Below are 57,671 nucleotides of genomic sequence, written 5' to 3'. Positions count from 1 at the left end.
AACATAGAGAAGAATTCCGGATCAAGCTCCAGAACGGCAAAATCGTTTATGCCCGCGAACTGTTGCGGGAGCACCGCAAACTCAAGGCGGGCCTGACGAGGTACATCACCAAAGCCAACCGGCTCAATCTGCTCACCGCACCGCTTATTTACTCCCTGATCGTCCCTTTCGCCCTCTTGGATTTGGCCGTCACGCTGTACCAGGCCGTTTGCTTCCCCGTTTACGGAATACCGAAGGTGAAGCGCCGGGATTACATGACCTTCGATCGAGGGCGCTTGGCTTATCTGAATCTGATCGAGAAGCTCAACTGCACGTACTGTTCCTACGGCAATGGCCTTCTCGCGTACATCCGGGAAATCGCCGCCCGCACCGAACAGCACTGGTGCCCCATCAAACACGCCCGCCGCGTCAAGTCGCCCCATTCCTGGTACGGCCGGTTCATCGACTTCGGCGATGCCGAGAGTTATCGGCGAGATATAGAAAAGACGAGAAGGAATTTCGGAAAAGAGAAATCCGAGCAGCCGTAGCAAGTCAATCGGACTGACAACTCAACGGAAAGGCCGCACACCGATCCGCGAACTTAGGGAAACTCCTCATTAACGTCTCAACGCGCCAATTGTTAAAATGCCGTTTTTGTCATTCACTTCCGACAATCAGCACTTTGAAGCCCTTTCACCTCGTACTTGGCCTATTGGTCCTCCTCGTTTCCGATCCGGGCAAATCGCAAGCCGAATCGACCGTTCATGAAACCGTTCGCCGTTTGGAAGACGAATGGGCGGAGATTTTCTATCGTCTCCCGCCGAACCAGCATGCCGAGAAGTTCAAAGGCCTTCTGGCTAGGGTTCATTCCGTTTCCGAGCGGTACCCAAAAGAAGCCGATCCGCTGGTTCTGGAGGCCATCGTCCTCTGTACCTACGCTGCTGCGGACATCGGTTTGAGCTCGCTGAGCAAGGTCGGCAAGGCTCGGGAACTGCTCATCAAAGCAATCGACATCGATCCCCGCGCCATGGAAGGATCGGCTTATGTCACTCTCGGCAATCTTTATTATCGGCTTCCCGGCTGGCCGATTTCCTTCGGAGACGACGATTCGGCCCGCCAATATTTGGAAGCGGCTTTGAAGCTTTATCCGAATGCGTTGGACTCGAATTATTTTTATGGCGATTTCTTGTTGCAGCAGGGCGAGCACGAGAAAGCCCTGGGCTATCTGGAAAAAGCCGAAAAAGCGCCGATCCGGCCTTACATGGTGCTTTCCGACACCAAATTGAAGGAAGAAGTCCGTCAGGCGCTGACAGCCGCGCGCGAGAAACGGAACGACCACGGGGATTTCTTCTCGAGCTTTCTGCAGCCGTTTTTCGGCGACGACGGCGGAAAACCCTGAGCCCAAGCTTTCGACACCATCACCGTTAAGACTGTCTTATGTCCGACAACCCCGCTTTTCCGCACCGATTGCCCGAACCGCTCGGACAGCCGGTAGACGTAGCCTGGTCCACGTTTTCCGCAAACTCGGCGCGCCTAGGAATCGGGATCGGCGAATTTCCGGACAAGGTCAGAGACTCTCTGGGCCCGGTTTGGGCCGCTAGCCCCTTCATCGCCGAACAATGCGCCCGCCGGCCGGAACTCTTGAAGGAACTATTGGAATCGGGACGGTTGTTGAACTCGACCGACGAGGAAACCTGTCGCGGCAACTTGCGCCGGCTCCTGGAAGGCGTTGATACCGAGGCGGATTTAATGGCCGTCCTCCGCCGCTTCCGCAACCGGGAAATGGTGCGTATCGCCTGGCGCGACATCGCCGGCTGGGCGAACCTGGATGAAACCCTGCGGGATTTGTCCATGCTGGCCGACGTGTGCGTACAGGAAAGCCTGGACATTCTGTTTCGCCAAGCCTGCTCCAGCCGGGGAACGCCGGTCAACAAGCAAGGCCAGCCGCAATCGCTGGTCGTACTGGGCATGGGCAAGCTCGGCGCTTGGGAGCTGAATTTCTCGTCCGACATTGATTTGATTTTTGCCTATCGGGACGACGGCGTGCTTCCGGACAAGCGTGAAACCAGCTACGCCGAGTTTTACACCAAGCTGGCGCGCAACCTGATCAAAGTGTTGGACGCCGTGACCGAAGACGGCTTCGTCTTCCGCGTCGATATTCGTTTACGCCCGTTCGGCGACAGCGGTCCCCTGGTGCAGAACTTCTACGCCTTGGAAGCCTACTATCAAAGCCAGGCGCGCGAGTGGGAGCGCTATGCCATGGTCAAGGTGCGCCCCATGGCCGGCGATTTCGAAGCCGGTCGCGAGCTGCAGGAATTTCTCCGTCCGTTCGTGTACCGGCGCTATCTGGATTATCGAACCCTCGGCGAGTTGCGCGAGCTGAAGCAGAAGATATCGCTGGAGCTGCAACGCAAGGACCGTCAGGAAAACGTCAAGCTCGGTCCGGGCGGCATCCGGGAAATCGAATTCATCGGCCAGGCATTTCAGCTCATCCGCGGCGGACGCGAAAAGCGCTTGCAGGAACGCCGCATCCTGGTCGTGCTGGAGACCCTTGCCGACCTCGGCCTGCTGCCCGCCCCAACCGTCGAGAAACTGCGCGACGCTTATCGCTTTCTCCGCACCGTGGAAAACCGGCTGCAACAGTACGCCGACAAGCAAACCCATGATCTCCCCGCCGATCCGCTACAGCGGCTCAGCCTGGCTTTTGCGATGGGCTTTTCCGACTGGGAAACGTTCAAAGCGCGAATCGATGCGGTGCGCCACGAGGTGCACGAGGTTTTCGAGCAGGTCGTCGCGCCGGCTCAAGCCGAAACGCGGGCCGCTTTTGCACTGAGCGGCGATCGCGAACAAATTTACATGGCATTACAGACCTTGGGGTGGCCGAACCCCGAATCCGGCGCAAAACTCATCGAGACTTTCCAGGCATCGCATGCGATCAAGAATCTCACCCCGAGAGGCGCTTCGGAACTCACCCGCCTCATGCCGATGCTGTTGCGCGCCACCGCCTCGACCGAGCAGCCCGAGAACACCTTGGAGCGGATTTTTGCCCTGCTGGAGGCCATCGCCAGTCGCAACGTCTATCTGACCCTCTTGACGGAAAATCCACAGGCCTTGTCGCAACTCGTCAAGCTGGCGGCGGGAAGTCCGTGGATCACCAACTATATCGCCCGACATCCTCTGCTCCTGGACGAACTGCTGGACCCGCGGACGCTTTACACGCCTCTTTCGAAGACGGAACTGGAGCGGGAACTGAAACGGAAGCTCGGCTCGATTGATCCCGAGGATCTCGAGCAAATCTTGATCGGTCTGCGTCAGTTCAAGCAAAGCAACATTTTGAGAGTCGCGGCGGCCGATTTCATGGGCGCCATTCCGATCATGGTGGTCAGCGACTATCTCACCTACATCGCCGAAGTCCTGGTAAACGAGGTCATGCGGCATGCCTGGCGATTGACGGCGTCGCGGCACGGCGTTCCGCCCGGCGCGGCCGTCGACCAAGTCAGCGGTTTCGGCGTGATCGCCTACGGCAAGATGGGCGGACTGGAACTCGGCTACGGATCGGACCTGGATCTGGTATTTCTCTACGACGGAGTCGACAGCACGCTCACAAATGGCGAGCGGCCGGTCAGCACCGCCGAGTTTTTCGCTCGGATGGGCAAGCGCATCATCCATCTTTTGACGGCAAACACCCCCGCGGGAATTCTTTACGAGGTGGATTTGCGGCTTCGGCCCTCCGGAAGCTCCGGACTCCTGGTCAGCAGTGCCGATGCTTACGACACCTATCAGATGGATAACGCCTGGACTTGGGAGCAACAGGCGCTGGTCAAGGCCCGGTTTGTCGCCGGAGATCCCAAGATCGCCGAGCGATTCGGCGTGATCCGCGAGAAGTCTCTGTGCCGCACACGGGACACCGAAACCCTGCGGACCGAAATCCGCGAGATGCGCGAAAAAATGCGCGCCAATCTGGCGGCAAAGGACCCGGAGATATTCGACTTGAAGCAAGGCTTCGGCGGTATCGTCGATATCGAGTTTATAGTACAATTCGGGGTCCTTTCGGGTGCTCACGACTGCGAACAACTGACCGAGTGGACCGACGTGGTGCGCCTGTTGGACTCCCTCACCAAAGCCGGTTTTTTAGGCGCGGACGACGCCGGATTATTGAGGCAGGCCTATTGCCTTTTCCGTGAGCACACCCATCGGTCCGCGCTGCTGGAAGTGCCCGCGCTCGTTCCGGCCGATGAACATTTCGAACTGCGTTCCCGCGTACAGCAGATTTGGCGGGATGTGATGGAACGCTAAGCTTTTCACTTTCACTGGTAACTTCGGAGAACGACTGATGGCGATGGATGACAGAGACGGCGTCATCTGGCTCGACGGCGAATGGCTGCCCTGGCGAGACGCAAAGGTTCACGTGCTGACCCATACCCTGCATTACGGCTGCGGCGTGTTCGAGGGGCTGCGGGCTTACAAGACCGACCGGGGCGCGGCGATCTTCCGCCTGCGCGACCACACCGACCGGCTGTTCCGCTCCGCCCACATCATGAGCATGAAGATTCCTTTCGACAAGGACATCCTCGACCGGGCGCAACGCGAATCCGTAAGCCGGAACAGCCTATCTAGCGCTTATATCCGGCCGATGTGCTTCTACGGTTCCGAGGGCATGGGCTTGCACGCCAAGAATCTCAAGGTTCACGTCATGATCGCCGCCTGGGAATGGGGCAGCTATCTCGGCGCCGAAAACATGGCGCGCGGCATCAAGGTCCGCACATCTTCTTACACCCGCAATTACGTCAACAGCGTAATGTGCAAGGCCAAGGCGAACGGCAATTACCTGAACTCGATTCTGGCCGTTCAGGAAGCTGTGGAAGCCGGCTGCGACGAAGCCTTGCTGCTCGATCACGAGGGTTACGTAGCCGAAGGCAGCGGCGAGAACATCTTCATCGTGCGCCGCGGCAAGCTCTACACGCCGGATCTGACCTCGGCGCTGGAAGGCATCACCCGCGAAACCGTCTTCACCATCGCGCGGGAAAGCGGGCTTGAAGTCGTCGAAAAACGGATTACCCGCGACGAAGTCTATGTCGCGGATGAGGCTTTCTTCACCGGCACCGCCGCCGAAGTGACCCCTATCCGGGAAGTGGACGGGCGGACCATCGGCGACGGCGCGCGCGGGCCGATCACGGAAAAACTGCAAGCGCTCTATTTCGATTACGTGCACGGCCGGCGCGACGACCACGCCGAGTGGCTCAGCCATGTAGGCTGATTGGACCTCAGTCGCATTTCAGGGCGGGGAAATCCCGCCCTGCCTCGTTTTTGCTAACTCGGCAACTGCTCGCCCAAATAAAGCCCATAGCGCAGCAGCACCGCGCCTTGCAGCAGGAAATCGAGTGACGCCTCGATGAGATTCGCCCACCCTTCCGTTTCAAACACCCCGTCCAGTCGGCGCCCGAGCCGTTCGCCGAGCTCCCGCCCCAAAAGATGCAGCCCGATGGACAAGGCGATCAGTCCGACTAGCGTTGAAGCAGGCGGAAAAAAATCTATCGACAACTCCGGATGCCACCAGTGCAACAGCACGGCTCCGAGAACGGCGATTTGAAGGGATGTCACTATGCCCCGGTAATTGCCGAGCACGGGCAGCCAGGGCAGAGAGACCGACAGCACGAAAGCCAGGTTGAACAGATCCGACACCGGCCTGGCGCCGGCATGCAGGCTTTGCACGAAACCCGCCTCCCCGGCCCGCCCGAACTGATAAGGATGCACCAAAGCGATAAAGCCGAGGGCCAGCAATGCATGGATAAAGGGCGGCCCGATCCGGACCGCAATTTCGCGGCTCACCGGCACCCCCTCCAAACCCTGTTGCAACCTGTCCAGCAGAATGAAAAGCGGCATGTGCAGCAGAGCTACGATCATCAAGGGCACCCAGTAATTCGGCTGGGAAATGGTCCACCAAAAACCCATAGATTTCTCTCGCAACAAAAAGGGGCTGTTATGCAGCCCCTTAGCCGATTGACGCTCTTTATCAGCGCAGTAACAAGAAGAACGAGCCGTTCCCCCGCTGCAGATTGAGCAGCAGTTCGCCGCTGCCGCCGGCTGCGGCCTTGAGGTCCTTCAGATTGCTCACCGGCTGGCGATTGGCCATGACGATAATATCGCCCGGCCGCAGACCGGCTTGGAAAGCATAGGATGCAGTATGGATCTTTTCCACGCGCACGCCTTGCGCCGGCTCGTTCGGCTCGGTGTTGCTAAGCAAAGTACCGGAAAGCTTTGGATGGATCTTTTTGCCTTCCTCCCGACTAATCTTGGGCGCCGCGATCTTCGCTTCGCGGACTACGTTTTCACCCTTGTGCAGAACCTCGATCGTCACCTCGTCACCGATCTGCTGCAGACCGACGGCATTGCGGACGTCCATGCTGTTCTTCACGCGACGGTCGTTAATCGCCAGCACGATGTCGCCGGGCTCCAGTTTGGCCTTGGCGGCCGGAGAATCGGGCTGCACGCCGGTAATGACGGCGCCTTGAGTTTGGGTGAGGCCGAAGGCTTGGGCTAATTCCGGGGTCAAATCCTGAACCGCCACGCCGAGCAAACCGCGGCGAATTTCGCCATGCTCGACCAAGGTGTTCATGATACTGGTCGCCATATTGGCCGGAATGGCAAAGCCGATGCCCACATTGCCGCCGCTCGGCGCCAGGATGGCGGTGTTGATGCCGATCAGCTCGCCACGCAGATTGACCAGTGCGCCGCCCGAATTGCCGGGGTTGATCGAGGCATCGGTCTGGATGAAATCCTCGTAGCCTTCGATGCCGAGCCCGGAACGGCCGAGTGCGCTGATAATGCCGGAAGTGACGGTTTGCCCCAGTCCAAACGGATTACCGATCGCCACGACAAAATCGCCCACTTGCAATTGCCCGGAATCGGCGATCGGCAGCTCGCTCAAATTCTGCGGCTCCACCTTGACGACGGCGATATCCGATTCCGGATCGGCTCCAATCAATTTCGCATTGAGATGACGGCCGTCGTTCAGAGTCACGGTAATCTCATCGGCTTTGTCGATGACGTGATTGTTGGTGAGGATATATCCGCGTTTCGCGTCTACGATTACTCCCGAACCCAAGCTGGAGGTTTCGCGGCGACGGGGTTGATTCGGGATGTCGAAAAAATAGCGAAAGAATGGGTCGCGCAGCAAAGGATGCTCGGCTTCCTGAATTTGCGTCCGCGTCGAAATATTCACCACAGCCGGCGTTGTCTTTTTCAGCATGGGCGCGAGGCTCGGCAAAGACTGACCGTCTACGCTGGTCGGCCAGGCCGCGTACGCCGCATTCGAGAAAAACAGCAAACCGCCCAGAAAAAGCGGAAGCAATCGACGATTATTGCTCATTGTTGTACCTCAGTCGTTTCAAGAGGGTTGGAATGGCCTTAATCCTGGGCCATTAATAATTGATAGACATCACAAAGCGCTTGCGGAGGGATGGTCTATTATATGAAAGCGCAGGAAAACCGGACAACGCCACCGGCACGAGCACCGGAAACGATCACTGCCTACCAACCATAAATTGGAATACTCTAGCAACAAAAACATGCCTCCCGCCTTGAGTGCCCTTGATGTGCTGGAATTGCGCCGGCTGATTCCGCTCAATACGCTTTCGACTAGCCGATTCGAGCAGCTCTGCTCGCAAATCCAAATCGAACAGGCGCCGAGAGATTCGGTCCTCTTTCAACAAGGAGAAACGAGGACCGAATTCGTGTACCTGTTAAGCGGTACGATATCGCTACAGGCGGGGGGCGTCGAAATGGATTCGATCAGCGGTGGAACGGATACCGCCCGATTTGCCCTGGCCCATCAGATTCCACGCAAAGTTTCCGCCGTCGCGAAGGACACAGTCAGGTACGTCCGAATCAAACCGGAGGTCGTGAACCAGCAGGAGGAACTCCGCCAAGGAACAGCCGCGTATAAAGTCAGCGACATTCCGGAGGAACCCACGCGCGACTGGATGACGGCGCTTCTCAAATCGCCGATTTTCCAACGCCTGTCTCCGGCCAACATGCAGGCAGTCCTTCGCACTCTCGAGGAAATAGAGGTCAAAGCGGGCGATGTGATCTGCCACCAGGGTGATCCCGGCGACTTTTACTACATCATCAAAAAAGGACGCTGCGTTCTGACGCGCAAGCCATCCCGACTCGGCAAAGAGATCAAGCTCGCCACGCTGAAAACCAGTGACACCTTTGGCGAGGATTCCTTGATTTCCGGGGACCCGCGCAACGTGACGGTCACCATGTTGACCGACGGTTTGTTGCTAAGGCTGGACAAAGCCAGTTTTCTCAAACAGCTCAAGGATCCTGTCATTTCCCATGTCGATATGGAGACCGCCCAAAGGATGGCGAGTCAGGATGCGGTGTGGCTGGATGTCCGATCACCGGATATTTACGAGCATGGTCACTTGCCGGGAAGCCTCAATATTCCGTTTTTCTCCTTGCGGATGATGCTTCCGACCCTGAACCGGCAAAGCAAGTACCTTCTGGTTTGCGAAAACGGCCTGCTCAGCGAGACTGCCGCCTTCCTGCTGATGCGCTACAGCTTTGAGGCTCATGTCCTGGCCGGCGGCATCGGTGGCGTGCCCCGGGATCACTTGGTCATCGAAGCGCCAAAATCCGTGCCCTCCAGCGCATTGGTCGCCGCGGCTTACTCGAATTCGGAGACGGGGCAACCCGATCTCACGCTGCAAATACTCGAAGAAGAGACGGGCGTTGAAGCCAGTCAGATTGAAGAGCCGGAAGAGACCCAAAACTCTTTCGGCACCCTCGCCATAGAGATGCCGGAGGACCAAGAGAGCGAACCGCTTGGTCTACTTTATCCAAGGGATCAGACACCAACATTGGACGCTCTGCTCGCCGCTGAGCGGAAGGAAAATCAAGGCACGACGGAATCAATGCAACCGGCTGTGCGGGAGAGCCAGGATTTAGAGGATCACACAGCGGCATTGCCGAGCCGATTACAGGAACTCGAAGCGACAGTGCAAGAAGGCGTTTTGCGGGAAAGAAATCTCGCTCAACGTTTGACGGCATCCGAAAACACGGCGGCAGAAGCAATTTCTCAAGCGCGTGCGCTGAAAGAACAATTGACCAAGGCCGGTGACATCATTGCATCCGTGGCGTCCATCTCGGAAAAGCGCCAGCAGGCCGAAGAACGATTGCAAAAAGCACAGGAGGAAATCGACGCGCTGAAAACGGAGCTGGAACGAGTTCGCGAAGCAGCGAACGATAGAGAAACAGCGCTGAGATCCTTGCGAGAGAATCATGAGCGCCTATTGGCGGAGAAGCACAAGAACACCGGAGTTGAAAAAGGTCCGGGCGATAATGCCCTATCCGCCTTGCAACAGGAAATTGAACAGCTGAAAGCCCTTAATCTGCAGGCGATCAGCGATAAAGAAGCCGCCGAGCGGCAGGCGGAGGATTTAGCACGACAGGTGACGGAACTGCAGACGGTGACGGACGAATTCATCGAGCATGGCGCGAATACCGCCGATGAGGACATGCTAACTCTGCGTAGCGAGTTGGACATGGTGCGCCGCCAGGCCGCGGACGACCTGACGGCGATGCAAACCAGGCTCCGCGACGTGGAGGAGGAAAGAAGCAAGCTCGGAAAAGAACTTCAAACCACCCGGCAACGGCTAACCGTTCTGGAAGCCGCCGCATCCGCGGCGCGCGCCGCGGATGCGGACCAGCGGAAAAGACTGCGCTCCGAGTTCGCCGCCGCACTTCCGGTTACCGTCGCGATAGCGCTGTTTCTGACGGCGCTTGTCTTGGGGGGACTGTTCGGCACCGGGTTCGGCCGGAATTTCCTCAGTCATTGGCTGGAGCAAACCAGTCAGTTATCTCCTCAGGCGAGCAACCCCTAAAACGCCTGGCTGGAAACCGGTTCGCCGCTCATAGGCCTTCGGTGATATAACAAAAAAAGGTTTTCAAATAATCGGTTTCGGGAATCGCGGGATGTACGGGATGATCGGGCGCTTGCCCTTCACGTCCGAAAAACACCAAATGGCGATCCAAACTCCTCGCCGTGGTCCGCAAAAGATCGTGCAAAACGTCTCGCTGCAAATGAAACGAGCATGAAGCCGATACCAAAATACCTCCCGGGGCCAATACCTGTATCGCGCCTTGATTCAGCCGCCGATAGGCTTCGACGCCTTGGCCGACGTCTTTCTTACGCTTGATCAGGGCCGGAGGGTCGAGCACGATCACGTCATAGCGTTGCCGCTCCTCCCTCGCTCGCTTCAAGAACTCGAATACGTCGTCCTTGACGAACCGCATCTTCTCCGCAACACCATTGAGCCGGCCATTCTCCGCCGCCAAGGCCAAAGCCGTCTCGGAACCATCCACGCAGTCGACCGTTTCCGCTCCGGCCAGCGCAGCTTGTACGCCCCATGCCGCGGTGTAAGAGAAAAGGTCGAGCACGCGCCGACCGCGTGAGAGCTTCGCCAGCATGGCTCGGCTCTCGCGATGATCGAAAAACCAACCGGTCTTTTGGCCGCCGACCGGATCCACCAGAAACCGGGCGCCGTTCTCTTCGATTTCGACCGGTTTCTCCAAAGCACCTTTGGCGGTCCTCGTGTAAGTCTCGAGTCCTTCCAAAGCCCTGAGGCTCGACGTGTTTTTCAAAACGACGGCGCTGGGGCTGAATAGAGCCTCGATCGCAGCCACCAGAGGTTCCTGAAGCTTCTCCATGCCGGCCGTATTCGCCTGCACGACAAACACATCGCCGAAGCGATCCACCACCGCTCCCGGCATGCCGTCGCTTTCGCCATAGACCAGCCGATAAAAGGGTTTATCGAACACGCGCTCCCGCAATCGCAGCGCGCGCTTGAGACGTTGCTCAAAGAAGGCCCGGTCGATTTCGGCGTGCAAATCCCGAGTAAAAAGACGGGCACAAATCAGCGACGCCGGGTTAACGTAGGCGATACCCAGGACTTGCCCGCGGAAGCTCTCCACGACTGCCAAATCACCCGCCCCGAAAGCCTTGAGCGGGGTCGCCGCAATATCCACCTCGTTGCTGAAAATCCATAAATGGCCTCCGCGCAATCGTCGTTCTTCGTTCTTCTTGAGGCGTATTGAAGGTAGCTGGCTCATAACTGTCGCGGAAAATGAAAATAGTTGGTCATTATCTCGCACGATTCCATCCTTTGCAGGATCTAAAAACCGACGGACCATTCCGGTCAGCAGTCCGCGCCGCCCTGATGGTGTACAATCGACGTTTTGGCTAGACAGGCAAGCTTGTGGAACAGTTTCACGGCACAACTATCGTTTCCGTCCGCCGCGGCGACAAAGTGGTCATCGGTGGAGACGGGCAAGTGACTTTGGGCAACACCGTCATGAAAGGCAACGCCCGCAAGGTCCGCCGGCTTTATCATGGCCGCGTGATCGCGGGATTCGCCGGCGCGACGGCCGATGCGTTCACCCTATTCGAGCGCTTCGAAGGTCAATTGGAAAAACAGCGCGGCAACCTGACCAAGGCCGCGGTCGAGTTGGTAAAAGACTGGCGCACCGACCGGATGCTGCGGCGGCTTGAGGCCTTACTCGCCATTGCCGATTCGAAAGCTTCGCTGATTATTTCCGGCAACGGCGACGTCATCGAGCCCGAAAACGGCCTCATCGCCATCGGTTCCGGAGGGCCTTTCGCACAGGCAGCCGCCCGCGCACTTCTGGAGAACACCGAATTAGGGGCTCTCGACATCGTTGAAAAGTCGCTGCAAATCGCCGCCGACATCTGCATTTACACCAACCGCAATCTGGTCATCGAAGAACTGGATATGCAACGGGAACTGCACGAACACTCATGACGCACATGACTCCTCGAGAAATCGTCCACGAATTGGACAAACACATCGTCGGCCAAGCCGCCGCCAAGCGCGCCGTCGCCATAGCCCTGCGCAACCGCTGGCGGCGCATGCAGATCGAACCCGCCCTGCGTGAGGAAATCACGCCCAAGAATATTCTCATGATCGGACCGACGGGCGTCGGCAAGACCGAAATCGCCCGTCGTCTCGCGCGACTCGCCAATGCGCCGTTCATCAAGGTGGAGGCGACCAAGTTCACCGAAGTCGGCTACGTGGGGCGCGATGTGGAATCCATCGTTCGCGATCTAGTCGATGCCGCGGTAAAGATGACGCGCCAAACCGAGATGACGAAGGTACGAACCGGCGCCGAAGAATCCGCCGAAGAGCGGGTTTTAAACGCCCTGTTACCGGGCGCCTCCGGCTGGAGCGGCGAAGAGCACGCTCCGGAATCGGCGACGCGGCAGAAGTTCCGGCAAAAACTCCGTAACGGCGAGTTGGACGAGAAGGAAATCGAAATCGAAGTCAGCGCCTCGCCGATCGGCGTGGAAATCATGGCGCCGCCCGGCATGGAGGAAATGAGCAGTCAGCTCCAAAGCATGTTCCAGAACCTGCACACCGGACGGACGCGCACCCGAAAACTGCGGGTCAAAGACGCCCTCAAAATTCTTCGCGAGGAAGAATCGGCCAAGATGATCAACGAGGAGGACATCAAGCTGCGCGCGGTAGAATCGGTGGAACAAAACGGCATCGTATTTCTCGACGAGATCGACAAGATCTGCAAACGTGGCGAGTACGGCGGCGGCCCGGACGTTTCCCGCGAGGGCGTGCAGCGCGACCTGCTGCCTTTGGTGGAAGGTTCAACCGTGAGTACGAAATACGGCATGGTCCGAACCGATCACATCCTATTCATCGCCTCCGGCGCATTTCATCTTTCGAAACCCTCGGATCTCATTCCGGAGCTTCAGGGCCGATTGCCCATTCGCGTGGAATTGAATGCCCTAACGGTGGAGGACTTCATCCGCATTCTGACCGAACCGGCCAGTTCCTTGACCGAGCAGTACGCCGCGTTGCTCACCACCGAGGGAGTCGAACTGGAGTTCACTCAGGACGGTATTGCCCGCATCGCCGAGATTAGCTGGGAGGTGAACGAGCGCACCGAGAATATCGGCGCTCGACGGCTGCACACCGTGCTGGAACGGCTTCTGGAAACGGTCTCCTACGAAGCGCCGGATCATGCCGGAAAATCCGTAGTCATCGATGCCCAGTACGTGGACCGGCATTTAGCCGAGCTGGCGAAAGACGAAGACTTGAGCCGCTATATCCTTTAAGTTGAGTCAAGCGGTTAGGCCGTAACCCAACAAGCGAAGTTGTGCGCACCGAGCGAAAACCCCAATGAACACTCCGAATCCCATCGACATCAAGCTTCATCAAAAGTCGCGGGTTCTCGAGATCGCGTTCGAAGACGGTTCCCGCTTCGAGCTGCCTTGCGAGTATTTGCGCGTTTACTCGCCGTCCGCCGAGGTTCGCGGTCACGGGCCGGGTCAGGAGGTTCTCCAGCTCGGGAAAGAAGACGTTACCATTGCGGCGATTCGGCCGGTGGGCAATTATGCCATCGCCCCCAGTTTCAGCGACGGCCACGACACCGGGATCTACACCTGGGAGATGCTGTACAATCTGGGCGTGCATTACCAGCAGCTTTGGGCCGAATACCTAAGCAGACTTGAACAGGCCGGCTGTCAACGAAAAGCTACAGCTACCGGGGCATCGCAGTAAGGCCTACGCAAATCCGGGCCTATAGCCCTTAACTTTATTTCAGTTCCAAGATGCAAGACGAAAAGACCACCCACTTCGGCTTCCGTGAGGTGCCCGCGGGCGAAAAGGCCAAAATGGTCAAGGCCGTATTCGACTCCGTGGCGGGCAAATACGATGTCATGAACGACCTCATGTCGCTGGGCATCCATCGGATTTGGAAGCGGATCGCCATACAGCTGAGTCACGTGCGATACGGCGAGAAGGTGCTGGATCTTGCGGGCGGCACCGGAGACATGACGTTTCTTTTCCAGAAGCGGGTCGGCCCTAACGGTCGTGTAATCCTCTCCGACATCAATGCCGAGATGTTGAAGCGGGGCCGCGATCGGCTCATCGACGACGGCGTGGTCGACAACGTCGGCTATGCGCAGATCGACGCCGAAAAGCTACCGTTCCCGGATAATCACTTCGATTGCGTCTGTATCGCTTTCGGTCTCCGGAACGTGACCCACAAGGAAGCCGCACTTCAGTCGATTCACCGCGTCTTGAAGCCGGGCGGACGCGCGATAATCCTGGAATTCTCCGAGGCGCAGGGCGAGCTATTCAAAAAGGCCTACGATCTTTATTCGTTCAGAATCCTGCCCTTGCTCGGCAAGTTCATCGCCAATGACGCCGAAAGCTACAAGTATTTGGCCGAATCCATCCGAATGCATCCCAATCAGGAAAAGCTCAAGCAAATGATGCTCGGCGCGGGCTTCGAACGCTGCGAGTACTTCAACCTGACCCACGGCGTCGTCGCCGTTCATCGAGGCTATAAGGTCTAATCGTGGCGGCTCGTTATCCGGTGTTGACCGGTGTTTTCGCCGAGACGCTGGAGCGGGCGGTCACGCATTATTTGAGCTTGAATCCTAACAGCGGAGAACTGCTGGGGCCGATTGCGGGCAAAGTCATCGCGCTTCGGCTCCGCCCGTTCGACGTGTCGATCTATCTGTGTCCGACCGATTCGAATATCCAGATTCTCAGCGACTTCGGCGGACACGCAGACGTCACCCTGGCCGGCTCGATTGCGGCCTTTGCCAAGCTGGGACTCGGTGAATCGGCTACGCAGAGCCTGTATTCGGGCGATATCGAGATCGAAGGCGACACGGATACGGCACGCCGTTTTCAGGCTTTGTTCGAAAAGCTGGAGGTCGATTGGGAAGTCCAGCTCGCCCAATATACCGGCAAAGCCTTCGCCTCGGCCTGCTTCGACCTCGTTCGTTCGGGATTCGGCTGGACCAAAGATTCCCTAAAAACCTTAAGACTCGATCTCGCGGAATATTGGCAGGAAGAAAGCCGGGAGCTGCCGACGCACTCGGAGGCCGATGCCTTTTACGCCGACGTCGACCGGTTGCGCGCCGATTTCGACCGTCTCGAAGCCCGGGTAGAGCGGCTTCAGCGCTCGTTGCAGCCCGATTCCTCGCCCCCCAAGTCCGACGCCTAGGAACAATCCGCCCCGTGATCCAACCGAAACTGATCCGGCGCTTGCTGCACATTCAACGGGTGCTGGTACGCCACGGCTTGGACGAATTGGTCCTGGCCACTCACCTCTTCCGGCCGATCCGCTTCGTCGGCGCCCTCTCCCCGAACTATTGGCTGGGTTCCAAGCAAGAACCGCGCGGTGTGCGCATCCGCCGAACATTGGAAGACTTAGGTCCCATCTTCGTCAAATTCGGTCAGACGCTGTCCACCCGCAGGGATCTGCTACCGGACGATATCGCCGAAGAATTGGTCAAGCTCCAAGATCGCGTGCCGGCTTTCCCCGGCAGCGAAGCCAAAATCATCATCGAAAAGACGCTGGAACAACCGGTAACGCAGGTTTTCGCCGAATTCGACGAAACGCCGCTCGCCTCGGCCTCGGTCGCCCAGGTGCACGCCGCCCGTCTCTTCGATGGCCAGGAGGTGGTGGTCAAGGTGCTGCGTCCCGGCATCGACAAGCAAATCCGCTCGGACATCGCGCTGCTGTACGAACTGACCCGGCTCGCTCAACGCTTCTGGAGCGACGCCCGGCGTCTGCGGCCGATCGAGGTCGTCGCCGAATTCGAAAAGACCATTCTGGACGAACTCGATCTGGTCCGAGAAGCGGCCAATGCCGCGGAAATGCGGCGGCGTTTCGAAGATTCCGAGGTGCTTTACATTCCCAAGATCTATTGGCCGTACACGCGGCGGCAGATCCTGGTCATGGAACGCATCTCCGGCATTCCGGTCGGCGACGTAGAAACCCTGAAACGGGAAGGCGTCGATTTGAAGCTTCTGGCGGAACGCGGGGTAGAAATCTTCTTTACGCAGGTGCTGCGGGACAGCTTCTTCCATGCCGACATGCATCCCGGCAATATCTTCGTGACGCCGGCTTCAAAATACATCGCCGTTGATTTCGGCATCGTCGGCAGCATCTCCCGTGAAGACAAGCGCTACGTCGCCGAGAATTTCCTGGCTTTCTTCAACCGCGATTACCGGCGGGTCGCGGAAATGCACATCGAATCGGGATGGATTCCCAAAAATACCCGCGTCGAGGAGTTCGAATCCGCCATACGCGCCGTGTGCGAACCGATCTTCGAAAAGCCTTTGAAGGACATCTCCTACGGCCATTTGCTATTGCGGCTGTTCCAGGTTGCCCGCCGCTTCGACATGGAAGTTCAACCGCAACTGGTGCTGCTCCAGAAAACCCTGCTGAACATCGAAGGACTCGGCCGCGACCTCTATCCGGACCTTGATCTTTGGCAGACCGCCAAACCGTTTCTGGAACGCTGGTTTAAAGAAGAAATGGGGCCCAAAGCGGGCCTCAGAAAAATACAGTCGCAACTTCCCGGATGGGCGGAAAACTGGCCCGAAATGCCGATGCTGATCCACCGGACACTGGAAAATGCGGCAAACGGAAGACTGACGGTGACCTTCCAATCGCGGGAACTGGAACAAATCCATCGGGAAATAAAACACAACCAGCGACGCACGTTGACCGGGATCACCGGCGGAGCCCTGCTGGTCAGTGCGGCGGTCTTGGCCGGCTCCGCCGTCTCGATGCCGATCGCCGGGATAACCGGTGCTTTAGGCGCTCTGCTGCTCATCGGCGCCTGGCTTTAAAAAACACGGTAAAACAGCTCGAAATCTCAAAAAGGGGTCATATGGCTTCCCGAGGACTCGATTCGATTGTTATGATTTCCGCTATTTTCATCGATTTTCACTTATAAGAAGGAAGATCTCCATGGCTCGCACAGAAACCCCGGTCTGTGAATTCGGTAAAAAGGCGGTTGATTTCGCTCTGCCCGGTGTCGACGGGCAGATTTGGACACTGGAAAAGTGCAAGGGGCCCAACGGCCTTTTGGTGATGTTCATCTGCAATCACTGCCCCTATGTGAAGGCCGTGCAGGAGCGCATCGTACGGGACGTTAGAGAACTCCAGGAACACGGCATCAACGCCGTGGCCATCATGTCCAACGACCCGGCCGATTATCCCGAAGACTCCTTCGAGAACATGAAAATCGTTGCGGAGCAATTCGGCTATCCCTTCCCCTACCTGTACGATGAGACTCAGGAGGTGGCCAAAGCCTACGGGGCGGTCTGCACCCCGGATTTCTTCGGCTATAACAAGGATCTGGAATTGCAGTACCGCGGACGCTTGGACGCCAGCCGCAAGGAAACCGCCCCGCCGGACGTCCGGCGTGAGCTGTTCAAAGCCATGAAACAAGTCGCTCTGACAGGCAAGGGTCCGGAGAAACAAATCCCGAGCATGGGCTGCTCGATCAAATGGCGGGAGAAGGAATCGGTTCCGAAAAAAACCAATAAAAAGATTGATAAAAAGAAAGCCATATCTTTCAAGAGAATCACCGATCTCGATCTCGCCGGTAAGCGCGTTTTGATCCGCGAGGACCTGAACGTTCCCGTCAAGAACGGCAGAGTCACCAGCGACACCCGCATCCGCGCCAGTTTGCCCACGATTGAGCATTGCTTGAGAGCCGGCGCCAAAGTCATGGTCATGTCCCATTTGGGGCGGCCGACCGAAGGCGTATATGCCGATGAATTCTCCCTGAAACCCGTGGCAGACCGCTTGACCTGGCTGCTCGGCCGCAAAGTGCCTTTGGCGAAAGACTGGTTGAATGGCATCGACATGTATCCGGGCGAGGTTGTTTTGTGCGAAAACGTTCGCTTCAACAAGGGCGAAAAAAAGGACGACGAAGAGTTGGCTAAGAAAATGGCCGCTCTCTGCGACGTCTATGTGATGGATGCCTTCGGGACCGCGCACCGCGCCGAAGCCTCCACCCACGGCGTAGGCCGTTTCGCGCCTGAAACCTGTGCCGGCATCCTGCTGGCCGCAGAGCTTGACGCTCTGGGCAAGGCTCTGGAAAACCCGGAGCGCCCGCTTTTGGCCATTGTCGGCGGCTCCAAGGTTTCCACCAAGCTAACGGTGCTCGACTCTTTGGCTGCCAAAGTAGACCAACTCATTCTCGGCGGCGGCATCGCCAACACGTTTATCGCCGCAGCAGGCTATCCGGTGGGCAAATCTTTATATGAGGCCGACTTGATTCCCGAAGCCAAACGCTTGATGAAGCAAGCAAAAACTGAAGGCGCGGAGATTCCGATGCCCACCGACGTGGTCTGTGCCAAGGAATTCTCCGAATCAGCGGCGGCCACGATCAAAAAGGTCAGCGAAGTGGCCGACGACGACATGATCCTCGATATCGGGCCGGAAACCGCAGCCCGTTATGCGGACATGATCAAGGCGGCCGGGACAATCGTTTGGAACGGACCGGTCGGCGTATTCGAGATCGACCAGTTCGGTGAAGGCACCCGCATCGTATCGATGGCCATCGCGGAAGCCAGCGGCTTCTCCATTGCCGGGGGCGGCGATACGCTTGCGGCCATCGAAAAGTACGGGATTGGCGATCGGGTATCGTATACGTCCACCGGCGGCGGCGCTTTTCTGGAGTTCTTGGAAGGCAAAACGCTTCCGGCCGTCGCTATGCTGGAAAAACGGGCCAAATAGCTATTCGGTTCTGCGGCACGAAGGAAGCCCTCTGGCGCTTTCCTTCGTGCCTTGCTTTTCTGGACGCTCTGAACCTTCTAACCGCATTTGCGGTCTGGATTATGGAGCGCCTCGATTCGAGATCCACTCGAAAGGGATTGCACCTTATCTAAAGCGGACTTTCTGTACAAGACCCGGCCTTTTGGGTAACAATGGCCGATAAACCATTTGTTTTAATTGGTATTTTTCTACTCAATCAACTCTTAAAGCGAGGATTTAACAAGCATGGCAAGAGTAACCGTCGAAGACTGTCTGGAACACGTCGACAACCGCTTTCAGCTCGTTTTGTTGGCGACCAAGCGAGCTCGCCAATTGTCTCGGCACCCGGAAGACGCCAAGCTGTCCTGGGAAAACGATAAATCGACCGTGGTAGCGCTTCGGGAAATCGCCGGCGGTCTAATTACCAGGGAATATCTCACCATGGCCCCCAAGCATGAGCGGTTCACCATCGAGCGTCCTCCTCTGCCCAACCCGCATGGCGCGGGCATGAGCAACCTCGAAGACGATGATTTCGAATAATCCGAATCGGGGCTGATACACGGGCGCGGGCTGCCATGAACCAACTTCTTCCGAAGGAAGTCACCGAACTGCCGAATGAAAAGCTCATTCGGCGGCTTTGCAGCATGGTCTCGACCTATCTCGACGAAGCTCAGGCCGAGGAAATTTACCGCGCCTATGAGCTTGCCCTTTCCGCACACGAAGGCCAATTTCGGCTGACCGGCGAACCGTACGTTTGCCACCCGCTGTCCGTCGCGATGATCCTCGGCGAGATGCGCATGGACGCAAAGGGCATCATGGCGGCCATTCTGCACGACGTCATCGAAGATACCGTCGTTACGAAAGAGCAACTGCGCGAGCAATTTGGAGATGAAGTCGCCGAGCTGGTCGACGGCGTCAGCAAGCTGACCCAGCTCGATTGCAAGTCGAGAGCCGAAGCGCAGGCCCAGAACGTCCGAAAGATGGTGCTCGCGATGGTCAGAGATCTCCGCGTCATCATGGTCAAACTGGCGGACCGGCTTCACAACATGCGCACGTTGGGAATCATGTCGCCGACGCGGCGGCGGCGCATCGCCCGCGAGACCTTGGATATCTACGCGCCTATAGCCAACCGCCTGGGCATGAACGAGATGCGGCTGGAATTGGAAGAGTTGGGGTTCGCCGCCATGTATCCCGTGCGCTACCGCGTGCTGGAGCAGTCGGTGAAGAAGGCGCGCGGCAACCGCAAGGAGGTGGTCGCGATCATCGAGTCGACCATCACCAAACGATTGCAGGACGGCGGGCTGACCCACTGCGAAGTGATCGGACGAGAGAAGCATCTGTACAGCGTCTATCAGAAGATGCGAAACAAGCACTTGTCCTTTTCCGGAGTCTACGACGTTTATGCCTTCCGCATCATCGCGGATCAGGTGGATGACTGTTACCGTGCCCTGGGCATAGCCCACAATCTCTATAAGCCGGTGCCGGGCCGATTCAAGGATTACATCGCGGTGCCCAAGGCCAACGGGTATCAGTCGCTGCACACCGTACTGATCGGGCCTTACGGCCAACCCCTGGAAATTCAAATCCGCACCCGCGCCATGCACCATCTGGCCGAATCCGGCATCGCCGCACATTGGCTGTACAAGAGCGAGCACGAACAGACCTCGACCACCCAAACCCGCGCTCACGAATGGCTGAGAGATTTACTTGAAATCCAGAAGAGCGCCGGCGACTCGATGGAATTCCTGGACAATCTAAAAGTCGACCTGTTCCAGCAGGAAGTTTACGTTTTCACCCCGAAGGGCAAAATTACCAAGCTTCCACGCGGTGCCACCATCGTCGACTTTGCTTACGCCGTCCACACCGACATCGGCAATACGTGCGTGTCCGCCCGAATCGATCGAGTACTCGCGCCGCTGCAAACCGTTCTCGAGAACGGCCAGACCGTCGAGATCATCACGGCGCCCTGGGCTCGACCCAATCCGCTATGGCTCAATTTCGTCGTCACGGCCAAAGCACGGGCGGCCATTCGGAGCTATCTCAGAAATTTCAAGAAACAGGAAGCTGTCGCCTTGGGCAAGCGCCTGCTGGAAAAGGAATTGGATGCCCAGAACATGCGCTTCGAGGACATTCCCCGGGAGCGGATCGACGAGCTGCTGAAGGCGCTCGACCTGTCCTCTCAGGAGGCATTGCTGGAAGATATCGGTCTCGGCAATCGCCTGCCTTTCCTGGTAGTCCGCCAGATGGTTCAGGGTGACGCCAGGTCAGACGCTGCAACTGCAGAGGAAGGACAGCCCGCGTTATCGCCTCTTATCATCAAAGGCACGGAAGGCATGGTGGTGAATCTGGCCAAATGCTGCCGCCCGATACCAGGCGATCCCATTGTCGGTTTTTTCAATCCAGGCAAAGGCATTGTCGTTCACCTCACCGAGTGCAAAAACGTCTCTGAACTTAGAAAAAAACACATGAATTGGCTGGACGTGGACTGGGACAAAGAAGCCAGCGGCGATTTCCCGGCAGTCATCCGCCTGGAATTGATGAACCAGGTGGGTACTCTGGCGAAAGTGGCTTCCACCATCTCCCGCATGCGAGCCAACATCGAAAACGTCCAGATCACCAATCAGGACAGCCAAATCTCCACCGATATCATTACCCTGATGGTCAAGGACCGCGTGCATCTCGCCACTGTCATGCGAGAACTGCGAAGATTATCGGTCGTACTGAAAATCTCCCGCGTGAAATCCGAACTTAGAAAAAAACAGAACCATGGCAAAACAAATTATCCAGACTAACCAGGCTCCCAAAGCGATCGGCACCTACTCCCAAGCCGTAAAAGTCGGCGACACGGTTTATCTCTCCGGCCAGATTCCGCTGGACCCTGCCACCATGACCTTGGTCGAGGGCGGCATGGATCTGCAGATCCGCCGCGTATTCGATAACCTTAAAGCCGTGGCCGAAGCCGCCGGAGGCAGCCTCCAGGATGTTGTCAAACTCAATGTATTCCTAACCGATCTGGCCCATTTTCCGCTGGTGAATGAAATCATGGCGGAATATTTCACCGAGCCCTACCCTGCCCGCGCCGCTATAGGCGTGGCCTCCTTGCCGCGGGGTGCCGGAGTCGAAATGGATGCAATCATGGTTTTGGCGAAGTAGGCGCCCCGCGATTATTTGGCTTCGCAAAATCGCTCTCTCGACGAGCTTCCGGTATCCACCCTTAAAGGGGCGGGTGCACAAACTCTCAAGCGGCTGGAAAAGCTAGGCATTTCGACCGTCAGCGACCTGCTTTTCCACCTGCCCCTACGTTACGAGGACCGGACACACGTCACTCCGATCGGACATTTGAAACCCGGCGATCATGCGCTGGTGGAAGGCCGGATCGAGCTCGCGGAAATACTCCCCAAAGGCCGCCGCTCGCTGATTCTTCGGATCGCCGACGGCACCGGCTTTCTCAATCTGCGTTTCTTTCATTACACGGCCAAACAGCGTGAACAATTGATCCGCGGCAAGCGGCTCAGCTGCTACGGCGAAGTGCGAGCGGGTTATTCGGGTTTGGAAATGACCCATCCGGATTGCAAGCTGATCGACGACACCGAAATCGATGTTTCGGAACAAGCGTTGACGCCGGTTTATCCACTGACCGAAGGCATCCATCAAAAAGCCATCCGCCGGCTGGCCGCACAAGCATTGTTACTGGCCGACGAAACCCGGCTTCCGGACTTACTGCCCGAATCGTTGACGCATTCAACAAGCCGATTACGGCTTCAGGATGCTCTTCGACTTCTGCATCGACCGCCTGCCGGCTGCGGCGAAGCGTCACCGAAACTTGGCGCCGCGCGCTCACGTCTCGCGTTCGAAGAACTTCTAAGCCACCATCTGAGCCTCGGCCGCTTCCGGGCCCGGATGCAGGCTCATCAAGCCCCGATGATGACGACCGATCAGAATGCAGTCGACCGATTTCTGAACAGCCTGCCGTTTTCGCTGACTTCCGCCCAACGACGCGTGATTGCCGAAATCGAGGCCGATTTAGCCTCAAACCGCCCCATGATGCGACTGGTCCAGGGCGATGTAGGTTCGGGCAAAACCGTCGTGGCGGCCCATGCCGCGCTAACGGCGCTGTCGTCCAACTACCAGGTCGGAATCATGGCGCCCACCGAACTCTTGGCCGAGCAGCATTTCCGCAGCTTCCGGCAGTGGCTCGAACCCTTGGGGGTGCAGATCGCCTTTTTGTCCGGACGTCTCAAGGGCGAAGCTCGAAAAGCCGAACTGGATGCAATAAGTCGCGGCGCAGCCGGCGTCGTCATCGGTACTCATGCCTTGTTTCAGGAACAGGTGGTGTTTAGTCGTCTCGGGCTCGTCATCATCGACGAACAGCACCGATTCGGCGTTCATCAGCGACTGGCGCTCCGCGAGAAAGGTCTGCAGGATGGCCTGTACCCGCACCAACTCATCATGACCGCCACGCCTATTCCCAGGACTTTGGCGATGCTCGGTTATGCCGATCTTGATCTTTCAGTTATCGACGAGCGGCCACCCGGACGGACTCCCGTCAAGACCGTAGTAGTCCCGACCGGCCGCCGGGCGGAAATCATCGCCCGCATCACCGATTGGGTTTCGAAGGGCAGACAGGTGTACTGGGTTTGCACGCTGATCGAGGAATCCGAGGTCCTGCAATGCGAAGCGGCAGAAAAAACCGCCGTCGTTTTGGCGGAAGCCCTTCCGGATGTGCGCGTCGCGTTGATTCACGGACGTTTGAAGCCCGCCGAAAAGGAAGCCGTCATGCTGGCTTTCAAAGAAGGGAGTTTCGACTTGTTGGTAGCCACCACCGTAATAGAAGTCGGCGTGGACGTCCCCAACGCCAGCCTGATGATCATCGAGAACGCCGAGCGCTTGGGACTGGCCCAATTGCACCAATTGCGGGGACGGGTCGGACGCGGCCCCGGCGAAGCCCATTGCGTATTGCTGTACCAGCCACCCTTGTCGGAGACGGCCAAGCAGCGCCTGGGCATCCTGAGGGACTCCGACGACGGGTTCGTCATCGCCGAGAAAGACCTGGAGTTGCGAGGACCGGGAGAACTCTTGGGGACCCGGCAAACCGGCCAAATCCAGTTCCGCATCGCCGATCTGTCGCGCGACGGACACCTCTTGGACACCGTGGCTCAAACGGCCGCCATTCTGTTGCGGGACTACCCCGGTCATGCCGAGCGTCTCATACGGCGCTGGGTGGGCCATTCGGTGCAATACGCTGGAGCCTAGAGCGTTTTTGAGCTCGGTAAAGCGGTGTGGATCGGGAAGCCGCCCTGCCCCTCGAAATGTGGCATTCCCGCTGTCCGCCGGGAACGGCTGGCGCCTTATCCCGGCCTACCATTATGGATGCACTCTGTAGGCCTGAATAAGCCTGTCCTGAGCCCGGTCGAAGAGTGTCAGCGATTCATGCGGCACACCCGTGTGCCGCACCCTTCGGGCGCTTGCGCGTACAAATCGGCTCCCGGCCGATTTGTCCGGCGTTTTGGCTACCGATCAGGAAAACGCATGCCCTCTGTTAAAATTCCCGGTTTTTCTCGAGACCAACAACTTGACGACACGCAGTCAACTTTTCAGCCGAGCGCCGGCATGGTTCCAACTCGGAAGCAGTCAACGGAGCCACATTCCCGAGGGTCTTCATTCATGGCTTTTCGAGACCGGCTCGCTGACCAGCCGTCTTCGCGCGCTTTGCGGCGCCGGTTTTCGAGTACGGTTATTGCGGCAACGCTGGCTGCGGCCATTTGCCGAAGAATCGCGGGCACTGAGATTGCCACCCTCACGGCTCGCATTGGTACGCGAGGTGCTGCTCCAATGCGACGACCAGCCATTGGTTCTGGCGCGCAGCATCATACCTGCAGACGTTTTGCGTGGCACTCAGCGCCACTTGGCCTATTTAGGCAACCGTCCGCTGGGAGAAATTCTTTTCTCCGACCCCAAGCTAAAGCGATTGAGGCTGCAACTGGCTACCATCGAAAACGAAAAATGGCGGCTGGACCTTTCTAATGCCGTTGACATCGCCCAATCATCCAACCGAATCTGGGGCCGGCGTTCCCTGTATGCCATCGCTCACGGAAACTTGTTGGTAGCCGAGTTCTTTCTGCCTACCGTGCTGAAGCAAAAAGCAAATCTATGATCAACCAAGCGACTTTCCGGATTTCTAGCAAACGCCTCGAGCTTTACTGGCGGCTGATGCGCTTCGACAAGCCCATCGGCATTCTCCTACTCCTCTGGCCGGCGCTATGGGCGCTATTGATCGCCGGAAATGGCAAGCCCGATGTCTTGGTGAGCTTCGTCATCGTAACAGGCGTCGTGCTGATGCGGGCGGCGGGCTGCGTGATCAATGATTACGCCGATCGTGACTTCGATCCCCATGTGGAGCGCACCAAATTGCGTCCTATCGCCGCCGGACTGGTTACGCCGAGGGAAGCGTTGTGGTTGTTCGTCACGCTATGCCTTATCGGATTCGCCCTGGTGCTCCTCACCAATCCGCTCACGATTGCACTATCGGTTCCCGGCGCGTTTCTCGCAGCGTCCTACCCGTTCATGAAACGCTACACCTATCTGCCGCAAGCCTATTTGGGACTCGCCTTCGGCTGGGCGATACCGATGACCTTCGCGGCCCAAACAGGCGGCGTTCCTTGGGTGGCCTGGGAGCTTTATTTCGCTACCATTCTGTGGGCGCTGGTTTACGACACGATGTACGCCATTGTGGATCGCGAGGACGATCTTAAAATCGGCGTCAAATCCACTGCCATTCTGTTCGGCGATATGGATCGGGTGCTGATTGCGATGCTTCAGGTCTTCGTGCTGTTGATTCTTTACTCAGTGGGAAGACAAGCCGGACTGGGGATGCCCTATTTTCTGGGACTGCTGATCGCCGTGGGGCTGGCCGCTTATCAGCAGTTTCTGATCCGGGAACGTAATCCCGTCAATTGCTTTAAAGCATTTTTGAACAATCACTGGTTCGGCGCGGAGGTATTTGCCGGATTGGCCGTGGATTACGTCTCGCGCCTTTAGAATATCCTGCCCCCGAGATCGTCCTACATAAGGCTAATGGGCTCGCTTCGAGTTCTGATTTTGTTCGGACTGTTCGACCGCAAATGCTTTACGAGCAAGATGATAAATGAGCAGAGGCAAAGGCATGCGTAGCCAGTGGCCTCGCACATAGAGCATCCATCGGGCGAGGCCGGTAAAATGGTCGGCAGCCGTAGCATGTTTCGGCTGAAGCGCCCGTAAAAACAAAGCATCCGTCAGGCCAAGCAGCGGCCGCGACGGTGATTCCATGACAACCTTGTCTTGGACCCATGGCGGAATTCGCGTACCCAGTATCTTCTCCGCATAGCGAAGCGCGTAAAACAAAGGCCTGGCAAGACCGACCTCTGTGGCTCGCCGCACCAGCCGATTCCAAAAGTCGTCGTCGGCTGCCGAAAAGTGGATGAGCAAGCTGTCGATATCCGCGAGATCCCTTAATCCCGAGTCCAATTCGCCCTCCAAAAAAAGGTGCGTAGCGCTGTGCAGCACCATATCTTCAGGAGCGAGAACCAAGAGGTTGTCGTATCCCGGCAATGGCACCGCCGTCGCCAGCATTTTTTCCGAATCGGCCCGAATCCGGGAAGTGGCGGGCGTGATGGCATGATGCACATCAATAACGGTGCCGCGCCGCATATGCCGCATCGGAGGGATTTCGTGCATCCACTGGCGATAGTAGCGCTGATCGTAAGCATTATGATGCGTGGTCACCCATCCGTGGAGCATGAGTGCCGCCTCGACATCGGGCAGTCTCTCTTTCGGCACCAGAATGTCGATGTCGCCGAACACACGACCCCGTGCCGCCGGTAGATCGGCCATCGCGTAGGCCGCCCCCTTGAGCAGGACGATTGGAACTCGAGTTTTCAGTAAAGCCTTGCGGATTTGCTCGACTTCGGCACCCACGGCTTGGTCTTGCCGGTTGGCAACTAGTCGCGCTGCCGTCAAATGTCTGCGTGGAGCTTCCGGGATACAGTCGAGCAAGCCACAGTCTTCAAGCTGAACGGCAAGCTTGGCAAGCACCTTGGCCGCTCTGCACTGCCGGATAATGACATCCCATTCGGCGAGGGAACAGGCCGTCAAAGCTTCCCTATGCGTCAGCGCATCGACGGCGGATTTTTTTACGTCGACTAACATGCCGGAAGGGCCTTCAGATCGGCGAACACCGAGATCGCGTCATCCAGCTTGCTGTAAGTAAATTCATAGCATTCCGCTTTGTCTACGATGCCGACCAAAGCCTCGAACCCGCGCTCTCCCAACAAGGTGTAATTGAACGCATTTTCGGCAAGGCGTACTAAAGTTCTGGCTTTCGAGTAGGGGCTCAACTCAACCTTCGCGCCAGGCTGGAAGCGCGGAAAAACAATCCAAGCAGGACGTGCTGTTTCTTGAGACCGCCGCACGCTATCGGCAGGTGCTTTCATGTGCGAAACCGTACCCTTGTGCGTGTCCCGAACTACCGGTCCGATCACCGCCGAGGGATCGTAACGGCGAATGATGTCGATCGATTCATTTTTCAGACTGATCGGTCGCGGTACCGGCGTCAATAAACGATCAAGGGGATCAATCAGCGCCAATTCGTCGGACAGCAGCCTCCAACCCCTACTAACCAAAGCTGCACATAAGGTGCTTTTTCCGGAGCCCGGTGGAGCGGCGAGAATAGCCGTGCACCCATCCCTCTCCACAACCGCGGCATGAATCATTAGAAACTGATGACAATGATTCGCGATACACCAATTGAGGCCCCACTCGAACATCGGATAGGCCTGCTGATAAGGCAGCGGCTTGAATGGACATGTACCGTCGAACTCGAAGTTGACCTGCGGCCGAACCCAACGGCGCGCGGATCGGGGACGTGTGATCGAGACGTGGAAATCCGCAAACTCACCGTGACGAGAAACAGGGTAATCTCCGTAGAAAAGCCGTAAACCAGCTGCAACGGACGGAATCGAACACGTTACCCGAACAACCACGGGAGCAACAGTGAATGTCAGTTCGCCGTTAGCGAGGGACGTGGCAAACGATGTTTCTGGAAGGTCGGAAGCGATCAAACGACATGAATTTTTATGAGACCGAGACGCTGAAATTCTAGCACTGCCTGTTCGACTGTCTCTATGAGCAGGTCATCCGCCGAATGGGCCTCTCCTTCGGCGAATCGCTGCACAAAGTCCGTGAGAAGTGTCCCCGTCGGAAATTCAGCCAGAGCCTCGAGAATTGCACGGCCAAAGTCGGAGAGCACATGGGTAGCGCCGGTGGCGGCATCGAACACGGCCGATCCCCCGTTCCATGCAGGCGAAAAGTGCAGATCCTGCTTACAGACTTGAACAAACCGCACGGCAAAAAACGAGCAATCAATTCAGACGCGCTTCATGTACAGCTGAAGCCGATATTCTCGTTAAAACCTGGAGCACCAGGATCGAACGTACTCCGAATGTAGCAGACAATATCTCTGGCGGCCCATCCGTTACCGGGGGTCCCATTACTCCCGTTGGGAAAATATTCTCCGCCATTTGACGCGGCCTGCCACATGTCAGACAAGATCGCATCCGTTAGAGGATAACCAAGTCCGTAAGTGGGATGATGTATGTTGAGATGGGCCGCAACAAGATGCCGCGCAAGCTGGACGGTCTCCATGCTCATTCCGGTGTTGTTGGCTACAATATCGGCCGGGAAAGCAAGAAGCTCCCACATTGAGAGCCCGTAAGTACGCGGCTTTATGAGCTGAGCATTGGTCAGGTTTAACGTTGCCGGCAACTGGTATAGCTTGGAAAGAGGAGGAATTTGAGCCCCTCCGGAACACAAATAGCTAAACTCAGGACCGTAATGCAGCATTGCCCTTTTTTCAGCTTCAAACTCGCTATAGTTAGCCGGCCCACCCGTAGTCTGCTCTGCCCAAGTTGTGGTAGTGGTTGTTGTAGTTGATGTCCCCGTTCCTTTCTTTTGCTCCGTGGTCTGGGTAGTTGCAGAGTACACGGCTGGATTTTCCGTGCCGTAAGGACTGTTCCATTCCTTGAACCACTGACAAACTTTCCAGTAACCGGGCGAACGGCCCGCGCAGGGAGCAGTATCCCCGGCCTGCGGACTGGCATTCCCCGAGAATATTCTGGATGGCGACATGCACGCATTGGCCAATGGTGAATAGCCCGAAAAGCTCATCAGTACCGGCACCGCAAATCCGGCTCTCGTCAAGTTACGCCGCGCCTGATCGACGTTATGCTCCTGATCCGAAGATTCGGAATCCACTTGGTCATTTTCAAGCTTGTCGTTACTCATAGTCGGCCCCTAAGTAATTGTTTACCATTCCAACGCTCCGTATCCGCCAACATTCCTAATAAATTGTGTTAACTGATTTTTTAGTCTCCCGGCAGTCGACACTTCGCGAAACTGTTATCAAAGCTACTCAATGCTTAATTCTAGCCCATATCAGTGCGCGAATTTGGTGAGAGTTGTGAGAGCAGAAATAACTTCTTAGCCTACTGCGAAAGCAATCCATTGTAATGACCAGACCTCTTATTGGCGGCAGGCAGGCAGACAGGCAAGCCACAGTAGCGGAACTTTATTAACTTCTTGCAAAATGCGAGAACGCCTCACATATTCACATAATTGGGCCCGCCCCCGCCCTCGGGCGGTACCCAAGTAATATTCCGAGCGGGATCTTTGATGTCGCACACTTTGCAGTGAACGCAATTTTGCGCGTTGATCTGAAATCTGGCTTGCTGCCCTGGGGCTTCCACTATTTCGTAAACCGCCGCCGGGCAGTAACGTTGCGCCGGCTCGTCGTACAGCGGCCAATTCCGTGAAATCGGAACGGCCGGATCGGTCAGAACCAGATGGCACGGCTGGTCTTCCTCATGATTGGTATTGGAGAGATAAACCGAGGACAGTTTGTCGAAGCTCAGCACTCCGTCGGGCTTCGGATAATCGATCGAATGGCTATCCGAAGCCCGATCCAATGAGGCGTCATCCGGAACACGATTGTGCAGCGTAAGGGGAAGCCTTCCGCCGAAGATATTCTGATCCATCCAAATGAACGCACTTCCCACAAACGTCCCGAATTTCGCCAGCGCGGGACCGAAGTTTCGGCCATGGAACAATTCCTTGCTAACCCATGATTTGCGATAACTTTCATCCAAACCCGGTATTCCGCCTGCTGCGAGCGCCTCGAATACCGCTTCCGCGGCCAGCATACCCGTTTTCATGGCGGTATGATTGCCTTTAATCTTTACCGGATTAAGAAAACCGGCCTCGCAACCCGCCATCACGCCGCCGGGAAAAGACAGCTTGGGCACCGACTGCCATCCGCCTTTGTTCACTGCGCGAGCGCCGTAACCGATTCGGGTCGCGCCTTCCAGAAACTGCCGTACGACCGGATGCTGTTTCCAACGCTGCATTTCGTCGAAAGGATTTAAGAAGGGATTCCGGTAGTTCAATGCCACGATCAAGCCGAGTGAAACCAATCCATCTTCGTCATGGTAAACGAACCCGCCACCTTCCGTTTGATTGTCCAAAGGCCAACCGAGGGTATGAACCACTCGTCCGGGCCAGTGCCGGGACGGATCGATGCGCCAGATTTCTTTGATGCCGATGCCGTAGTGCTGCGGATCGGCTTCCCGCCGTAATTCGAACCGATCCATCAGCCGCCTGCCCAAATGTCCGCGGCAGCCTTCGGCGAAAATCGTGTAAGGGGCACGCAATTCCACGCCGGGCTGGTAGTTGGACTTCTTCGAACCGTCCTTGGCGACGCCCATGTCGCCCGTAACCACACCGGCTACCGCTCCTGCATCGTCATAAAGCACATCGGCAGCGGCAAATCCCGTGAATATCTCTGCTCCGAGGGCTTCGGCCTGCTGCGCCAGCCATCGGCACAAACGGCCCAGGCTGATCACGTAGTTGCCTTCGTTGCGCATCGGCTTTGGAATCAGGAAATCCGGAACTTTAAACGAGCGCCGTTCGCCGATAAGGTAATGTAATTCATCGTGCTCGACGGCTACTGTGACGGGCGCTCCCCTCTCCCGCCAGTCAGGAAACAGCTCGTTCAGGGCGGTCGGCTCGAATACGGCGCCGGAAATGATATGGGCTCCGACCTCCGCACCTTTCTCGACGATGCAAACCCTAAGCGCCTTCCCGGTTTCGCCCGCGAGCTGCATTACTCGGCAGGCGGCGGAAAGCCCGGCCGGCCCGGCGCCGACGACGACAACGTCAAACTCCAAACTTTCCCGATTCACGATGTCCTCTTGGGCAGAGCATCGAGCAATTCCGGTATCACCTCGAACAAGTCGCCGACCAAACCGATATCCGCAACCTCGAAAACGGGCGCATCGGGATCTTTATTCACGGCCACTATGGTCCCCGCGTCCTTGATCCCCGCCAAGTGCTGTATCGCTCCGGCGATGCCGAAGGCTAGATAAAGCTCGGGGGCGATAATTTTGCCGGTCTGCCCCACCTGCAAGTCATTGGGAACAAAACCGGCATCCACCGCCGCTCGCGAAGCGCCGACCGCCGCTCCCAATCGATCCGCCAGGGCATAGATCGAGCCGAAATGCTCTTTGCTTCCCAAGCCCCGGCCGCCGGACACCACCACGCGGGCCGATTGAAGATCCGGCCGCTCGCCGCCGGATGAGCGTTCAAGCCTGAGAAAGCGCGTATGACTCGGGCAGTCAAAGTCGATGCTAATTTTCTCGATAGGTGCCGAACCCGTCTCCGGAACCGGCTTGAACGAAGCCGTACGGACGGTCGCGACGACGATACCTGGCGGCGTTTCGATCGTTTCCAGTGCATTGCCGGCATAGATGGGCCGCTCGAATACGTTCCGGTCGACCACCCGCATAACATCGCTGACTTGAGGGACGCCGAGCAGCGCCGCCACGCGCGGCAAAAGATCCTTGCCAAACGTGGTCGCGGGCGCCAGCAGATGAGTGTAATCCTTGGCCAGAGCGGAAATTTGCGGCGCCAGAATCGCAGCCACAGGATTCCGGTTGGCAGGATGCTCGACCAGCAATACCCGCGTCACGCCGCTCAAGCGAGCCGCGGCCTGCGCGGGTTTATTCTCTGCCTCGGCGAATACGGCCACATCGACAGCTTCCGGACCGAGATCGAGCGCGCAAGCGACCGCTCTCGCGGTCGAAGGATTCAGCGCTTCGCCGTCATGCTCGGCGACAACCAATACCTTGCTCATGACAACAGCCCTCGCTCGCGGAGCGCCGCCACCAACTCGGCAACCGAAGACACTTTCCGGCCGGCCTGACGTTTCGGCGGAGGCGCGACTTTAAGCAGCTTGGCTTCCGGGACGAACTCCACGCCCAGGTCTTCCGGCGTGACGGTTTCGATCGGCAAGCGGCGCGCCTTCATGATGTCCGGCAACTTGGGATAACGGGGAATATTGAGGCGAAGATCGGCGGAAATCACCGCCGGCAGATCGACGGACAGAAATTCGAGCCCGGCATCCACCTCGCGGGCAACAGTGGCGGCTTTATCGGCCAATTCGATCCTGGACGCAAAGGTGGCTTGGGGCCAGCCGAGCAGAGCCGCCAGCATTTGCGGGGTTTGGTTGCAGTCGTCGTCGATGGACTGCTTGCCCATGAGGATCAAATCAGGATTTTCGCGCCGAGCAAGCTGGGCCAGAATGCGCGCAGCATTGATGGGTTGAGGAGCCGTATCCAGCGGTATGTGGATCGCCCGATCCGCGCCGAGCGCCAAGGCGCTTCGGAGCTGCTCCTGCACCGCTTGCGGCCCGAGCGAAACGGCCACGATCTGTGTCGCCTTGCCGGCCTCCTTAAAGCGGATTGCCTCTTCCAGGGCGATTTCGTCAAAGGGGTTTATGCTCATCTTCACCCCTTCCAACATCACACCCGAGCCGTCCGGCTTCACTTGGATCCGCACGTTGTAATCCACCACGCGCTTTACACTCACCAATACCTTCATACGTCCACCTCATTAGAAGATCATCGGCGGGAGCGTATTCTTCGTCCCTAAGCCATATAATAACTTCACGACTTGAAAAAGCACCCTCTTTACGATGACACCCCTTTCCCAAATCAGCTATATCGACTCGCTCAATGAACTCCAAGACTTCTGCGGAACCGTTAAAAATGCCTCATGGCTCGCCGTAGACACCGAGTTCTTACGCGAAAAAACTTACTTTCCTAAATTCTGCCTGCTCCAAATCGCATCGGCGGACAAGGTCGCCTGTATCGATCCGCTCGCCTTTGAATCATTGGAGCCCATAGCGGATTTGCTGTTCGATCCGGCCATCACCAAGGTTTTTCATGCCGGACGACAGGACCTGGAAATCTTTTTTCATCTGTGGGGACGCTTGCCGGCACCAATCTTCGACACCCAGATCGCCGCACCGTTGATCGGCTTGCCTGAACAAATCAGCTATGCCGGACTCATTTCCGAGCTGCTCGGACTGAACTTGAGCAAAGGGCATGCGCGCACCGATTGGTCTCTCAGACCCCTGACCGAGGCGCAGCTGCGCTACGCGGCCGACGATGTCATCCATCTCGGAACCGCCTACCTGGAGCTACGCCGGGAACTGGAAGCATTGAGCCGCCTAAGCTGGCCCGAAAACGAGTTTGCCGCCCTGCTGAATCCACAGCTTTACGAGAACGCTCCCGAGCTAGCCTGGCAACGTATAGGCGGATATTATCAGCTGAACGCGTCTCAGCTCGCTGTTCTGCAGGCACTGGCGGCTTGGCGCGAGGACGCCGCGCGCCAACAGGACATCCCGCGCAACTGGTTCGTCAAGGACGAAGTTTTGTTCGACCTCGCACGCCTTATGCCGGCAGCTCCCGATAATCTCAAGCTGATCCGCGGATTGGAGGAACGAACGATTAAGCGTTACGGCAATCAGCTGTGCCAGATTATTCAGGAGTCGAAGAATCGCCCGCCTCCAGCCATCTCCCTCAAATCACGCCAAGCTAAAAAGACGCCCGAACAGGAGGCGCTACTCGACGTGCTCACCGCGGTAGTGCGTTTGCGCGCCGCTCAGCACACCCTGAATCCGGCAGTGCTCGCCGGACGCAAAGACCTGGAGCAACTGATGGAGGAACCCGAGCAATCGAAGCTGCTTCACGGCTGGCGCAAAGCGATGGCCGGAGAGGAACTAGAGGCGCTCCTCCGGGGCGAACGACAACTCAGAGTGATGAACGGCCGTTTACAGATGGAACCGCATGGATGACGCTCACTATCCCGAGCTAATCTCGGCGCTACGGAATCCCGCCGCTTACGATCATCCCGCAGGACCCATAGAAATCCGGGAAACCCATATCTCCTGGGTTTTGCTGACTGATCCATTCGCTTACAAGATCAAGAAACCGGTGGATTTCGGCTTCCTCGACTTTTCCACCCTAGACAAGCGCCGATTGTTTTGCGAAGCGGAACTCCGCCTCAACCGCCGGTTTGCCGCGGACTTGTATTTGGCCGTAGTGCCTATCGCCGGAGATCCCCAAAATCCGCGTATCAACGGCACGGGCACCTCAATCGAATTCGCCATTAAGATGCGGCGCTTCGACGAAGCGGCGCTGTTCGATCGTTTGTGCCAGGACGATCGCTTATCGCCCGAGCATGTGGATAAGCTGGCGGAGTTACTGGCCCAATTCCATGCGAGCATAGACCGCAGTACCGCCGAAGATGCTCACGGACTCCCCGAAAACATCTACGGCGCCGCCGAACAAAATTTCATCCACATCGGACCTTTGCGCGACGATCCCGTAGACGCCGCCAAGCTGGAGGCCGTGCGCGCCTGGACTTCCGAGTCGTATTCGCGCTGCCGGGAGACCATGCTTGCCCGGAAAACCGCCGATTTCGTTCGCGAATGCCACGGCGATCTCCACCTCGGAAACATCGTACTCATCGACGACCGGCCCACGCCATTCGACTGCATCGAATTCAACGAGGATTTGCGCTGGATCGATGTGATGAGCGAGCTGGCCTTTTTGGTCATGGATCTGGAAGTCAAGGGCAAGCGGGACTTGGCGTTCCGGTTTCTGAATCGGTACCTGGAACTCACCGGCGACTATGGAGGGCTCGGCTTGCTGGATTACTACCGGGTCTACCGGGCCATGGTAAGGGCCAAAATCGCCCAACTGACCCGCGCATCTACCGGTGATACCGCGAAGCAGCGGGAATTATTAGCTCTGTATCGGCGATACATCGATTACGCATCCAGCCTCATCCAGCCTCAAAAACCGGCATTGCTTATCACCCATGGTTTCTCAGGCAGCGGCAAATCCTATATCGCGGGCCAAATCGCCGAACGGCTCCCGGCCATTCGTCTGCGCTCCGATCTGGAAAGAAAACGCCTGGCCGGGTTCGACGAACACGCAAACACCGGATCGACGCTCGACGCCGGCATCTACACCGCCGACATGACACGCAGAACGTATCGCTATTTGCTGGATACGGCTGAAGACATTTTGAAATCCGGACTGTCCGTCATCGTCGATGCCGCATTTCTAAAACTGGACCAACGGGCGACTCACAGGACGTTGGCCGAACGGATCGGCGCGGCATTTCTGATTCTCGATTGCCAAGCGCCGATCGCCACGTTGAAAAGCCGTATCGAAGCCCGCGCGCAGCTTGGTAAGGATCCGTCCGAAGCAAATCTGAAGGTGCTCGAAAATCAGATTGCGGCGCATGACGCCTTAACCGAAGAAGAACGGCGTGACACCTTGACGATTGACACCAGCGGACCTGTCTCTTTTGACGAACTTCTTAAGAAGATCTACCTGAGTACGGGCAAGTCGCCCGGCTAAGGTCTTCTTGACGAAACATCGGAAGAAAAAGACAAAAGCCTGACCCTGTCATAATGAAGGTGTTTCCGGCTAATATCGGCAGCGGCGTCTACCGCTGACATCGTGACCTTTTCACCGGCAATTCGCATTGTGCAATCAACCTTACTAGAGCGTGTTATGAACTCGCTCTAACTTATTGATTAATAAAGCTATAGGAGCAATGTCACATCTTCCAAAGCTTGGGCCAACTGCTTGATTTAAAGGCCAATACTTAAAAGTTCATAACACGCTCTAAATATAGGTATCCGTTTTTTTCGTCCTGAACAACGATGACCGACTCCCTTTTTCTACCATTTTGGGTCCACGCGCACGGCCAAATGGACCATCCCAAGGCGAAGCTGCTCACTCAGATTCTTGCAAAATACGATTTGCGTACTGCATTGAGCTGGATGGCAGGAATTGCGACAGTTCCAAGTTTTCAGGCAAACAGCTACCGAGTCGAGTTTCTCTCTCAACTCGTTGTAGCTTGTTGCGAAGGCAAGAAACGTCCGACTTGGCAACACCTGAATCATTGGCTAAACCGTCACCTTGGGGTGTCTGACATTGCTAACATGGAGGATCCGGCAGAGGACATGTTCGTAGTGAACGTGCTGACAAAGGATGGCGACTTCCGCGTACTCACAGGCCTTTGGGAGGCAGCCGACAGCGCTACGACGCTGATCGTGGAAACGCTCACTACGCTGGGTGGGCCAACTCAAAAGGCTTGGCTGCACCCGAGCCTTGCGTTACTGCGTCTTTCCGACGCGATGCTCAAACGAGCTGAGCTCACTCGATGGCACACTGAACCGTCACGACCGAAAGGTGTCATGACTATCGTGCCTGCCACGCCGCTCCAGCGCTGGGCGCATCGCGTAACATTCCACAGGAATGAGCTGATCGCTCTTAACATTGCGCCGGAACAATTAGCACCTTTCGTTTTCAACCTGGCGGAGCGGAAGACACTACTTAAACAAAGCAATCAGGAGTCCGGTCTACATCGGAGGCCATTGCTTCAATTTGGCGACGAATACGTAGTTGCGCTACCAAACGCACTTACATACGCCATACGCAGATATCTGCTGGACTGCGCTGTCGCGGCTGGGCAACTCCAGGCTTTGCAGTCCGCATTGATGATTTGCGTCCAGCGGCGACTTTTCGAGATGGCTCGATTTGGTAGTCGCCATCGGATGAATGTCGTCGAGTTACCGATGGAGGTTGGCGGCGTACGGGGTATTTGTCGCAGTGTCGTTGTCCAAGTGGGTAGTCGGCGCTTTTTGCACTTCCTTGTCGTATCCGATGATCTTAGACAAATAGCTTTGTCTGGACTTCTGCATCCGAGCAAGCTATCGCCGTCGGCTGCACAACAGGTTAATGCTCATGTAGAGGCGTTGCGGAATTATATTGAATCACAATATGAAGTGGATTCAGCGCACACGCTTTGGCTCATGGGTTATCTTGGACAAGGATTTATCGGCAACCTACCATCGGAACGTCCCGTCTGGACATTTGGAACAGCCCGTCTGAATGAATTGGAGATGCTCTTCAGCGATTCCGATGGCCCTGTAGATCGGCTCATACTGCTGCTGAACCAGGAGAAGCAGCTCGAACGCGAAGGACTTGAGCTCCCGTTTCAGAACGGGCTTCTCAATCTCTATGCATTCTGGACAAAGCAGAATTTCTGCCTTCGTATCTCCGATGTGCCTCACGACCAAGGCGCTTGCCTCCAAATTGCAACGGACTTCGTCGCTGAATACCGCAGCAACCGCCGCGCTGCAGTCGATGAGCACTGTGAGATAACACTGACAAATAGGCATGTAGTCGTCGAACGTAATAACGCGGAGGCAATATACGAATCCTTACGCGCCGTCCCGGCATATGTGAGCCTTGACTACTTGGCACGGGGTATACTGAGCTTTTGTCTAAAACAGCAGGACACGACGGTCTGGCTGACGGTCGTCGCTCCATCTAACGGAGAAGTTCGCGACTCAGCTTTTAAGCTGTGGGAGGCGCTTCAGCTTCTGCTTCATAAAGTGTTGACGAAGCACTTTGTGGCTCTGTGCTTCAAGTTTCCTGTTATTGAAGTAACAATTGACCTTCAACAAGTAATCGAGCGAACTGCAGAAGCCGACGAGCCGATGATCGAGTCGGGACTTAGTGTCCTGCCAGTTAAGAACGTGCCCGCCGTAAGGCTCCTAGCGGCGCCTGGTTTCTTACGTAATTTCCACGAGGTTGAGAACCGAGGCGAGCAGCTTCTACTGAGACAACTGATTCAAGCGCTTGTAATGTTGGCTGACACAGCAGAAGCGAGGATGCTCGACCCTGCGGCGGAAGCCATAAACATCCTCGGAGGGACAGATGCTCGGGTGCTCCACATGTTCCGGATGGAGAACCATGTAGACTATCTTCTAGCGGCAAATTCGAGGCGAGTCTATCGGGCGCCGACCGAGCACATAAATTCCGCCATATGCTCTGCTTTCATCTGGATGCCATCGTACTCAACCCCCATTCTGCTTGACCAGACAGCGAGCGTCAGCGCACTTAATTCAACCGTATCGCGCCAAGCAGAGCGACTAACCGAGCTTCTGAGACGCTTTGACCGCACTCAACTCATTTCGGAGTTGTTTCACCTTCACGAGACCCTATTGCGAGAGAGAGCCCGTTGGAGGTACACCGCGAGAGCCGTCCGAGCTCTCTACGGCGTAGACGATGGAACCCGCGCCGCAGCCGAAGTTGAGCGAGAGCGCGCTCAATTACAGATCGCAATCCGCGCACTTATCGAAGCAGCTGTCTGCGAGTGCCCGATGACTGGCGGGATCGCGCCTGATGAGTACTCCTTGGATGAGCTGGTAGGCGGGATGGCGACGCTGAACAACCTCGGGCGCGATTCCGACGTTGTTTACTATAGTCTCGCCAGCAAAGGAATCACTCTCTTTCCTAATGGCAGCCACTCTCTTGATGCCGATGTGCTTGGACAGCTTGCAGGCCCATATCTTGAGGAGTCATTTGGTGTGGCTTATACAGCCGCTGCCACAAACTATGAGAGCTGGGTTGGAATCCAACAAGAGGAAGCGGAAAAGGAAAGTAAGACAGAGTCCGTGTTTGCTTCGTCGAGCTTTCTCACAGCATGGCAGAAGGAGTACGGCCACTCGTTCGAGGTATTTCAAGAAATCGCAGGCGAACTGCAAGACCTCGGCGTCAAGCGAGGCAATGTGGTGATTGAGACAACCGTTGAGGAAGTGACCGCCGGTCGAGCCGATGCGGGCGTGACCAAGGAAGACGTTCAAGCCTTCGTTGCTGCATTTGGTCTGTTTAACAGAGCCACATGGGTGGCGCAGCCACCGTATTTGCCCAAGGATGTCAATCCTTGGCGTTTTCAGCGTCGCTTGTCTTTGAGTCTTCGACCAATTGTCGTCTGCCCGCAAGGGACAGAGCAGCGACTTGTTTACGGCCTGGGAACGTTGCGTCAGTCATTTGGGTATTTGCTGGACTGCATTCGAGGTGGAACGTTTGATAAGGACGTCTTCAAGTCAACAGAGATGCGATCGTTTCTCGGGGCTCGGGTCGATGCACTTGGACGGCAGTTTACTGAACGTGTTGCGTCTAAGTTGCACGACGAAGGCTGGATGACGGCGACTGAGTTAAAGTTGACTCAGCTCGGCGCATCGAAGTCACCGAACTTAGGGGACATTGATGTTTTGGCTTGGCACACAAATGGACAAGTACTTGCCATTGAATGCAAGCGTTTAAAGCAGTCGAAAACCATCGCTGAGATCGCCTTGGCTTGTGCAAGATTTAAGGGCAATGTGGACGACCATCTCTACAAGCATCTTCGCCGGGCTCATTGGCTTCAAACGCATATTGGGCAGGTTGCCAAGTTCATTAAGCTTCCGGAAACGGCCATTCGCATACGGCATCCAATGGTGGTAAGCAGACCAGTCCCTTTTAAGTACCTTCAAGGACTTCCAATCCCGGCTTCAGACATCCTCAGCTTTGAGGAGCTCGGAAACTATCTCCAGCAGTGTGATGAAAACTCGAAAAGTGCTTGGTGAGAGTACAGCAAACTCCAGAATAGGGGTCAGGCTTTAGAATAAGGGTCAGGCTTTCGTTATTTGCTTTTGATTTCAATACGCCACAGCTATTCCACCCCGTGTCCTCCGACGTTTCGCAATCCCAAATGCTCGACAAACGGAATGAAGTCTCGATCGGAAAACAGCAGGGCGTATCCCCTTTCGATGCAAAATGTAGCGATGATGACATCGGCGGTTTTGTGGATGGTGATGCCCCGTTTTCTGAGTGCCCGAAAATTCTCCGCGCTTTTGAGGGCCTGTTCGGTGCCGAGCAAGTCGTAAACGGTTAGAGACATCAGCAGCCGTTTGGCCGTTCGGAAATCGGCATCCTGACGAAATCCCTGCAAGACCTCGGTTAAAATCAAGTCGCCGATCGCCAGCGGTTCCACCCCGAGCAGTTCGTCAAGCGTGGCGGTTTGGGGCGTGTCGATGCCGTTGAAGTAATCGATCCATACGCTGGAATCGACCACGATCATCCATCGGTTCTCATGGCGTCAAGATCGCCTTCCCATTTGAGCTTTCCTTTGAAAGCTTTGATCTGCTCCTGGTTTTTCAAGCGGATGAGTGTCTTGAGGCCAAGCTCCACCACCTCGCGCTTGGTTTTTAGGCCAGTGGATCTTAAAGCCTCGTTCATTAGCTCATCGTCGATGATGATGTTGGTTCGCACAGTCGGGCTCCCATGTGTATTAAATAGCATTACTTTACACATCTTAGAGCCGCGCTGTTTAACGGGCAAGTGAAAAAGGAGCGCCGCAAAGACGTTGCTCCGCTTAGATTAGCTTTACCTCAGTCGCTGCAAACACCTACTGCGGATTCGCCCCTACGGCCTGCGCCACGAACTCGCCGAATGCCCGGCTGCCGTCGCCGGTGGGAATGGTCTTTTCCAGTTGCAGGGTTTCCGCATTGATGACGGAAACGGAGTTGCTGAACCAATTGGCGACATAAATGTGCTTGCCGTCGGGGTGGGCGGCTATGCCTTCGGGGTATTCGCCCACCGGAATGGTGGCGGTAACTTCGCCCCGGTCGGCCGCGATGACCGATACCGTGTTGTCGTATTGGTTCGTCACGAACAGACGGGCGCCGCCGGCGCCCAAAGCCACCGCATAAGGCCTGTCGCCAACCGGAATGGTCTTCAGCAGCGCCATGGTCCCGGTGTCGACCACGGAGACGTCGTTGCTTTCCACGTTGGCGACATACAGGCGGTTGGCTTTCGAGTCCAGGGTGACACCGAAAGGATGCTTGCCGACCGTGATCGATTTCTTGACCTCCAGGTCGGCGGCATCGATCAGTGAAATCGAATCGTCGTCTCGGTTCGAGACGTAAATCCTCGCCCCGTCCGGGCTGACGGCTACGCCGGAGGGAGAATGCCCCACCGGAATGCGCTTCAGCACCTTTAAGCTATCGAGATCAAGTACGGAAAGGTAGTGGCCATACCAGTCGGCCACATAAGCGCGTTTTCCGGCAGGGTCAACCGCGATACCCAAAGGTCCCTCGCCCATGGGCAAGGTGACGATTACGCTTTGAGTACGGCCGTCCAGGACCGTGACGTCTTTGCTGCCGGGATTGGTCACGCAAATCTTGGCACCGTTCCGGCTGACGGCTACACCCGCCGGCTGCGATCCAACTTTCAGGGCTTTGACAACAGACCCGTTGGCGGTGTCGATCACCGACACGCTATCGTCTTTCTGATTAGTGACATAAGCATAGGGCTCGGCAAAGACATCACCGACCATGGGAAACAGGAAAGCGATGGCACACGCCATCGCTTTTGCCCGGTTTACCGAATCGTAAAAGCCAAGCATGTTACTTATTTTTTCTCAGCCATGGCTTTTAGGTTCGCCAACCCTTCCTTGTAAAGGGTCGTCACCGCATTGACGGCAGCCTCATCACTCTCCTCGGGCGGGGGATTATTGTTCATGAAGCTGCGATAAAAGGCGCCGTTCCACTCCACCTTGGAGCCGCCGGCGGGATTCGGTTCAACTTTGATCGTGGACGAATAATTGGCTACCGGCAGATCTTTGGGATCGACTTCGGTAATCTTGTATTGGACGTTCATCTTGGCGGCATCATAGTTCTTGAGTTCTTCCTTGATCACGCCGCCGCTTTTCAGCTTGAGTTCCCGCGTCGCGCCTTTCTCATTGCCGCCTTGAGCCGTGGTGCTTTCCACCATCGGCAGCCATTTTTGTGGGTTCGCCCAGTCACCGACAAACGCCCAAACCGCGTCGGGTGCGGCGTTGATTTCGACGGTTTCGGTAACCTTCTGGCGGCTTGGACCGTGGGCATTCGCAAACCCTGCCCAAAGCAACGACAGGACGGCAACAAATGACAAGAGTTTTTTCATTATTTTCTCCGGAAACAAACGAATACAAGGCAAAAAGTATAAGGCAAATTGCTTATGGGTTAGGAGATAATTTCCCGAGCGTAACTTCGCAAGCTCGCGAGGATTTCCCGGTGCCGGGCAGACAGTTCTGGAGACGCTTCCAGTGCATCGATTTTCGATTGATATTCGCTCAGAACGACGCTTCCGCCACACCCCGGAACCGTCAGCCGTCGAATGCGATAGGCTTCCCAGCGGGCTGCTTCTTCCGCCGTCAAAGTCTCGGGAAAGTTTCGAGCGCGGTAGCGGAAAACCAGTTCCGGCAGGCGCGCATCCTCGAATGCCGGCCGCGCGCGACTTAATTCATCGGGATTCATACCGCGGATCCATTTCAGGATCGCGCGATCGGCATCTCCGATGAATCCGCCGTCATAAAGCATAAGATCGGGATCATTCGTGCCCGTCTCCATTCCATTGAATTCCATAACCTCCTGAGTCTTCTTCGCCAACGTCCATTCCCGCTTGAGTAAATCAAGGTTTCGATTACAGCGGGAAAGGTCGATGTGCAACCGTTCGGCATCCTCCGGACGCAAGGCCGATAATGGAGCAATGACAGGGCATTTATTTAAATGAACCGTTTTCAACGGAACGCGCTCGACTCCGGGCGGAAGTTTGGAAACCGGGGTGAAAAGGCGTTCTTGAAGTTCTTCCGCACTCAAGGTGATGAGAGGCGTAGGATCGACTGAAAGGTCATAAACGACGATCCCGTTCGGATTTCGCGGATGCTTGGCAAGCGCGACCACAACGGCGATGCAGTGCCGCTCTGAGGCGTATTTTTCAGAAACGTGCAGAACCGGTTGCATCGCGCCGAACCGCAGCAACTCGGCAGCCTCTTTCTTACCGCGATTATTAAAGACGAAGTTAAAGAGTTTGGGCTGCCGCTCTCGGACCAAACTCGCTACGGCAATGGTCGCCCGGACATCGGCCAAAGCGTCGTGGGCATTCTGGTGCTGTATTCCGTTGGCGACGGTCAGCGCGTCCAATCGCAGACTCGGCCTGCCGGAATCATCGGTGGGCCATTCGATTCCCTCGGGCCGGAGCGCCCGAGTCAGTCGCAACATGTCGATGATGTCCCATCGGGAATTGCCGTTGCGCCATTCCCGTTCGTACGGATCGAACAAGTTGCGGTAAAGACAGTTTCTGGTGACTTCGTCGTCGAATCGAATATTGTTATAGCCGGCTACGCATGTCCCCGGCACCGAGAACTCATCGTGAATCGTACGTATGAAATCCGCTTCCATGACACCCCGCTCCGCGGCCATTTGTGGCGTTATGCCCGTAATCAGGCATGCTTCGGGTACCGGCAAAACATCGCGCGCGGGCTTGCAGAACAGCGTAACGGGTTCGCCGATCGGATTAAGTTCCAAATCGGTTCGAATTCCGCCGAATTGAGCGGGGCGATCGCGCTTGGGATCGGTCCCGAAGGTTTCGTAATCGTACCAATATAAGGACGAACAGGAGGACATGTACCGGGGGTACCAGAGGTTTACGTATTAATCGGAGGAACGTAAATCTCTAAAGTACTGGTCATCATCCGGTGCATGGCTAATTGCGGAAAGAGCTTAGATCAATGAGTTATCGCCAATTGGCCGCGAATTGAGGAATAAAGCCGAATTCTTTTTCGAATCGCCGCTCCCTTAATGGTTTTCGGCCATAGCTTCCTGCTTTCGCCTTTTCTCGCATTTTTGCACGCAAACGCATTCGCCGTTGTTCACGCCGCCGCAGGTGCCCTTAATGGCCCCTCGCCCGAACATGACGCCTATCGCCATGAAAAAAATGACGGCCGCTATCACCGCAAAAGTAATCAGAAACAGTGTCATGATTCGCCTCGACTAACTCGACATTGACGACTTTAAGGTAAGCCACTCCGATCACCGGCTACGTGGCGTCCGAAAAGAATGTGCCCCACAAATTGCTGCCGACTCTACTACGTTTTCGAAAAAAGAAAAGCGGGAGGCGCATAGACCCCTCCCGCTTTCTTGACCGAACGAATTGGGCTAATTAGCCGCCGAAATCGTCCAGCATGATGTTCTCCCTTTCCACACCGATATCTTCCAGCATTTTGATAACGGCAGTGTTCATCATGGGCGGACCGCAGAGGTAGTACTCGCAATCCTCCGGCGCCGGATGATTCTTCAGATAGTTCTCATACAACACATTGTGGATGAATCCGACGTAGCCGGACCAATTGTCCTCCGGTTTCGGCTCGGAAAGACCGATGAACCACTTGAAGTTCGGATTTTCCTCCTGCAGCTTGTTGAAATCGTCCACGTAGAACATTTCCCGAAGGCTGCGGGCGCCATACCAGAAGGTCATCTTGCGCTTGCTCTTCAACCGGCGAAGCTGATCGAAGATGTGCGAGCGCATGGGTGCCATGCCGGCGCCACCGCCGATGAAGACCATCTCGTTGTCGGTTTCGCGGGCGAAGAACTCCCCGAACGGTCCGGAAATCGTCACCTTATCGCCGGGCTTCAAGTTGAAGATATAGGACGACATGACGCCCGGCGGAATATCCTTGGCTCCGGGCGGCGGCGTAGCGATACGGACGTTGAGCATGATGATATCGCTCTCTTCCGGATAGTTCGCCATGGAGTAGGCACGGATGGCCGGCTCTTTGACCACCGATTCGTACTGCCAGATGTTGTACTTGTCCCAATCGTCGCGGAACCGTTCTTCGACGTCGAACTCCGCGAACTTCGCATGATAGGCCGGACACTCGATCTGGATATAACCGCCAGCGCGGAAATTCACATGCTCGCCTTTCGGGAGCTCCAGAACCAGTTCCTTGATGAAGGTAGCGACATTGTGGTTCGAACGAACCGTTGTCTCCCACTTCTTTACGCCGAAGACTTCGTCATGCACATGAATTTTCATGTCCTGCTTGACGGTGACCTGGCAGGCCAGACGGTCGCCGTCCGCCGCTTCGCGCTTAGTAATGTGAGAAAGCTCGGTCGGCAGAATGTCGCCGCCGCCTTCATGCACTTTTACCCGGCACTGGGCGCAGGTTCCGCCGCCGCCGCAGGCCGACGACACGAACAGGTTGTTGTCCGCGAGCGCGGTCAGCAGTTTCGAGCCGATCGGGACGTGAATTTCTTTCTCGTCGTTGATCAGAATCCCAACGTTACCGGATGCGACAAGCTTCGACTTGGCGCCGAGGATCACGAAGACCAGGGCAATTACGATCAGGGTGAAAAACAATACACCTAGGATGATTTCCAACATTGCCTTGTACCCTGCCCCTTACAGTTGAATGCCTGAAAACGCCATGAAGCCGAGCGCCATCAGGCCCGCCGTGATGAACGTGATGCCCAAACCGCGCAGTCCGGGAGGCACGTCGCTGTACTTCAGCTTTTCGCGGACACCGGCCATGGCGGTAATCGCGAGAGCCCAGCCGAAGCCGCTGCCGACGCCATAGACCACGCTCTCGTTGAAGTTGTAATCACGCTCGATCATGAACAGGCTTCCGGCCAGGATGGCGCAGTTTACGGTGATGAGCGGCAGAAAGATGCCCAGCGCGTTGTACAGGGCCGGAAAGAACCGGTCCAGCACCATTTCGAGAATCTGCACGATCGCCGCGATAACGCCGATGCAAGCCATCAGCGCGATGAAGCTCAGATCGACATTCTCCAACCCGGCCCACGAAAGCGCCCCTTCCTTCAACAGATAGGAATAGATGAGATTGTTTGCCGGGACCGTCAGGGTCTGCACGATCACAACGGCAATGCCGAGGCCCACGGCGGTTTCGATCTTCTTCGACACGGCGATGAACGTGCACATCCCCAAGAAGAAGGACAGCGCCATGTTCTCGATGAAAACCGACTTGATGAACAGGTTGATGTAGGCTTCCATTAGTGTGCCTCCCCATGAGCCGGCATGATCGCGAAATCGGCCTTTTCAACCTGTTGCGGCTTCCAGGTGCGCACCGCCCAGATCAGTAACCCGATGAGGAAGAAGGCGCTCGGCGGCAGCAGCAGCAAGCCGTTCGGCACGTACCAGCCGCCGTCCTTTAGAAGCGGCAACACGTCGATACCGAGCAATTTACCGGACCCGAACAACTCGCGGACGATGGCGACGGAAACCAAAATCAAGCTGTAGCCCAGACCGTTGCCTATGCCGTCCAGGAAGCTTTCCCAGGGCGGGTTCTTCATCGCGTAGGCTTCCGCGCGTCCCATGACGATGCAGTTGGTGATGATCAAACCCACGAATACCGACAGCTGTTTGCTGATCTCGTAGGCGAACGCCTTGAGAATTTGATCCACCACGATGACCAGCGAGGCGATGATCACCATTTGGGCGATGATACGAATGCTGCTCGGAACGTGATTGCGGATGAACGCGATACCGGCGCTCGAGCAGGCGGTGACCGAGGTCAATGCCAAGCTCATGATCAGCGCCGTCGACAGCTGTGAAGTCACGGCCAGCGCCGAACAAATACCCAATACCTGCAAGGTGATCGGGTTATTATCGACCAATGGTTCAACAAGAACCTTCTTATGTTCTGCATTCAGGTTCATAGGTTTAGCCCCTCTGAGATCTAACCTTTGCCAGATAAAGCCCGAAGCCTTCCTTGCTCATCCAATAGCTCACCAGATTGCTTACACCGCGGCTGGTGAGCGTAGCGCCCGCTAGAGCATCCACTTGGTATTCCGAACCCGGTTTGGACGGGTCGACAGCGCCTTTTACGAGACCCAGCGCGACCTCGCCGATCTCGATCTGCTGTCCTTTCTCGGTCAAAGTGCTCTCGTGCAGCTCTTTACCGGTGAAGTTATAGACTTTCTTGCCCTTCCAAAGCGCTTTCCATTTCGGATTCACCACTTCGCCGCCCAGACCGGGAGTTTCGGCTTGATCGTAAAGGTTCAGGCCAATGACCGTTTGAGCGTCAGCTTCCAAGGCCATAAAACCGTACATGGTCGACCAGAGCCCGTAACCGTTGACCGGCAAGATAACCGACTTTAATTGACCACCCTCTTTGACTAGGTAAACCTTGGCGTACTTCGCCTTCCGTTTGATATTGGCAGTGTCCTTCTCCGGCGGGATGGCATCGCTCATGGCCGGATCCTTGGCTGCCTTGCGCTGGTCGAAGGTTTTCGGATCGATCGAATCGACATAATCGCCGGTTGCCAGATCGACGACCTTCGGCTCAATATTCTTGAAAGCCTCGTCTACATTGGTCCCTTCCTCCAACAGGCCCGCCACATCCAGGATGTTGACCTTCTCGTCCTTGGACTTATTGGATTCCTGCAAGGGCTTGAGCGCAACGGCCGAACCGGATACCAGAACCGCGCCGACCAGACATAAAGCGAAAGCGACGGCAAGGGTTTTTTGGAAACTGTCGTTGGGCAATACCAGAATTTTTTGCGCGTAGTGGTTCGCCTTTTCTAGAAAACCGGCGATCTTGTCGGACAGCTGCGTCCCCGCTGCATTGGGATTTGCTGAATTAGGCATGACGTCTGACCCTTCTGGTGATGTTCGCTTTGATTACGGCGTAGTCGATCAGCGGCGAGAAGATGTTGGCGAACAGGATGGCCAACATGATGCCTTCCGGAAAAGCCGGGTTCACGACCCGGATTAATACGGTCATAAAACCGATCAGAGCGCCGAACACCCATCGACCGGCATTGGTATGAGCCGCGCTGACAGGATCGGTGGCCATATACACCGTACCGAAGGCGAAGCCACCCAAGGTCAAGTGCCAGTACCAAGGCATCGCGAACATAGAATTGGAATCGCTGCCGACGATGTTGAACAAGGTGGAGGTTGCGATCATGCCGATCAGGACCCCGGCCATGATCCGCCACGAGGCGATCCGCGTATAAATCAGGAATGCGGCGCCCAGCATGCAGGCCAAGGTCGAGGTTTCGCCCAAGGATCCTTGCTCGAAACCGAAAAAGGTTTGCCACCAGGAGATACCGCCCGCCTTGATCGCATCGACACCTCCCAAGGCTCCCAAGCCCAGAGCAGTAGCGCCGCTGAACCCGTCCACGGCGGTCCAAACCGCGTCACCCGACATGGCAGCCGGGTAGGCAAAGTACAGGAAGGCGCGCCCGGTGAGCGCCGGGTTCAGGAAGTTCTTTCCGGTGCCGCCGAAAATTTCCTTACCGATCACAACGCCGAACGAAATGCCGATCGCCACCTGCCACAAAGGCGTATTCGGCGGCAAGGTCAACGCAAACAGGATGGAAGATACGAAGAATCCCTCGTTGACATCGTGTTTGCGAACGACGGAAAACAAAACCTCCCATATACCCCCCGCCACAAGCGTGACGATATAGATCGGGAAGAAATACAACGCTCCGTGGAGCACAACGGAAATCGGGTTGTTCGGACTGTAACCGAAAACGTCGAGGATCGCTCCGCGCCATCCGGGTGCCGACGCGATGCCCAAACTCTGCATCGCCGAATTGGCCTGATAACCGGTGTTAAACAGGGCCATCAGCAGACACGGCAGGGCCGCGATCCAGACATAGGTCATGACCCGTTTCAAATCAACCGCATCGCGGACATGAGTCGAACCGCTCGTCACATCGGCCGGGCTATAGAGAAAGGTATCGACCATCTCATAGATCGGATAAAGCTTCTCTAGCCGACCGCCATGCGCGAAGTACGGATGTATCTTGTCTAAGAATTGCCTAGTACGAGACATTAGCCTTCCTTCTCAATTTGGGTAAGATTCTTTCGAAGTACCGGGCCGAAGTCGTGCTTGCCCGGATCGACGAAGGTGCAAAGCGCCAGGTCTTCTTCGTCCAGTTCCAGACACCCCAGGGCCTGCGCCGTGTCGGTGTCGCCCACGACAAGCGAACGCAGCAACTGTGTTGGTAGAATATCCATGGGCACCACGTCTTCATAAACGCCGACCGGCACGATGGCTCTCGCGCTGCCGTACTTGGCGCTGGTCAAGGCGAACTTTCGCCCCCGCTCCTCGGGCAGACTGGATAAAAGTACGTTCAGGAAGGAGTACTTGGCGCGATCCGGCACCACCCATCCCATGAACTCTCTTTGCCGCCCTTCCTCGATTACGCTTACCTGATTGTGATAACGCCCGAGATAGGCCGACCAATCTTCGGCCTTTTGGCCGTTTAGCACGGAGCCCGAAATCACCCGCGTTTCTTTATCCGCCACAACCTCCCCCTGCACCAGATCGCTCAGATTGGCGCCCAATCGGGTGCGAATCAGACGAGGGCGTTTGACCATCGGCCCTGCAAGAGAGACGACACGCTCTACGTTCAGCCGGCCGGTGGTAAACAAGCTGCCGATCGCCATTACGGTCTGATAATCGAGGTGCCAGACTGTCTTCGTAGCACTGACGGGATCAAGGTGATGAATGTGGGTACCCACGAGACCGGCAGGATGTGGCCCCTCGAACTCAGCCGTTTCAATGTTGTTCGTGTCGCTGGAAGGCAACGAATGATTCGGAGCCGTGCAAAGATAAACCTTTCCTTCGGTCAGTTTGGAAATGACAGTCAATCCGTTCTTAAAATCCTGGGCCCGCTCCTGGATGATGACATCGGGCTGCGCAGCCAGCGGATTGGTATCGATTGCCGTAACGAAAATCGAATGGGGCGCCGTATCGGGATCGGGAACCCTGCTGTAGGGACGAGTTCGGATGGAGGTCCACAAGCCGGAAGCCAGCAAGTTCTCTTTTACCTGCTCGACACTCAGACCGGCGAGATCCGATTGGCCATACGATTGAAACTGGACGCTGTCATTACCGTCCAGCTCGATGACTACGGATTGAAGCACGCGCTTGGCGCCGCGGTTGATCGCCTTGACCACGCCACATCCGGGTGCAGTGAACAACACCCTAGGATACTGTTTGTCCGAAAACAGCACGTCACCGAGCCTGACCCGGTCCCCCTCCGAAACGTTCATGGAGGGTTTCAACCCGACGTAATCCAAACCCAGTAACGCTACGGATTTAACAACGTTGCCGTCGTCGTGTATCGTTTGCTCGGGCTCCCCGGTGATCGGCAGATTCAAGCCTTTCTTTGTTTTGATTAGCATATGTAAGCCTGTGGATCGCACAAATTAACGGCCAAACCACCCCTCTCGCATTCCTGCAATAGGTTCAAAGAAGACGGCAGAGGGAGTGCTAAGATGTTTTCGGCTTAAGGCGCACCGAGAGAGTGCCACGGTTTTTATCAAAACGTCGCGCTCCGAATCGAAGCCGCGCGCAGCGAGAGGTATGCTCGGCGTTTCCCTAAGACTTAGGTAACCAGTCAGGTATTTAAACACAAATACCTGAGTGGCTCAACGCGCGGAGTTCTTGAACCAGAAGGAAAAACAGGAGCCGAGACTCTAATTTTGGTTACAGGACTGTTTCAAGAATTGGCACAAAAAAACGGGCCTCAGCAAAGCCTCGGCCCGTAACAACATCCCAGAGGATTAAGAGGTCTTTAACGCAATGTCGCTAACCCGGAGAATGCTATGACTAGTTGGTCGACCAAAGAGGAGATGGAGGTAAATCAACTCAATGCGTTCTCACGTGCGGAAAATACTAGCTTGAACCGGACCTTACGATTTTGATCTGGATCAATAAATACGCGTTCTCCACCCTTTCGGCTACGATTTCAAAACAATGACGTAACAGCCATGTTACTAGCCACTCGACTGATCTCTTAATACAATAGCCTTGGGAGTCGGCCAGGCAGTCGCTGTCCGTGTCATCGACTCGGGGAGAGGAAAGTCCGGGCTCCGCAGGGCAAGGCGCCAGGTAACGCCTGGGAGGCGCAAGCCTACGGAAAGTGCCACAGAAAATATACCGCCGCGCCTCCTTCGGGAACGCGGTAAGGGTGAAATGGTGCGGTAAGAGCGCACCGCGCTTCCGGTAACGGGAGTGGCAGGGCAAACCCCGCCTGGAGCAAGACCAAATAGGGGGGCATTGGGGGCAACCCCTAACGTGCGGCCCGCACGGCTCCCGGGTAGGTCGCTTGAGGCGCGCGGTGACGCGCGCCCTAGATGAATGGCTGTCCACGACAGAACCCGGCTTATCGGCCGACTCCTCCCCATCTTCGAAATACCTAGCTGTCTAGTCTCCCAAGGACCGGAAAAGGCATCGAGATCGTGCGCAGTTTCCGCTGCAGCTCGGCATGATCATATCTTCCCGTTCCATCCAATGAATCATTCCTGAGAGCGGACTGCTGTCGACAGAAAACCGATAACTGTGCGGTTTAAGCTTGGCCATACGGAGTGCGGGTTGGAGTTCTCGCAATACCAGGTCTTTACCCCATTGGCACAGCCAGAGTAGGCGACACATCCGTTCGGCAAGGCTTCTACGGCGCGCCCGTCGCACTCGTTACACTTTGCCCACCATTCCACGGTACCTTTCCCATAACCGGGAAAAACCGTGTCTTTGGAGCTGTGCATGACCAGGACCGACAGCGGTTTGGGACAGGAGCGATCCGCCAGATCATCCGCGCGGATTCCGACCGCACTCGACACAATAGCCGCCGGAATGTCGCGGGTGCCATTGACGAAGGCGATCCCCATCGAAATAGTCCCGCCATCGGAATGGCCAGTCAGGAGAATCCGGTTCTCGTCCACACACCATTTTTCCTGGATATGCCTCGGAATTCCGGCGAGCTCGATGAGGGCTTCCGGGGCCATGCGCCGATGGTCCACGTAGGCGATGATGAATCCGGCCGCCGTGGCGTCCCGCGTCAGATAGGTAAATTGCTCGTTGCGATTGCGATTCTTGCCGTGGGGTGCATAAACCATCAGCAGGGGATGGGCAACCGTAGCGTCGTAATTCACCGGAGTGCGCACGTTATAACGGATCCCGTCGGGGGTCTCCTCGTCGTCCGTGGCTCCCGCTTGGCCCGGACGGGCACCGGCTGCGCAACGTCGGGTATCCGGTCCTATCCGGTATTCAGCTTTGCTCAAAATCTGCGCGCCCAATTGATGTTCCAGATCATCGCCTACCGCGTCCTGGGCGGTTTCACCCAATCCGGTGAATGCCCCCATGAACAAGAGTGCCGCGACCATCATGATGGCCGGTCGATCGGGCTCCTTGTTCTTCCACGGCCAGACCCACCGAGGCTTGACCAATCCTACAACCAGCAGTGCGATGGACAGCAACACCAATAGTCGAAAAATTATCGCCAACCCTAAATTCATAATCTTAGACCTTTAGTGAGGGTGAGGCCGGTCGGGGCATCCGGTTCCGCCGCCGGTCATTACAAAAGGAAAACGTCTTACGTGGCTGACCGACTCTCATCAGCGAGGGCCACTTCCAGGCTTTCCGCCCATCCCGAATAGCCGATGGTGGGCAATACCTCGGCACCGGTACACCGAGCGGTGTCGGAATCGACATTCACCCCGACACCGTTCACGAAACGGTTCATGTAGTTGACGACACAGCACACGCTGATCGCATCGACGAAGGCCTTTTCGTCCCAGCCGGCGGCGAAGATGGCGTCGGCGTCTGTCTTGGTGATCCGGGTTGGGGTAAGGGTCAGCTTTTTTACATAGCGGAGGATGGGTTTCAGCTTCTCATCGACCGCGGCGGTCTCGATGTCGGCGTGAAGCTGATCGAACACCGATTCGTTGACCCCAAAGGCCACCGCGGCGGGGATATGGGAGCTGTAGCAGAAATCGCAGGAATTCAGTCCTGAGATATAGGTGAAGAGCAGTTCCCGGTCACCATTGGTCAGGGGGGATTCTTCCCGCATGATCTCGTGGATAAGGCGCAGGATCAGGCTGCCGCGCTTCGGATATTTGGCGAAAACATCCGGCAGGTTGGTTACGCCGGGGCTGGACGGTAAGAAGGACATAGCAAGTCTCCTATGGCGAGGTTTTTCTGTAGTCATCAGTACAAAAAAGGGGCTTCTGTCTCGCATTCAGGTTTTGCGCAGCCTCCTTCTCCACGGTGTTTTATGAGTGGTAATGGGGGCGGGCGAAACGTGGACTCCATCAGATTCTTGGCACTGCTCTGTACCGAACGGTACAGAATCCGCCGAAAAACGGCGCCACCGCAGCAGGGACGCCCCATACCTCTATCAGGCGGTTTTCGTATCGAGCATCGCTAGCGCCGTGACCACCACATCTTTCAAATTCTGCCGGCATGGCGCGACGCTGCCCAGGACCTGAACACCGTAATAGGTTGCTACGAGGAACTTGGCCAAAACCCGCGGATCCCGGTTCGGCGTAATCTCCCCGGCGGCTTGGGCGCGCACCACCATGTCGAACAGGGCGTCTTCCAATTGAGCCACGCCGGCTTGCACCACCTCTGCTACGTCCGGATCGCTGCCGCGGAATTCCAGCGCGGTCTTGCCGAACAGGCAAGTGCGGCGATGGTTCAGGGTCCGCTCGATCAGCCGCTCGAACAGCCTCCGCAGACTCTCGACTGCCGAGGCTCGGTTCAGAAGCTCGCCGGACTGACGCACCAGCATCGTGGTGTCCCGGAAATGCTTGAGCGCCAGCAGAAACAATTTCCGCTTGCTGCCGAATGCCGCATAGAAGCTCCCCTTGCCGATGCCCATGGCGCGCAGCAGTTCGCTCATTGAGGCGCCTTTGTACCCTTTGCGCCAGAACACGTCCATCGCGCCGGCGATGGCTCTCTGGGTGTCGAACTCTCGTTGTCTCATACCGGTCCGCCGAAGAAAAACCTGATTCTGTTCCAAACGGTACAGAATATTGTCGCACCGGCTGGGCCGAATCAAGAACGGCGAGTGGCATTTCAGACACCGGCCTGCTCCCGTAAGCCGGCCATTCTGGCCTGAAGGAACTTGATTCCGAAGGCGATGGCCGTGACCAGAATGGCGATGAGGGCGGCGAGGAAGTCGCTGTTGATCACGTCCTCATCGATTTTAAGTCCATAGGTTCTTAGATAAGTAACCAAGAAATACGAGGGCTGCACCGTCATTGCCGAGATGATCACCGGAACGATAAACCGGTCGAGTACCTTGTATTCGGTAAGCTCCATATGATCGAAGAATAGCTTCATGGTGACATACCCCGGAATAAACATCATCATTATGGTAATAATTATGCGTACCATATAATGGGTTATCGGGACTATAGTAAATACTGACATGATCAATATAAAGATCCCGCTAAACCCGAAGATGCCCAACCACAGTAACCGGTCTTCACGGGAGAAGTGAATCGCGTCTTTCATGGATATGTCCTCGATTTCTGAATAGGGATGTGTGGACACCGGATAGTGCTGCGATAGGCTGCCTCTTTCGCTCGCCTCGACCATCCGCGAGTCAAGGATTAAGGTCAAGCACTTCTTCTATCTTATTGAATGGAAGCGATGCCGCTTCATTAGCACACCTCACCGACTCCGCATCCTGGGCTTCGAATAAACAGGTGCAGCGAGAATCAGCCGGGTAAAAGTTAGTCCGTATGTATCTTACCCGTACGCCTTCTCGGGAAAGTTTATCGCTCGCTGTGATAGCAGCCTTTTGGGCTTCAGACAATTGTTCAGGGGTAATGCCAGACAATTGGCGCTGTACGGCATAAATTGGCATGAGTTTTCTCCGTGTTTTTGGATATATTAAATAATGGAAATCAGGTTCGATTAAGCTCCAAGCCTTCAAGAGTCCAGTTAATCCGAAGCGGATCGTCACCCTGAGATCCGCCGGTGTAATGGATATTGCACGCAAAGGCGATGTTTTTCCGCTGTCCCGAAGCGTCACGCTCCACAACGTGCGAGCTAACAAGGTAGCGTCCATTGGACAGTTGCCATACTCTGTGGCCGCTATCCGTAAATTCAATCGTGTCGGAAGCGCCTAACCGATCCTGGACGAAATGATTGCAGTGCAAGGCCGCCATTTGGCTTAGGTCTTTGCCGTCGAACGTTGATTCTTCCTGGAATACATCCGAACTCGCGACAGTCTCGACGAACGGTGAAATGACCTTCGTCTGCAAGATGTATAGTCCGATGACAAAGGCTACGAGTAGAAGGCCCGAATATCGGCTTTCCAAAAGCTTGGATAACAAACTGGGATTCGTCATGGTGGGTTTCTCCGAGACTTTAATAAGGGTTTCTGTGATCAAGAATTCTCATGATAATGGGCGTCTTATATGCAGTATCGTGTTTCACTCCGCCCTCTGCCGGAGGGTAAAAAAAGGCCGCTGCCCAGTGATTTCCGTTTCGGACAGTGGCCTCTAACTTCAGGGTTTATGGCTGCTCAACATTTACCCGAAGAAGGCCAGTCGGCCTCCGATCACGCCAATTCCGGACATAGTTCTTTCTTGATCAATTGGGCGATATCCATAACAACCAGCGAGATGACCCCCATGATCGCAAGCCCGGTCCAGCCAAATACCACAAAGCCGTAGTGCAAGGGCGCTACAAATAGCTCTTCCATGAACCAGAAGGTGTGGCCCCATTCGTTCAGTCCCACGTTCGGCAGAATCATGAACGGACCGACAACGACGACCAAATAGGCCAGGGAAAACCCGTTCTTCGCAAATGCCGGCAGGCGGGTATGCGCATACAGGAACGCGGCACCCCCGCTGATGATGTAGATCGGATAGCTCAGATAGAACTCGATGATGTGCGACGGCGTGAAGTCGGTGTCGCGCACGATCGTCTGGTGCCAGGTGCCGTCCTGTTCGGTGAAGTAGCTGCCGCCCCAGTACAGTGCCCACGCATAGCAGCACATCCAGATTCCATGCGTCATGTGGCGGTATAACTGCTCCCGCGGCGTTACGGCATCCATGTCTCGAGTCCGGGTCTTCCACAGATAGCCCCACAGAATCGAGGCGGTGGTCACTTCCAGTACGATTTCGGTGTACAGGAAGTTCATCCAGTACGTCTCGAATTCCGGTGCGAACGAGTCGAGACCGGCGGACCAGCCGTAGACCCCTTCGTACCAGCGAACCCACATGTAAAACACGAGGTAGAGTCCAAGACCAAAAACGAGCCAACGCTTATCCAGCAGTGGTTTCTCTTGGGCGGCGATCCCACCCGCTTTTTGACTTATAGTAGCCATATATTTCCTCTTGCTGATGAAATTAAACAATGAGTGCCGGATGAACTTGAGATACCCCAAGAATCACCCGGCATAAAGTCTGACATAAAATCGAATTAAAAATGCAACATTAGGGTATTAAAGAATTTAATGACGATATCAAAAAATCTAATTTCAAAACTGCCCAAGGTTAGTCTTTAATGCAGCATCGCGGGAAGAAATGAACCGTATATTTTGAGAGCAACTCTCAGCTTATATCGATATATTTTTATTTATCTTGGTTGGGCACTTTTGCAATAATTATTTGGCTATACGAACGAATCTGCTCCAGAGTAACCCGCGATGCACAGACTATAATCGGCAAATACCAGGTTAACGAGGGCAAAAGGTATGTGCGGAAACAGATATCTCAACAAAATAGTCTCGGCCTTGGCCGTTTTAATTCTTGCTTCATTTTCCGGGGTGATCCGCGCACATGGCGGCGATTCTGGAATCGACGCTGATTCCTGCCGGATTGCCGTCGGGTCTCACTGGGTGCATTTCACGGCTTATCAGCCGCAACTCACCGGAACGACGGAGTACTGCAAGGCCATTCCGGACGTTGGACAGTCGACCCTGGTGTTCGACTACGAAGGTAAAGCACTACGTCGGATGACGGTCGAGTTTGAAATCACACGAGAACCTGACGGGACAAGGATGTATTACCAACCGCCGGCGATCCATCCGTCTGGGTCGACCAACGCGACGATCAATTTTACGAAGCCGGGAAATTATCTCGCGCACGTTACCCTGATAAATGAGGGTGAGGAAGTGGATGCGCATGTGCCATTTTCGGTGGGTACGGCGCAAGCAGGTCCTTCTCTTCTGGCAACTCTGGCCATCACTATGCTGGTACTGGCCGTGATCTATATCCTTTATCTCACCAATGTTTCTTTCAAAGGAACCGTTGATCGCCTGTGCCGAAAGCCGGCGAGAAGTGGCACATCGGCTTTGAAGCCTTAATAAAATGTCAGCTCCCATGGAAGAAACCATGCCCTCTTCGAAGTTCGGGGCGTGCTCCGTGAGGTTTTGGGTCAATCCAATTGAGGTTTCTAACCATCGAAGGCGAGCCGCGACGTTACCTGTTCGTTGCCATCGAACCGTACCGCCCGGAGTCCCAAGGTGTTTTTGAAATCTGTCGGCCAGGCCGCTCCCTTCCGCATTCAAACGTACCTGGCCGACAACGGCTCGGCGTTCGTCGATCATTTCATGAATTGCAGCCAGCAGTCGTCCAGCGACCATCGTCCGACCGTACCTGTGCCCTGCAAGAGATCGAACACCGCCTCATCCCGCCGCGTCGTCCGCAAACTAATGGCATGGTTGAGCGCTTCAACGGAGGTCCTGCAAAGCCATTGCTTCGATTTCCACCTAGGGCTTGGAAGCCGCCCCGCGCCGCTTTATCACGCTTTACAACCATCACATTCTCCAGCGAACCTTGGGATACCTCATCCCGATTCAGGCTCTCAAACACTGGCAAACCGCATCATTTCCGCCTCTTCCATAAAAAGGTTTATAAGCAATAAGCAGGCGGGATTTGACAAGTAAACACCATAACAAACCCATGAGTGGACGAATTAATGAAAAATGCGATTACGTGGATAATCAGTGCCATTGCACTGGCACTGCTTTTCCTCCATTTTGGTCCCCGTATGCCGGTAGATCCGGGAGTACCTTACTCTCGGTTTATCTCGGACGTACAGGAAGGGCAGGTAAAATACGTGACTATCGATGGTCAGATGATCCGAGGCATGCTCGGAACCGGCGAGAAATTCACCACTTACAGTCCTGGCGACGACCACCTGGTTGACGACTTGTTGAAGAATCACGTCGAGATCAAGGCCCAGCCGCCGGAATCCCAATCACT

53 protein-coding genes, 1 other RNA gene and 1 pseudogene (1 of these 55 running past the window's edge) are annotated in these 57,671 nt (G+C 56.1%); 26 read left to right on the top strand and 29 right to left on the bottom strand.

What is annotated here, in order from left to right:
* The 4 genes from VEB01_RS19850 to VEB01_RS19835 all read left to right on the top strand — a co-directional run.
* A protein-coding gene (locus tag VEB01_RS19850) for a hypothetical protein (protein WP_324878511.1) crosses the window boundary here: on the top strand, nucleotides 1-527 show its 3' portion. It extends 73 nt beyond the left edge of the window; only the last 527 of its 600 coding nucleotides appear in the window; the start codon falls outside the window, past its left edge; it ends in the stop codon at nucleotides 525-527.
* A gap of 134 nt (nucleotides 528-661) precedes the next feature.
* Nucleotides 662-1,378: a tetratricopeptide repeat protein gene (locus VEB01_RS19845; protein WP_324878510.1), complete on the top strand. Its 717-nt coding sequence runs from the start codon at nucleotides 662-664 to the stop codon at nucleotides 1,376-1,378.
* Nucleotides 1,379-1,416: 38 nt separating this feature from the next.
* Nucleotides 1,417-4,275: a bifunctional [glutamate--ammonia ligase]-adenylyl-L-tyrosine phosphorylase/[glutamate--ammonia-ligase] adenylyltransferase gene (glnE, locus tag VEB01_RS19840; protein WP_324878508.1), complete on the top strand. Its 2,859-nt coding sequence runs from the start codon at nucleotides 1,417-1,419 to the stop codon at nucleotides 4,273-4,275.
* A gap of 37 nt (nucleotides 4,276-4,312) precedes the next feature.
* A complete protein-coding gene (locus VEB01_RS19835; RefSeq protein WP_324878506.1) occupies nucleotides 4,313-5,236 on the top strand; it encodes a branched-chain amino acid transaminase in 924 nt (307 codons plus the stop codon).
* A gap of 53 nt (nucleotides 5,237-5,289) precedes the next feature.
* On the opposite strand, the gene VEB01_RS19830 is transcribed toward VEB01_RS19835, so the two are convergent.
* Entirely contained in the window at nucleotides 5,290-5,931 is a 642-nt protein-coding gene (locus VEB01_RS19830; protein ID WP_324878504.1) for a hypothetical protein, read from the bottom strand.
* A gap of 61 nt (nucleotides 5,932-5,992) precedes the next feature.
* The gene (locus VEB01_RS19825; protein WP_324878502.1) at nucleotides 5,993-7,348 is read right to left on the bottom strand and encodes a DegQ family serine endoprotease; all 1,356 of its coding nucleotides are present in this window, start codon (nucleotides 7,346-7,348) and stop codon (nucleotides 5,993-5,995) included.
* A gap of 199 nt (nucleotides 7,349-7,547) precedes the next feature.
* Here VEB01_RS19825 and VEB01_RS19820 point away from each other — a divergent pair, with 199 nt between their 5' ends.
* Nucleotides 7,548-9,866 (top strand): cyclic nucleotide-binding domain-containing protein, encoded by a 2,319-nt coding sequence (locus VEB01_RS19820; protein ID WP_324878500.1) that lies wholly within the window; start codon nucleotides 7,548-7,550, stop codon nucleotides 9,864-9,866.
* Between the two features lie 28 nt (nucleotides 9,867-9,894).
* Here the strand turns inward: VEB01_RS19820 and VEB01_RS19815 are convergent, their stop codons facing one another.
* The gene (locus tag VEB01_RS19815) at nucleotides 9,895-11,094 is read right to left on the bottom strand and encodes a class I SAM-dependent rRNA methyltransferase (protein ID WP_324878498.1); all 1,200 of its coding nucleotides are present in this window, start codon (nucleotides 11,092-11,094) and stop codon (nucleotides 9,895-9,897) included.
* Between the two features lie 146 nt (nucleotides 11,095-11,240).
* Here VEB01_RS19815 and hslV point away from each other — a divergent pair, with 146 nt between their 5' ends.
* The 14 genes and pseudogenes from hslV to ubiA all read left to right on the top strand — a co-directional run bounded on the left by hslV (nucleotide 11,241) and on the right by ubiA (nucleotide 25,626).
* Nucleotides 11,241-11,804 (top strand): ATP-dependent protease subunit HslV, encoded by a 564-nt coding sequence (hslV, locus tag VEB01_RS19810; protein WP_324878496.1) that lies wholly within the window; start codon nucleotides 11,241-11,243, stop codon nucleotides 11,802-11,804.
* Nucleotides 11,801-13,129: an ATP-dependent protease ATPase subunit HslU gene (hslU, locus tag VEB01_RS19805; RefSeq protein ID WP_324878494.1), complete on the top strand. Its 1,329-nt coding sequence runs from the start codon at nucleotides 11,801-11,803 to the stop codon at nucleotides 13,127-13,129. The genes hslV and hslU overlap by 4 nt, the downstream gene beginning before the upstream one ends.
* 64 nt (nucleotides 13,130-13,193) lie before the next feature.
* Nucleotides 13,194-13,574 (top strand): gamma-butyrobetaine hydroxylase family protein, encoded by a 381-nt coding sequence (locus VEB01_RS19800; RefSeq protein WP_324878492.1) that lies wholly within the window; start codon nucleotides 13,194-13,196, stop codon nucleotides 13,572-13,574.
* Nucleotides 13,575-13,624: 50 nt separating this feature from the next.
* Complete coding sequence (gene ubiE, locus VEB01_RS19795; protein WP_324878490.1) at nucleotides 13,625-14,374, top strand: bifunctional demethylmenaquinone methyltransferase/2-methoxy-6-polyprenyl-1,4-benzoquinol methylase UbiE; 750 nt, start codon at nucleotides 13,625-13,627, stop codon at nucleotides 14,372-14,374.
* A gap of 2 nt (nucleotides 14,375-14,376) precedes the next feature.
* Nucleotides 14,377-15,033 (top strand): ubiquinone biosynthesis accessory factor UbiJ, encoded by a 657-nt coding sequence (locus VEB01_RS19790; protein ID WP_324878488.1) that lies wholly within the window; start codon nucleotides 14,377-14,379, stop codon nucleotides 15,031-15,033.
* A 14-nt stretch (nucleotides 15,034-15,047) separates the two neighbouring features.
* Nucleotides 15,048-16,670 carry a ubiquinone biosynthesis regulatory protein kinase UbiB gene (ubiB, locus tag VEB01_RS19785; protein ID WP_324878487.1) on the top strand — a complete coding sequence of 541 codons (1,623 nt, stop codon included), beginning with the start codon at nucleotides 15,048-15,050 and terminating at the stop codon, nucleotides 16,668-16,670.
* Nucleotides 16,671-16,791: 121 nt separating this feature from the next.
* A pseudogene (locus VEB01_RS19780) lies at nucleotides 16,792-17,211 on the top strand (thioredoxin family protein); the annotation flags it as partial.
* A gap of 183 nt (nucleotides 17,212-17,394) precedes the next feature.
* The gene (locus tag VEB01_RS19775; RefSeq protein ID WP_324878529.1) at nucleotides 17,395-18,570 is read left to right on the top strand and encodes a phosphoglycerate kinase; all 1,176 of its coding nucleotides are present in this window, start codon (nucleotides 17,395-17,397) and stop codon (nucleotides 18,568-18,570) included.
* Nucleotides 18,571-18,834: 264 nt separating this feature from the next.
* On the top strand, nucleotides 18,835-19,128 hold the full coding sequence (rpoZ, locus tag VEB01_RS19770) for a DNA-directed RNA polymerase subunit omega (RefSeq protein WP_324878485.1): 294 nt from the start codon (nucleotides 18,835-18,837) through the stop codon (nucleotides 19,126-19,128).
* 35 nt (nucleotides 19,129-19,163) lie between these two features.
* The gene (locus VEB01_RS19765; RefSeq protein WP_324878483.1) at nucleotides 19,164-21,380 is read left to right on the top strand and encodes a RelA/SpoT family protein; all 2,217 of its coding nucleotides are present in this window, start codon (nucleotides 19,164-19,166) and stop codon (nucleotides 21,378-21,380) included.
* Entirely contained in the window at nucleotides 21,355-21,741 is a 387-nt protein-coding gene (locus VEB01_RS19760) for a RidA family protein (protein ID WP_324878482.1), read from the top strand. Before VEB01_RS19765 ends, VEB01_RS19760 begins: the two co-directional genes overlap by 26 nt.
* 15 nt (nucleotides 21,742-21,756) lie before the next feature.
* Entirely contained in the window at nucleotides 21,757-23,841 is a 2,085-nt protein-coding gene (recG, locus tag VEB01_RS19755; RefSeq protein WP_324878480.1) for an ATP-dependent DNA helicase RecG, read from the top strand.
* 319 nt (nucleotides 23,842-24,160) lie between these two features.
* Nucleotides 24,161-24,742, top strand: coding sequence for a chorismate--pyruvate lyase family protein (locus tag VEB01_RS19750; protein ID WP_324878478.1), 582 nt, complete (start codon nucleotides 24,161-24,163; stop codon nucleotides 24,740-24,742).
* The gene (ubiA, locus tag VEB01_RS19745; protein WP_324878477.1) at nucleotides 24,739-25,626 is read left to right on the top strand and encodes a 4-hydroxybenzoate octaprenyltransferase; all 888 of its coding nucleotides are present in this window, start codon (nucleotides 24,739-24,741) and stop codon (nucleotides 25,624-25,626) included. The genes VEB01_RS19750 and ubiA overlap by 4 nt, the downstream gene beginning before the upstream one ends.
* 33 nt (nucleotides 25,627-25,659) lie before the next feature.
* On the opposite strand, the gene VEB01_RS19740 is transcribed toward ubiA, so the two are convergent.
* From VEB01_RS19740 to VEB01_RS19710, 7 genes are all read right to left on the bottom strand, one after another.
* A complete protein-coding gene (locus VEB01_RS19740; protein WP_324878475.1) occupies nucleotides 25,660-26,772 on the bottom strand; it encodes a nucleotidyltransferase domain-containing protein in 1,113 nt (370 codons plus the stop codon).
* The gene (locus VEB01_RS19735) at nucleotides 26,766-27,683 is read right to left on the bottom strand and encodes an HprK-related kinase A (RefSeq protein WP_324878473.1); all 918 of its coding nucleotides are present in this window, start codon (nucleotides 27,681-27,683) and stop codon (nucleotides 26,766-26,768) included. The genes VEB01_RS19740 and VEB01_RS19735 overlap by 7 nt, the downstream gene beginning before the upstream one ends.
* Complete coding sequence (locus VEB01_RS19730) at nucleotides 27,680-27,967, bottom strand: HPr-rel-A system PqqD family peptide chaperone (RefSeq protein WP_324878471.1); 288 nt, start codon at nucleotides 27,965-27,967, stop codon at nucleotides 27,680-27,682. The genes VEB01_RS19735 and VEB01_RS19730 overlap by 4 nt, the downstream gene beginning before the upstream one ends.
* Nucleotides 27,968-27,999: 32 nt before the next feature.
* A complete protein-coding gene (locus tag VEB01_RS19725) occupies nucleotides 28,000-28,905 on the bottom strand; it encodes a hypothetical protein (RefSeq protein WP_324878470.1) in 906 nt (301 codons plus the stop codon).
* 314 nt (nucleotides 28,906-29,219) lie between these two features.
* Nucleotides 29,220-30,857: an electron transfer flavoprotein-ubiquinone oxidoreductase gene (locus tag VEB01_RS19720; RefSeq protein ID WP_349255742.1), complete on the bottom strand. Its 1,638-nt coding sequence runs from the start codon at nucleotides 30,855-30,857 to the stop codon at nucleotides 29,220-29,222.
* Nucleotides 30,854-31,807, bottom strand: coding sequence for an electron transfer flavoprotein subunit alpha/FixB family protein (locus tag VEB01_RS19715; protein ID WP_324878469.1), 954 nt, complete (start codon nucleotides 31,805-31,807; stop codon nucleotides 30,854-30,856). The genes VEB01_RS19720 and VEB01_RS19715 overlap by 4 nt, the downstream gene beginning before the upstream one ends.
* On the bottom strand, nucleotides 31,804-32,553 hold the full coding sequence (locus VEB01_RS19710; RefSeq protein WP_324878467.1) for an electron transfer flavoprotein subunit beta/FixA family protein: 750 nt from the start codon (nucleotides 32,551-32,553) through the stop codon (nucleotides 31,804-31,806). The genes VEB01_RS19715 and VEB01_RS19710 overlap by 4 nt, the downstream gene beginning before the upstream one ends.
* A 94-nt stretch (nucleotides 32,554-32,647) precedes the next feature.
* Between VEB01_RS19710 and rnd the strand changes: the two genes are divergently transcribed.
* From rnd to VEB01_RS19695, 3 genes are all read left to right on the top strand, one after another.
* Nucleotides 32,648-33,811, top strand: coding sequence for a ribonuclease D (gene rnd, locus VEB01_RS19705; RefSeq protein WP_324878465.1), 1,164 nt, complete (start codon nucleotides 32,648-32,650; stop codon nucleotides 33,809-33,811).
* Complete coding sequence (locus VEB01_RS19700) at nucleotides 33,804-35,387, top strand: bifunctional aminoglycoside phosphotransferase/ATP-binding protein (protein ID WP_324878463.1); 1,584 nt, start codon at nucleotides 33,804-33,806, stop codon at nucleotides 35,385-35,387. The genes rnd and VEB01_RS19700 overlap by 8 nt, the downstream gene beginning before the upstream one ends.
* 356 nt (nucleotides 35,388-35,743) lie before the next feature.
* Entirely contained in the window at nucleotides 35,744-39,454 is a 3,711-nt protein-coding gene (locus VEB01_RS19695; RefSeq protein WP_324878461.1) for a hypothetical protein, read from the top strand.
* An 86-nt stretch (nucleotides 39,455-39,540) separates the two neighbouring features.
* On the opposite strand, the gene vapC is transcribed toward VEB01_RS19695, so the two are convergent.
* The 12 genes from vapC to VEB01_RS19635 all read right to left on the bottom strand — a co-directional run bounded on the left by vapC (nucleotide 39,541) and on the right by VEB01_RS19635 (nucleotide 49,850).
* Nucleotides 39,541-39,948 carry a type II toxin-antitoxin system VapC family toxin gene (vapC, locus tag VEB01_RS19690; RefSeq protein ID WP_324878459.1) on the bottom strand — a complete coding sequence of 136 codons (408 nt, stop codon included), beginning with the start codon at nucleotides 39,946-39,948 and terminating at the stop codon, nucleotides 39,541-39,543.
* The gene (locus VEB01_RS19685; RefSeq protein ID WP_324878457.1) at nucleotides 39,945-40,139 is read right to left on the bottom strand and encodes a type II toxin-antitoxin system VapB family antitoxin; all 195 of its coding nucleotides are present in this window, start codon (nucleotides 40,137-40,139) and stop codon (nucleotides 39,945-39,947) included. Before VEB01_RS19685 ends, vapC begins: the two co-directional genes overlap by 4 nt.
* Before the next feature lie 136 nt (nucleotides 40,140-40,275).
* Nucleotides 40,276-41,274: a YVTN family beta-propeller repeat protein gene (locus tag VEB01_RS19680; RefSeq protein ID WP_324878456.1), complete on the bottom strand. Its 999-nt coding sequence runs from the start codon at nucleotides 41,272-41,274 to the stop codon at nucleotides 40,276-40,278.
* Nucleotides 41,275-41,279: 5 nt separating this feature from the next.
* Nucleotides 41,280-41,813: an SRPBCC family protein gene (locus tag VEB01_RS19675; protein ID WP_324878454.1), complete on the bottom strand. Its 534-nt coding sequence runs from the start codon at nucleotides 41,811-41,813 to the stop codon at nucleotides 41,280-41,282.
* Between the two features lie 59 nt (nucleotides 41,814-41,872).
* Entirely contained in the window at nucleotides 41,873-43,315 is a 1,443-nt protein-coding gene (gene sbcB, locus VEB01_RS19670) for an exodeoxyribonuclease I (protein ID WP_324878452.1), read from the bottom strand.
* Between the two features lie 171 nt (nucleotides 43,316-43,486).
* Nucleotides 43,487-43,669, bottom strand: coding sequence for a DUF539 domain-containing protein (locus tag VEB01_RS19665; protein ID WP_324878450.1), 183 nt, complete (start codon nucleotides 43,667-43,669; stop codon nucleotides 43,487-43,489).
* Nucleotides 43,670-43,850: 181 nt separating this feature from the next.
* Nucleotides 43,851-45,071, bottom strand: a complete 1,221-nt coding sequence (gene nqrF, locus VEB01_RS19660; protein WP_324878448.1) for an NADH:ubiquinone reductase (Na(+)-transporting) subunit F — start codon at nucleotides 45,069-45,071, stop codon at nucleotides 43,851-43,853.
* An 18-nt stretch (nucleotides 45,072-45,089) separates the two neighbouring features.
* Entirely contained in the window at nucleotides 45,090-45,698 is a 609-nt protein-coding gene (gene nqrE / locus VEB01_RS19655; RefSeq protein WP_324878445.1) for an NADH:ubiquinone reductase (Na(+)-transporting) subunit E, read from the bottom strand.
* The gene (locus tag VEB01_RS19650) at nucleotides 45,698-46,363 is read right to left on the bottom strand and encodes an NADH:ubiquinone reductase (Na(+)-transporting) subunit D (RefSeq protein WP_324878444.1); all 666 of its coding nucleotides are present in this window, start codon (nucleotides 46,361-46,363) and stop codon (nucleotides 45,698-45,700) included. Before VEB01_RS19650 ends, nqrE begins: the two co-directional genes overlap by 1 nt.
* Nucleotides 46,364-46,367: 4 nt before the next feature.
* The gene (locus VEB01_RS19645) at nucleotides 46,368-47,294 is read right to left on the bottom strand and encodes a Na(+)-translocating NADH-quinone reductase subunit C (RefSeq protein ID WP_324878442.1); all 927 of its coding nucleotides are present in this window, start codon (nucleotides 47,292-47,294) and stop codon (nucleotides 46,368-46,370) included.
* Nucleotides 47,287-48,492, bottom strand: a complete 1,206-nt coding sequence (locus VEB01_RS19640; RefSeq protein ID WP_324878439.1) for an NADH:ubiquinone reductase (Na(+)-transporting) subunit B — start codon at nucleotides 48,490-48,492, stop codon at nucleotides 47,287-47,289. Before VEB01_RS19640 ends, VEB01_RS19645 begins: the two co-directional genes overlap by 8 nt.
* Entirely contained in the window at nucleotides 48,492-49,850 is a 1,359-nt protein-coding gene (locus VEB01_RS19635; RefSeq protein WP_324878437.1) for a Na(+)-translocating NADH-quinone reductase subunit A, read from the bottom strand. The genes VEB01_RS19640 and VEB01_RS19635 overlap by 1 nt, the downstream gene beginning before the upstream one ends.
* 631 nt (nucleotides 49,851-50,481) lie before the next feature.
* Here VEB01_RS19635 and rnpB point away from each other — a divergent pair.
* Nucleotides 50,482-50,852: RNase P RNA component class A (rnpB, locus tag VEB01_RS19630), an RNA gene on the top strand.
* Between the two features lie 114 nt (nucleotides 50,853-50,966).
* On the opposite strand, the gene VEB01_RS19625 is transcribed toward rnpB, so the two are convergent.
* The 7 genes from VEB01_RS19625 to amoC all read right to left on the bottom strand — a co-directional run bounded on the left by VEB01_RS19625 (nucleotide 50,967) and on the right by amoC (nucleotide 55,789).
* Nucleotides 50,967-51,950 (bottom strand): alpha/beta hydrolase family protein, encoded by a 984-nt coding sequence (locus VEB01_RS19625; protein ID WP_324878436.1) that lies wholly within the window; start codon nucleotides 51,948-51,950, stop codon nucleotides 50,967-50,969.
* Between the two features lie 89 nt (nucleotides 51,951-52,039).
* Nucleotides 52,040-52,618, bottom strand: a complete 579-nt coding sequence (locus VEB01_RS19620; RefSeq protein ID WP_324878434.1) for a carboxymuconolactone decarboxylase family protein — start codon at nucleotides 52,616-52,618, stop codon at nucleotides 52,040-52,042.
* Between the two features lie 225 nt (nucleotides 52,619-52,843).
* Nucleotides 52,844-53,431: a TetR/AcrR family transcriptional regulator gene (locus VEB01_RS19615; RefSeq protein ID WP_324878432.1), complete on the bottom strand. Its 588-nt coding sequence runs from the start codon at nucleotides 53,429-53,431 to the stop codon at nucleotides 52,844-52,846.
* A gap of 92 nt (nucleotides 53,432-53,523) precedes the next feature.
* A complete protein-coding gene (locus VEB01_RS19610; RefSeq protein WP_324878430.1) occupies nucleotides 53,524-53,790 on the bottom strand; it encodes a hypothetical protein in 267 nt (88 codons plus the stop codon).
* A 265-nt stretch (nucleotides 53,791-54,055) separates the two neighbouring features.
* Nucleotides 54,056-54,319, bottom strand: coding sequence for a DUF4242 domain-containing protein (locus VEB01_RS19605; RefSeq protein ID WP_324878428.1), 264 nt, complete (start codon nucleotides 54,317-54,319; stop codon nucleotides 54,056-54,058).
* Between the two features lie 40 nt (nucleotides 54,320-54,359).
* Nucleotides 54,360-54,806: a hypothetical protein gene (locus tag VEB01_RS19600; protein WP_324878426.1), complete on the bottom strand. Its 447-nt coding sequence runs from the start codon at nucleotides 54,804-54,806 to the stop codon at nucleotides 54,360-54,362.
* A gap of 212 nt (nucleotides 54,807-55,018) precedes the next feature.
* On the bottom strand, nucleotides 55,019-55,789 hold the full coding sequence (gene amoC / locus VEB01_RS19595; protein WP_324878424.1) for a bacterial ammonia monooxygenase, subunit AmoC: 771 nt from the start codon (nucleotides 55,787-55,789) through the stop codon (nucleotides 55,019-55,021).
* A gap of 369 nt (nucleotides 55,790-56,158) precedes the next feature.
* Between amoC and VEB01_RS19590 the strand changes: the two genes are divergently transcribed.
* From VEB01_RS19590 to VEB01_RS19580, 3 genes are all read left to right on the top strand, one after another.
* A complete protein-coding gene (locus tag VEB01_RS19590; RefSeq protein WP_324878422.1) occupies nucleotides 56,159-56,770 on the top strand; it encodes a hypothetical protein in 612 nt (203 codons plus the stop codon).
* 159 nt (nucleotides 56,771-56,929) lie between these two features.
* Complete coding sequence (locus VEB01_RS19585; RefSeq protein ID WP_324878420.1) at nucleotides 56,930-57,352, top strand: hypothetical protein; 423 nt, start codon at nucleotides 56,930-56,932, stop codon at nucleotides 57,350-57,352.
* 32 nt (nucleotides 57,353-57,384) lie between these two features.
* Nucleotides 57,385-57,671, top strand: a 287-nt coding sequence (locus tag VEB01_RS19580; RefSeq protein WP_324878418.1) for an ATP-dependent metallopeptidase FtsH/Yme1/Tma family protein, incomplete at its 3' end; no start/stop codon positions are given.

It is taken from the genome of Methylocaldum sp. (genome assembly GCF_035627495.1).
Lineage (GTDB): Bacteria > Pseudomonadota > Gammaproteobacteria > Methylococcales > Methylococcaceae > Methylocaldum.
This window is presented reverse-complemented; position numbering and strand designations above follow the sequence as displayed.

What these genes read in the sequence shown, in the direction of transcription:
- VEB01_RS19600 (WP_324878426.1), bottom strand. Translation starts at nt 54,806, where the DNA reads ATGACGAATCCCAGTTTGTTATCCAAGCTTTTGGAAAGCCGATATTCG.
- VEB01_RS19610 (WP_324878430.1), bottom strand. Translation starts at nt 53,790, where the DNA reads ATGAAGCTATTCTTCGATCATATGGAGCTTACCGAATACAAGGTACTC.
- rpoZ (WP_324878485.1), top strand. Translation starts at nt 18,835, where the DNA reads ATGGCAAGAGTAACCGTCGAAGACTGTCTGGAACACGTCGACAACCGC.
- nqrF (WP_324878448.1), bottom strand. Translation starts at nt 45,071, where the DNA reads ATGTTGGAAATCATCCTAGGTGTATTGTTTTTCACCCTGATCGTAATT.
- VEB01_RS19665 (WP_324878450.1), bottom strand. Translation starts at nt 43,669, where the DNA reads ATGACACTGTTTCTGATTACTTTTGCGGTGATAGCGGCCGTCATTTTT.
- nqrE (WP_324878445.1), bottom strand. Translation starts at nt 45,698, where the DNA reads ATGGAAGCCTACATCAACCTGTTCATCAAGTCGGTTTTCATCGAGAAC.
- VEB01_RS19765 (WP_324878483.1), top strand. Translation starts at nt 19,164, where the DNA reads ATGAACCAACTTCTTCCGAAGGAAGTCACCGAACTGCCGAATGAAAAG.
- VEB01_RS19710 (WP_324878467.1), bottom strand. Translation starts at nt 32,553, where the DNA reads ATGAAGGTATTGGTGAGTGTAAAGCGCGTGGTGGATTACAACGTGCGG.
- VEB01_RS19715 (WP_324878469.1), bottom strand. Translation starts at nt 31,807, where the DNA reads ATGAGCAAGGTATTGGTTGTCGCCGAGCATGACGGCGAAGCGCTGAAT.
- VEB01_RS19620 (WP_324878434.1), bottom strand. Translation starts at nt 52,618, where the DNA reads ATGTCCTTCTTACCGTCCAGCCCCGGCGTAACCAACCTGCCGGATGTT.
- VEB01_RS19615 (WP_324878432.1), bottom strand. Translation starts at nt 53,431, where the DNA reads ATGAGACAACGAGAGTTCGACACCCAGAGAGCCATCGCCGGCGCGATG.
- VEB01_RS19835 (WP_324878506.1), top strand. Translation starts at nt 4,313, where the DNA reads ATGGCGATGGATGACAGAGACGGCGTCATCTGGCTCGACGGCGAATGG.
- sbcB (WP_324878452.1), bottom strand. Translation starts at nt 43,315, where the DNA reads ATGTCCTCCTGTTCGTCCTTATATTGGTACGATTACGAAACCTTCGGG.
- VEB01_RS19820 (WP_324878500.1), top strand. Translation starts at nt 7,548, where the DNA reads ATGCCTCCCGCCTTGAGTGCCCTTGATGTGCTGGAATTGCGCCGGCTG.
- VEB01_RS19725 (WP_324878470.1), bottom strand. Translation starts at nt 28,905, where the DNA reads ATGAGTAACGACAAGCTTGAAAATGACCAAGTGGATTCCGAATCTTCG.
- ubiA (WP_324878477.1), top strand. Translation starts at nt 24,739, where the DNA reads ATGATCAACCAAGCGACTTTCCGGATTTCTAGCAAACGCCTCGAGCTT.
- VEB01_RS19695 (WP_324878461.1), top strand. Translation starts at nt 35,744, where the DNA reads ATGGACCATCCCAAGGCGAAGCTGCTCACTCAGATTCTTGCAAAATAC.
- VEB01_RS19650 (WP_324878444.1), bottom strand. Translation starts at nt 46,363, where the DNA reads ATGAACCTGAATGCAGAACATAAGAAGGTTCTTGTTGAACCATTGGTC.
- glnE (WP_324878508.1), top strand. Translation starts at nt 1,417, where the DNA reads ATGTCCGACAACCCCGCTTTTCCGCACCGATTGCCCGAACCGCTCGGA.
- VEB01_RS19640 (WP_324878439.1), bottom strand. Translation starts at nt 48,492, where the DNA reads ATGTCTCGTACTAGGCAATTCTTAGACAAGATACATCCGTACTTCGCG.
- VEB01_RS19645 (WP_324878442.1), bottom strand. Translation starts at nt 47,294, where the DNA reads ATGCCTAATTCAGCAAATCCCAATGCAGCGGGGACGCAGCTGTCCGAC.
- VEB01_RS19590 (WP_324878422.1), top strand. Translation starts at nt 56,159, where the DNA reads ATGTGCGGAAACAGATATCTCAACAAAATAGTCTCGGCCTTGGCCGTT.
- VEB01_RS19800 (WP_324878492.1), top strand. Translation starts at nt 13,194, where the DNA reads ATGAACACTCCGAATCCCATCGACATCAAGCTTCATCAAAAGTCGCGG.
- VEB01_RS19815 (WP_324878498.1), bottom strand. Translation starts at nt 11,094, where the DNA reads ATGAGCCAGCTACCTTCAATACGCCTCAAGAAGAACGAAGAACGACGA.
- VEB01_RS19680 (WP_324878456.1), bottom strand. Translation starts at nt 41,274, where the DNA reads ATGCTTGGCTTTTACGATTCGGTAAACCGGGCAAAAGCGATGGCGTGT.
- VEB01_RS19635 (WP_324878437.1), bottom strand. Translation starts at nt 49,850, where the DNA reads ATGCTAATCAAAACAAAGAAAGGCTTGAATCTGCCGATCACCGGGGAG.
- VEB01_RS19700 (WP_324878463.1), top strand. Translation starts at nt 33,804, where the DNA reads ATGGATGACGCTCACTATCCCGAGCTAATCTCGGCGCTACGGAATCCC.
- VEB01_RS19830 (WP_324878504.1), bottom strand. Translation starts at nt 5,931, where the DNA reads ATGGGTTTTTGGTGGACCATTTCCCAGCCGAATTACTGGGTGCCCTTG.
- VEB01_RS19675 (WP_324878454.1), bottom strand. Translation starts at nt 41,813, where the DNA reads ATGAAAAAACTCTTGTCATTTGTTGCCGTCCTGTCGTTGCTTTGGGCA.
- ubiE (WP_324878490.1), top strand. Translation starts at nt 13,625, where the DNA reads ATGCAAGACGAAAAGACCACCCACTTCGGCTTCCGTGAGGTGCCCGCG.
- rnd (WP_324878465.1), top strand. Translation starts at nt 32,648, where the DNA reads ATGACACCCCTTTCCCAAATCAGCTATATCGACTCGCTCAATGAACTC.
- VEB01_RS19740 (WP_324878475.1), bottom strand. Translation starts at nt 26,772, where the DNA reads ATGTTAGTCGACGTAAAAAAATCCGCCGTCGATGCGCTGACGCATAGG.
- VEB01_RS19760 (WP_324878482.1), top strand. Translation starts at nt 21,355, where the DNA reads ATGGCAAAACAAATTATCCAGACTAACCAGGCTCCCAAAGCGATCGGC.
- VEB01_RS19605 (WP_324878428.1), bottom strand. Translation starts at nt 54,319, where the DNA reads ATGCCAATTTATGCCGTACAGCGCCAATTGTCTGGCATTACCCCTGAA.
- vapC (WP_324878459.1), bottom strand. Translation starts at nt 39,948, where the DNA reads ATGATCGTGGTCGATTCCAGCGTATGGATCGATTACTTCAACGGCATC.
- amoC (WP_324878424.1), bottom strand. Translation starts at nt 55,789, where the DNA reads ATGGCTACTATAAGTCAAAAAGCGGGTGGGATCGCCGCCCAAGAGAAA.
- VEB01_RS19825 (WP_324878502.1), bottom strand. Translation starts at nt 7,348, where the DNA reads ATGAGCAATAATCGTCGATTGCTTCCGCTTTTTCTGGGCGGTTTGCTG.
- hslU (WP_324878494.1), top strand. Translation starts at nt 11,801, where the DNA reads ATGACGCACATGACTCCTCGAGAAATCGTCCACGAATTGGACAAACAC.